Annotated in this window: 49 protein-coding genes (1 of these 49 running past the window's edge); 25 read left to right on the forward strand and 24 right to left on the reverse strand. The window is 47.4% G+C overall.

The annotated features are described in order from the left end of the window. The first annotated feature begins 955 nt into the window (after window positions 1–955). Window positions 956–1,927: a Fe(3+) ABC transporter substrate-binding protein gene (locus ACOMHB_RS00615; protein WP_422136044.1), complete on the forward strand. Its 972-nt coding sequence runs from the start codon at window positions 956–958 to the stop codon at window positions 1,925–1,927. Window positions 1,928–2,202: 275 nt separating this feature from the next. On the opposite strand, the gene ACOMHB_RS00620 is transcribed toward ACOMHB_RS00615, so the two are convergent. From ACOMHB_RS00620 to ACOMHB_RS00630, 3 genes are all read right to left on the reverse strand, one after another. Beyond that, window positions 2,203–4,803 (reverse strand): ATP-binding protein, encoded by a 2,601-nt coding sequence (locus tag ACOMHB_RS00620; RefSeq protein WP_448215079.1) that lies wholly within the window; start codon window positions 4,801–4,803, stop codon window positions 2,203–2,205. 557 nt (window positions 4,804–5,360) lie between these two features. After that, window positions 5,361–7,877, reverse strand: coding sequence for an ATP-binding protein (locus tag ACOMHB_RS00625; RefSeq protein ID WP_448215080.1), 2,517 nt, complete (start codon window positions 7,875–7,877; stop codon window positions 5,361–5,363). A gap of 412 nt (window positions 7,878–8,289) precedes the next feature. After that, window positions 8,290–8,562: a type II toxin-antitoxin system Phd/YefM family antitoxin gene (locus ACOMHB_RS00630; protein ID WP_448215081.1), complete on the reverse strand. Its 273-nt coding sequence runs from the start codon at window positions 8,560–8,562 to the stop codon at window positions 8,290–8,292. A gap of 184 nt (window positions 8,563–8,746) precedes the next feature. Between ACOMHB_RS00630 and ACOMHB_RS00635 the strand changes: the two genes are divergently transcribed. The 8 genes from ACOMHB_RS00635 (at window position 8,747) to ACOMHB_RS00670 (ending at window position 17,843) form a co-directional block, all read left to right on the forward strand. Beyond that, complete coding sequence (locus ACOMHB_RS00635; RefSeq protein ID WP_448215082.1) at window positions 8,747–10,465, forward strand: ABC transporter permease; 1,719 nt, start codon at window positions 8,747–8,749, stop codon at window positions 10,463–10,465. After that, on the forward strand, window positions 10,462–11,520 hold the full coding sequence (locus ACOMHB_RS00640) for an ABC transporter ATP-binding protein (RefSeq protein WP_448215083.1): 1,059 nt from the start codon (window positions 10,462–10,464) through the stop codon (window positions 11,518–11,520). The genes ACOMHB_RS00635 and ACOMHB_RS00640 overlap by 4 nt, the downstream gene beginning before the upstream one ends. Before the next feature lie 350 nt (window positions 11,521–11,870). Next, window positions 11,871–12,410, forward strand: a complete 540-nt coding sequence (locus tag ACOMHB_RS00645) for a (2Fe-2S)-binding protein (protein ID WP_448215084.1) — start codon at window positions 11,871–11,873, stop codon at window positions 12,408–12,410. Continuing rightward, window positions 12,407–14,668: a xanthine dehydrogenase family protein molybdopterin-binding subunit gene (locus ACOMHB_RS00650; RefSeq protein WP_448215085.1), complete on the forward strand. Its 2,262-nt coding sequence runs from the start codon at window positions 12,407–12,409 to the stop codon at window positions 14,666–14,668. The genes ACOMHB_RS00645 and ACOMHB_RS00650 overlap by 4 nt, the downstream gene beginning before the upstream one ends. Before the next feature lie 71 nt (window positions 14,669–14,739). Next, window positions 14,740–15,741, forward strand: coding sequence for an XdhC family protein (locus tag ACOMHB_RS00655; protein WP_448215086.1), 1,002 nt, complete (start codon window positions 14,740–14,742; stop codon window positions 15,739–15,741). Continuing rightward, window positions 15,728–16,327 (forward strand): nucleotidyltransferase family protein, encoded by a 600-nt coding sequence (locus tag ACOMHB_RS00660; RefSeq protein WP_448215087.1) that lies wholly within the window; start codon window positions 15,728–15,730, stop codon window positions 16,325–16,327. The genes ACOMHB_RS00655 and ACOMHB_RS00660 overlap by 14 nt, the downstream gene beginning before the upstream one ends. 104 nt (window positions 16,328–16,431) lie before the next feature. Further along, a complete protein-coding gene (locus tag ACOMHB_RS00665; protein ID WP_448215088.1) occupies window positions 16,432–16,872 on the forward strand; it encodes a DUF1499 domain-containing protein in 441 nt (146 codons plus the stop codon). 86 nt (window positions 16,873–16,958) lie between these two features. Next, the gene (locus ACOMHB_RS00670; RefSeq protein ID WP_448215089.1) at window positions 16,959–17,843 is read left to right on the forward strand and encodes a sterol desaturase family protein; all 885 of its coding nucleotides are present in this window, start codon (window positions 16,959–16,961) and stop codon (window positions 17,841–17,843) included. 19 nt (window positions 17,844–17,862) lie between these two features. Here the strand turns inward: ACOMHB_RS00670 and mnmE are convergent, their stop codons facing one another. The 5 genes from mnmE to rpmH form a co-directional block, all read right to left on the reverse strand. Then, entirely contained in the window at window positions 17,863–19,239 is a 1,377-nt protein-coding gene (gene mnmE, locus ACOMHB_RS00675; RefSeq protein ID WP_448215090.1) for a tRNA uridine-5-carboxymethylaminomethyl(34) synthesis GTPase MnmE, read from the reverse strand. 124 nt (window positions 19,240–19,363) lie between these two features. Beyond that, on the reverse strand, window positions 19,364–21,043 hold the full coding sequence (yidC, locus tag ACOMHB_RS00680) for a membrane protein insertase YidC (RefSeq protein WP_448215091.1): 1,680 nt from the start codon (window positions 21,041–21,043) through the stop codon (window positions 19,364–19,366). Further along, window positions 21,019–21,399 (reverse strand): membrane protein insertion efficiency factor YidD, encoded by a 381-nt coding sequence (gene yidD, locus ACOMHB_RS00685; RefSeq protein WP_448218586.1) that lies wholly within the window; start codon window positions 21,397–21,399, stop codon window positions 21,019–21,021. Before yidD ends, yidC begins: the two co-directional genes overlap by 25 nt. A gap of 115 nt (window positions 21,400–21,514) precedes the next feature. Further along, window positions 21,515–21,883, reverse strand: a complete 369-nt coding sequence (gene rnpA, locus ACOMHB_RS00690) for a ribonuclease P protein component (RefSeq protein WP_448215092.1) — start codon at window positions 21,881–21,883, stop codon at window positions 21,515–21,517. Between the two features lie 13 nt (window positions 21,884–21,896). Next, the gene (gene rpmH / locus ACOMHB_RS00695; protein ID WP_252177766.1) at window positions 21,897–22,031 is read right to left on the reverse strand and encodes a 50S ribosomal protein L34; all 135 of its coding nucleotides are present in this window, start codon (window positions 22,029–22,031) and stop codon (window positions 21,897–21,899) included. An 842-nt stretch (window positions 22,032–22,873) separates the two neighbouring features. On the opposite strand from rpmH, the gene dnaA reads away from it, so the two are divergent. From dnaA to lpcA, 5 genes are all read left to right on the forward strand, one after another. Continuing rightward, window positions 22,874–24,436 (forward strand): chromosomal replication initiator protein DnaA, encoded by a 1,563-nt coding sequence (dnaA, locus tag ACOMHB_RS00700; RefSeq protein ID WP_448215093.1) that lies wholly within the window; start codon window positions 22,874–22,876, stop codon window positions 24,434–24,436. A gap of 85 nt (window positions 24,437–24,521) precedes the next feature. Further along, window positions 24,522–25,625, forward strand: a complete 1,104-nt coding sequence (gene dnaN, locus ACOMHB_RS00705; protein WP_422136074.1) for a DNA polymerase III subunit beta — start codon at window positions 24,522–24,524, stop codon at window positions 25,623–25,625. Between the two features lie 121 nt (window positions 25,626–25,746). Then, window positions 25,747–26,901, forward strand: a complete 1,155-nt coding sequence (gene recF, locus ACOMHB_RS00710) for a DNA replication/repair protein RecF (protein ID WP_422473146.1) — start codon at window positions 25,747–25,749, stop codon at window positions 26,899–26,901. After that, window positions 26,894–29,308, forward strand: a complete 2,415-nt coding sequence (gene gyrB, locus ACOMHB_RS00715; RefSeq protein ID WP_448215094.1) for a DNA topoisomerase (ATP-hydrolyzing) subunit B — start codon at window positions 26,894–26,896, stop codon at window positions 29,306–29,308. Before recF ends, gyrB begins: the two co-directional genes overlap by 8 nt. A 143-nt stretch (window positions 29,309–29,451) precedes the next feature. Beyond that, window positions 29,452–30,030, forward strand: a complete 579-nt coding sequence (gene lpcA, locus ACOMHB_RS00720; RefSeq protein WP_422136077.1) for a D-sedoheptulose 7-phosphate isomerase — start codon at window positions 29,452–29,454, stop codon at window positions 30,028–30,030. Between the two features lie 71 nt (window positions 30,031–30,101). Here lpcA and ACOMHB_RS00725 read toward each other — a convergent pair whose 3' ends face one another. From ACOMHB_RS00725 to ACOMHB_RS00770, 10 genes are all read right to left on the reverse strand, one after another. Beyond that, the gene (locus tag ACOMHB_RS00725) at window positions 30,102–30,842 is read right to left on the reverse strand and encodes a lysophospholipid acyltransferase family protein (protein WP_448215095.1); all 741 of its coding nucleotides are present in this window, start codon (window positions 30,840–30,842) and stop codon (window positions 30,102–30,104) included. 16 nt (window positions 30,843–30,858) lie between these two features. Further along, on the reverse strand, window positions 30,859–31,419 hold the full coding sequence (gene gmhB, locus ACOMHB_RS00730; protein ID WP_422136079.1) for a D-glycero-beta-D-manno-heptose 1,7-bisphosphate 7-phosphatase: 561 nt from the start codon (window positions 31,417–31,419) through the stop codon (window positions 30,859–30,861). A 130-nt stretch (window positions 31,420–31,549) separates the two neighbouring features. Next, complete coding sequence (gene glyS / locus ACOMHB_RS00735) at window positions 31,550–33,667, reverse strand: glycine--tRNA ligase subunit beta (protein ID WP_448215096.1); 2,118 nt, start codon at window positions 33,665–33,667, stop codon at window positions 31,550–31,552. Further along, window positions 33,667–34,632, reverse strand: a complete 966-nt coding sequence (glyQ, locus tag ACOMHB_RS00740) for a glycine--tRNA ligase subunit alpha (RefSeq protein WP_422136081.1) — start codon at window positions 34,630–34,632, stop codon at window positions 33,667–33,669. The genes glyS and glyQ overlap by 1 nt, the downstream gene beginning before the upstream one ends. Before the next feature lie 220 nt (window positions 34,633–34,852). After that, window positions 34,853–36,301, reverse strand: a complete 1,449-nt coding sequence (locus tag ACOMHB_RS00745; protein WP_422136082.1) for a TrkH family potassium uptake protein — start codon at window positions 36,299–36,301, stop codon at window positions 34,853–34,855. Window positions 36,302–36,484: 183 nt separating this feature from the next. Then, on the reverse strand, window positions 36,485–37,858 hold the full coding sequence (trkA, locus tag ACOMHB_RS00750) for a Trk system potassium transporter TrkA (RefSeq protein WP_448215097.1): 1,374 nt from the start codon (window positions 37,856–37,858) through the stop codon (window positions 36,485–36,487). Further along, window positions 37,855–39,231: a 16S rRNA (cytosine(967)-C(5))-methyltransferase RsmB gene (gene rsmB / locus ACOMHB_RS00755; RefSeq protein WP_448215098.1), complete on the reverse strand. Its 1,377-nt coding sequence runs from the start codon at window positions 39,229–39,231 to the stop codon at window positions 37,855–37,857. The genes trkA and rsmB overlap by 4 nt, the downstream gene beginning before the upstream one ends. Next, a complete protein-coding gene (gene fmt, locus ACOMHB_RS00760) occupies window positions 39,231–40,178 on the reverse strand; it encodes a methionyl-tRNA formyltransferase (RefSeq protein WP_448215099.1) in 948 nt (315 codons plus the stop codon). Before fmt ends, rsmB begins: the two co-directional genes overlap by 1 nt. Window positions 40,179–40,304: 126 nt before the next feature. Continuing rightward, window positions 40,305–40,814, reverse strand: a complete 510-nt coding sequence (def, locus tag ACOMHB_RS00765; protein ID WP_422136086.1) for a peptide deformylase — start codon at window positions 40,812–40,814, stop codon at window positions 40,305–40,307. A gap of 280 nt (window positions 40,815–41,094) precedes the next feature. Next, window positions 41,095–42,933: an extracellular solute-binding protein gene (locus tag ACOMHB_RS00770; RefSeq protein ID WP_448215100.1), complete on the reverse strand. Its 1,839-nt coding sequence runs from the start codon at window positions 42,931–42,933 to the stop codon at window positions 41,095–41,097. Between the two features lie 254 nt (window positions 42,934–43,187). Here ACOMHB_RS00770 and ACOMHB_RS00775 point away from each other — a divergent pair, with 254 nt between their 5' ends. Next, on the forward strand, window positions 43,188–44,096 hold the full coding sequence (locus ACOMHB_RS00775; RefSeq protein WP_448215101.1) for an SPRY domain-containing protein: 909 nt from the start codon (window positions 43,188–43,190) through the stop codon (window positions 44,094–44,096). Between the two features lie 87 nt (window positions 44,097–44,183). Here ACOMHB_RS00775 and ACOMHB_RS00780 read toward each other — a convergent pair whose 3' ends face one another. Beyond that, window positions 44,184–44,618 (reverse strand): DUF29 domain-containing protein, encoded by a 435-nt coding sequence (locus ACOMHB_RS00780; protein WP_448215102.1) that lies wholly within the window; start codon window positions 44,616–44,618, stop codon window positions 44,184–44,186. A gap of 297 nt (window positions 44,619–44,915) precedes the next feature. On the opposite strand from ACOMHB_RS00780, the gene ACOMHB_RS00785 reads away from it, so the two are divergent. From ACOMHB_RS00785 to ACOMHB_RS00795, 3 genes are all read left to right on the forward strand, one after another. After that, window positions 44,916–45,944, forward strand: a complete 1,029-nt coding sequence (locus tag ACOMHB_RS00785) for a LysM peptidoglycan-binding domain-containing protein (protein ID WP_448215103.1) — start codon at window positions 44,916–44,918, stop codon at window positions 45,942–45,944. Between the two features lie 6 nt (window positions 45,945–45,950). Next, window positions 45,951–47,081, forward strand: a complete 1,131-nt coding sequence (dprA, locus tag ACOMHB_RS00790) for a DNA-processing protein DprA (RefSeq protein WP_448215104.1) — start codon at window positions 45,951–45,953, stop codon at window positions 47,079–47,081. Between the two features lie 247 nt (window positions 47,082–47,328). After that, window positions 47,329–48,015: an HNH endonuclease gene (locus ACOMHB_RS00795; RefSeq protein ID WP_448215105.1), complete on the forward strand. Its 687-nt coding sequence runs from the start codon at window positions 47,329–47,331 to the stop codon at window positions 48,013–48,015. 36 nt (window positions 48,016–48,051) lie between these two features. On the opposite strand, the gene ACOMHB_RS00800 is transcribed toward ACOMHB_RS00795, so the two are convergent. The 4 genes from ACOMHB_RS00800 to ACOMHB_RS00815 all read right to left on the reverse strand — a co-directional run bounded on the left by ACOMHB_RS00800 (window position 48,052) and on the right by ACOMHB_RS00815 (window position 51,677). After that, the gene (locus ACOMHB_RS00800; protein WP_448215106.1) at window positions 48,052–49,143 is read right to left on the reverse strand and encodes a DNA cytosine methyltransferase; all 1,092 of its coding nucleotides are present in this window, start codon (window positions 49,141–49,143) and stop codon (window positions 48,052–48,054) included. A 59-nt stretch (window positions 49,144–49,202) separates the two neighbouring features. Then, window positions 49,203–50,243: a DUF262 domain-containing protein gene (locus ACOMHB_RS00805; protein ID WP_448215107.1), complete on the reverse strand. Its 1,041-nt coding sequence runs from the start codon at window positions 50,241–50,243 to the stop codon at window positions 49,203–49,205. Continuing rightward, window positions 50,228–51,076: an SIR2 family protein gene (locus ACOMHB_RS00810; RefSeq protein ID WP_448215108.1), complete on the reverse strand. Its 849-nt coding sequence runs from the start codon at window positions 51,074–51,076 to the stop codon at window positions 50,228–50,230. Before ACOMHB_RS00810 ends, ACOMHB_RS00805 begins: the two co-directional genes overlap by 16 nt. 271 nt (window positions 51,077–51,347) lie before the next feature. After that, complete coding sequence (locus ACOMHB_RS00815) at window positions 51,348–51,677, reverse strand: hypothetical protein (RefSeq protein WP_448215109.1); 330 nt, start codon at window positions 51,675–51,677, stop codon at window positions 51,348–51,350. A gap of 484 nt (window positions 51,678–52,161) precedes the next feature. On the opposite strand from ACOMHB_RS00815, the gene purE reads away from it, so the two are divergent. The 6 genes from purE to ACOMHB_RS00845 all read left to right on the forward strand — a co-directional run bounded on the left by purE (window position 52,162) and on the right by ACOMHB_RS00845 (window position 57,207). Further along, the gene (purE, locus tag ACOMHB_RS00820) at window positions 52,162–52,647 is read left to right on the forward strand and encodes a 5-(carboxyamino)imidazole ribonucleotide mutase (protein ID WP_317144230.1); all 486 of its coding nucleotides are present in this window, start codon (window positions 52,162–52,164) and stop codon (window positions 52,645–52,647) included. Between the two features lie 4 nt (window positions 52,648–52,651). Next, entirely contained in the window at window positions 52,652–53,791 is a 1,140-nt protein-coding gene (locus tag ACOMHB_RS00825; RefSeq protein WP_448215110.1) for a 5-(carboxyamino)imidazole ribonucleotide synthase, read from the forward strand. Window positions 53,792–53,868: 77 nt separating this feature from the next. After that, on the forward strand, window positions 53,869–54,414 hold the full coding sequence (tsaC, locus tag ACOMHB_RS00830) for an L-threonylcarbamoyladenylate synthase type 1 TsaC (protein WP_448215111.1): 546 nt from the start codon (window positions 53,869–53,871) through the stop codon (window positions 54,412–54,414). 54 nt (window positions 54,415–54,468) lie between these two features. Next, window positions 54,469–55,437 carry an oxygen-dependent coproporphyrinogen oxidase gene (gene hemF / locus ACOMHB_RS00835; RefSeq protein WP_448215112.1) on the forward strand — a complete coding sequence of 323 codons (969 nt, stop codon included), beginning with the start codon at window positions 54,469–54,471 and terminating at the stop codon, window positions 55,435–55,437. 31 nt (window positions 55,438–55,468) lie between these two features. Further along, window positions 55,469–56,305: a shikimate dehydrogenase gene (gene aroE / locus ACOMHB_RS00840; protein ID WP_448215113.1), complete on the forward strand. Its 837-nt coding sequence runs from the start codon at window positions 55,469–55,471 to the stop codon at window positions 56,303–56,305. Window positions 56,306–56,823: 518 nt separating this feature from the next. Then, a complete protein-coding gene (locus tag ACOMHB_RS00845; protein ID WP_448215114.1) occupies window positions 56,824–57,207 on the forward strand; it encodes an RING finger domain-containing protein in 384 nt (127 codons plus the stop codon). Window positions 57,208–57,313: 106 nt separating this feature from the next. Here the strand turns inward: ACOMHB_RS00845 and ACOMHB_RS00850 are convergent, their stop codons facing one another. Continuing rightward, complete coding sequence (locus ACOMHB_RS00850; protein WP_448215115.1) at window positions 57,314–57,526, reverse strand: hypothetical protein; 213 nt, start codon at window positions 57,524–57,526, stop codon at window positions 57,314–57,316. A 118-nt stretch (window positions 57,527–57,644) separates the two neighbouring features. Here ACOMHB_RS00850 and ACOMHB_RS00855 point away from each other — a divergent pair, with 118 nt between their 5' ends. Continuing rightward, on the forward strand, window positions 57,645–57,671 hold the 5' portion of the coding sequence (locus ACOMHB_RS00855) for a type II toxin-antitoxin system ChpB family toxin (RefSeq protein ID WP_448215116.1). 315 nt of this gene lie beyond the right edge of the window; the window shows 27 of its 342 coding nt (coding positions 1–27); its start codon is at window positions 57,645–57,647; its stop codon lies beyond the right edge, outside the window.

The raw sequence follows: 57,671 nt of genomic DNA on the forward strand, positions 1-57,671 counted from the left end.
TGCATCTTTCATGACAAATGCCTTTCCGCCTGTTTTTCCCGCTGAGGACTCGTTCAGTTAAAGGCTCTGTTCCTATTGGCGTAAAGCATAGTGCCTTATCAGCCAGGGGTTCAGTCGTAAAGCCCGAAATCTTGTATGTCGTCTTCCTACTGCTTTTAGAGGTCCTTACCTGTGAGTAACATCAAATACAATAGCCGTCTTTAACGTAGTGTTATTAGATATTTTTATTATAAATAGTGTGAGTATTTTCTGTGGATAAGCAAAAAAAGTATATATATATCAATATTTTAAAAAATGAATAAGTGTGTCAGTCTACTGTTGGAATCTTTCGGTTAAGGTGTAGTTTTCTTGTGGATAAAAGAGCCTTTTTCCACAATCGAAATTTATCAATATCTTATCCCGGTATCTATAAATAGTTTCTCTATGTAGCTTTCCACAAGGCATTTCTAACAGAACCACGCCAATGAAAGGTTGATAAAACCTGCGTTTGAAGCGTATTTAGACTTATAAAGCGGTATTTTTTATCCACAACAGGGTATGAGCGACTTCGAATAGTCGGAAGGTTTTTCGCAGACTGATAATTTCTGAAGGGATGGAGAAAAAGAAGATCAGATAAGACGCAGAGTGTTATGGAAGCTCAAGGACACCTCAACCATAAGGAAGGGCATTCGCTCAACCCAGAACCTGGTCCTGCTCTTTAGTTGGGTGGATTGACAACAATGTTTTGAACTTTCATTCCAAAAACTATTCCAAATCAATGAATGCTATTTGTGAAATATGGTATGCGAATAGAACAAAAAAGTTAGTACTTATGTTCATAAAAACTGGCGATAAGACGAAATTTCTGTAGAATGCGCGAATGATAATGTTTCCTATTTAGATTGATATTATAAAAATACGGTTGTCGTCCATGTTGAAAAATAAAGTCTCTTCAGCACTCTTAGCAGCAGGTCTTATGGCTGCATCTGCTATCTCCCTGGCCGCAGAAGTGGTTAATGTTTACTCCTATCGTCAGCCTTTTCTGGTTGAACCTCTGTTCGCAGAGTTCACCAAAGACACCGGTATTGAAGTCAACATGGTGTTTGCCAAAAAAGGTTTGAGTGAGCGCCTCGAACGTGAAGGCAAACTGAGCCCCGCTGACCTGGTATTGACGACAGACATCAGCCGACTGATGAATCTGGTTGAAAAGGATCTCAGCCAGCCCGTTGACAGCCAATCAATCAATAACGACATTCCTGCCCAGTATAGAGACCCTGAGGGTGAATGGTTTGCCCTGACCAAGCGTGTCAGAAATATCTACAGCACCAAACGTTCAGAGAAGCCGGAAGGCATCACTTACGACGATCTGGCCGATCCAAAGTACAAAGGCAAAATCTGCACACGCAGTGGTAAAAACGCCTATAACGTAGGTCTCGTTGCTGCTTATGTCGCTCACAATGGTGAGGAAGCGACTAAAGAATGGCTTGAAGGTTTCAAGGAAAACCTGGCCCGTCGCCCTCAGGGTAATGACCGTGCCCAGGTAAAAGCTATCACGGAAGGCGTTTGCGACCTCTCTATCGGTAACAGCTATTACTTCGGCAAGATGATGACCAATGAAGAACAGCGTCCATGGGCTGAGTCCGTTTACATCAACTTCCCTGATCAGAAAGGCAATGGCTCTCACGTCAACGTCAGTGGTATGGTTCTGACCAAATACGCTCCCAACAAAGACAATGCCGTTAAGTTAATGGAATTCCTGGCCAGTCAAAAAGCTCAGGCCACCTTCGCTGAAGTCAACATGGAATACCCTGTAAATCCTGATGTACCGGTTTCCAAAATGGTTGCTTCCTGGGGTGAGTTCAAATCCGACGATCTGCCTGTTTACAAGCTGGCAGAGAACTATGCGACCGCTCAGAAACTGTTAGACGAAGTCCGTTTTGATCTGTAATTAAAAGGCCTTTCGACCTTCCGGAGAGTCGGCGGCTGCTTGCTGGCTCTCTGCTTCTGACTCTGGTCTATGAGGCCTTGACGCCTTATCTTTCGATGTAAAAGCAATTCTGCTAGCAGCCTGTCGGACTTAAGCGTCCGTAGCGAGGATTGCAAGAAATTGAGGATAAAAATCTCTGTTTCTGAGGAGAATAGCGAGCTATTTGACGAAGAAACAGAGATTTTTAGACCAATTTATTGCAACCGCAGTAGGACAGTCTTAAGTCCGACAGGCTGCTAGAGTCCGGATTCCGAAAAGTCCCGGAACATATGCTTGAGTCGGTCATCAATACGGAGCCTGTAATTTTTAATATAGGAGTCACCCTCTAAATAATTCAGTACACTTTTTAACAATAATGAGCGGTCTTTGGTTTTAACCACCAGCTTTAAGCCTTCATCGTGTACTCTCTGAACAATATTTGTGAACTGCTCAATTTCAATTTTACCACCAGCAGCATCACACTCCATAAAAACAGCCTGATGCTGTGTTTTGGATAAATCGCTGAGAAAGTAATCTGAACTAAATTTTTGTGGGAGTCCGGGCAAAAGAGGGGAACCCACCTGGCGGATCTGATCTGCCGGAATACTGAGTATTCCGGCCACTTCGTCTATTGATACAGCGCGCTCAGTGATCACTGCTGCCGCCTTGCCACCGTGATACTGAGCCAGTTGCGATATTGCATCAGCAGCATGAACTTCAGTACTGCGCCACCATTGGGAACGGCGACTGGCATTCTGCAAATTGCTCAGGTAAAGAAAGTTATGAGCTTTCCTGGTTAAGGGATCAATAATGCCAGGGGTTGCATCTTTGGCAGGAATATGAACATTTGAACTGACCATGATGGCTTTGTTATGAGTCATCACATGTCTCATTGTTTTTGCCAGAAGTTTTTTGCTAAGTAAGCCGTTGGCATCATCGATGACCACCAATTCCTTTCCGGCAAGCTTTTCGTTGATCTTTTCAGCCCATAGCGTTTCATTACCCTCTGAGTCATTATACAGATTACCTGCTGTTAAATCGTCTATATAAAGGGTGTCAACACCATATTCGGCTGCTTTTTTGGCAACCGCTGTACATAGATGTGTTTTTCCTATTCCCGCTGATCCGCTCAGGAATAGTCCCATGGGTTTTTTATGCGAGGCTTCATACTGATTATTTATCACAGCGTGTGCGAACTTCAGGGCTGTATCTTTCATCAGTTTCTGCTGTTTTGAGTCGGCTTTGAATTGATCAAAATCAGAATCAAGATTTTCAATGGTGAACGGTGAAACCTGATGCACCGGCTTTGGTTCCATAGTCGGTGTGACAGGCAACACTGGTTGGCAATGCCAGACTTGATCGCACTGCGACAAAAAATATTCCCATCGCTCATTACTGAAGCGAAGCGCAAAAGTGATACCAGCAATAGGGTAGTCATGGGGCACGGTATGGTCTTTCAGCTGGGCATACTGCGTTTCCCCCTTTTCGATTGCACGGATTGTTTCAGGACCCTGTTGTTTATTGTAACCATCAATCAGTATTTTTTTGACTTGGTCGTAGGTTTTCGGTTCAACAAATTCATTCGGACCAAACCCCAGATAGAGATTCTGTCCGCTGCTGTTTTGCCCGGTGCATACCAGATTAAAACCTGTAGCATTACCGATTTTATGTTTCTTCGAGTAGCTTATAACACCCATAATGTAGATCAGATCGCCCTTTTTGATATCCCGTTCTAACAGTTCCCTGTCAGCTGAATAAGTGCCGGTTTCGTTAATGTGCATAAGATTGTCAAACAGATCATAGATAGGGTTGCTGACATCGATCGGTTTTAAATATCCGGCACTACTCGTGAAGTTAAAAGGGTTTTTGCTGGTGTGCGACATAATTGTGCGGGAAATTCTGAACTTTGCCACCGGTGCACCAAAGATCCGGTTGAATTCGTCGGTGCCAATGATGGATTCAATGGCTCGATACTGGCAGGCCAGCATGGTTGTCGCACAGTCTGCAATAGTGGGTCCATGAAAAAAAGCATTCAGACACTCACTGGGTGTATGCCCGTTATCCCTTGCTACAAAACTGGATCTATAACTCCTATCAAAATATTCTGGTAGTGAGTGCGGTACGAGGTTAATACCGTTTGACAGCCTGGGAAGTTCATAGTCCATATAATCCTCATCATAAAAAACACCCAGACGTTTTCTTGCTTCCTGCACTTCTGGCGAAGGAGAAGCAACGTGGGTTATCTTGACAAGGCCATTGCTCGAAAAAAGTGTGCTCATAAACGCAGCTCGATCATAAAAACTTGTCCTGACAAAGTTATTGCTCAATTGGGTAAAATCTGCGTTCATTGGCGGAACTGGATCATAAAAACTTGTCATGACTGAGCTCCGCTCTTCGTATGATGTGTTAAGTTGCTGGAGCCAATGAATCGTTTTATTGGCAAATTGTTCATCCATGGGCTTATTACTGTGACTTACCGGGAAGGGTTTGTAAGAGGGAGTTATCACGTCTAAAGATTTGAAATGAATTGCCATAATAGCATCATCAGCTCTTGAGACAGAGGCATTAGAGGAGGGACGATATTGTTTTGAACCTTGTGCAGATATAACAGTACTGCTTGCGGCAGTTTTAGACTCTTCAATGATTCTTTTCCTCAGGCTCTGCGTCTGCCCGCTTGAATCCACCCTTTCTTTCGGGTTGTCAGTGACGCTTATCTCACCACCATTTTTTACTGGCGAGGGCTTTACACTTCTTGAGGTGGAACCTGAAGTGGTGGAAGTGGGGCTATTTTCTGTTTTTCCTAATTGGAAAGGTACAGCGGGCTGATCGCCGGTAGAAGTAAAAGTTACACTATCCATAATTAATCGTCCTTTTAAGTTGTATCTACTGTTAATACCGTCCTTGTGGTTAGCTCATTTGCCTGGCAAGTTTAATTCTTTATGACAGTACTTCAGGCAATCTAAAAAGAAGGGGTAAATTATCCGAATCTTGTACTATCGCTCTATTTATTTAGACAGAAAGGAAATGATTTAGTTCACTGCTAAAGGGGGCTCAAATGAATTTGAACCCTAATATACTAAATTGTGTAATTAAAGCTGACTGGTCGTTTCATGGTGTGAGTTCAAATCCGACGATCTGCCTGGCTTCTTAATCTGCTAATGACTGACTTTGGTCGAGGCCTCGGCGTCTTAGCTTCCAATCTAAAAGCAATTCTGCGGGCCGAGCCCCGAGTCAACTCTAGCAGCCTGTCGGACTTAAGACTGTCCTACTGCGGTTGCAATAAATTGGTCTAAAAATCTCTGTTTCTTCGTCAAATAGCTCGCTATTCTCCTCAGAAACAGAGATTTTTATCCTCAATTTCTTGCAATCCTCGCTACGGACGCTTAAGTCCGACAGGCTGCTAGAGTCCGGATTCCTAAAAGTCCTGGAACATATGCTTGAGTCGGTCAGCAATACGGATCCTGTACTTTCGAATACTGAAATCTTTCTCTAAATAATTCAGTACATTTTTTAACAATAATGAGCGGTCTTCAGTTTTAACCACCAGCTTTAAGCCTTCATCGTGTACTCTCTGAACAATATTTATGAACTGCTCATTTTCAATTAAGCCACCAGCAGCATCACACTCCATAAAAACAGCCTGATGCTGTGTTTTGGATAAATCGCTTAGATCGTAATCAGGGCTTGTTTTTTGTGGGAGTCCGGGCAAGAGAGGGGGACCCACCTGGCGGATCTGTTCTGCCGGAATACTGAGTATTCTGGCCATTTCGTCTATCGATATAGCTTTCTCAGTGATGACTGCTGCCGCCCTGGGGCCTTGATACTGACCCAGTTGCGATATTGCATCAGCCGCCTGAACTTCAGGGCTGTGCCACCATTGGGAACGGTGACTGTCTCCCTGCAAATCGCTCAGGTAAAGAAAGTTATGAGCTTTCCTGGTTAAGGGATCAATAATGCCAGGGGTTGCATCTTTGGCAGGAATATGAACATTTGAACTGACCATGATGGCTTTGTTATGAGTCATCACATGTCTCATTGTTTTTGCCAGAAGTTTTTTGCTAATTATGCCGTTGGCATCATCGATGACCACCAATTCCTTTCCGGCAAGCTTTTCGTCGATCTTTTCAGCCCATAGCGTTTCATTACCCTCTAAGTCCTCGTACAGAGTAACTGCTGCAAAATCGTCTATATAAAGGGTGTCAACACCATATTCGGCTGCTTTTTTGGCAACCGCTGTACATAGATGTGTTTTTCCTATACCCGCTGATCCACTCAGGAATAGTCCCATGGGCTTTTTATGCGAGGCTTCACACTGATTATTTATCACAGTGTGTGCGAACTTCAGGGCCGTACCTTTCATCAGTTTCTGCTGTATTGAGTCGGCTTTGAATTGATCAAAATCAGAATCAAGATTTTCAGTGGTGAACGGTGAAACCTGATGCACCGGCTTTGGTTCCATAGTCGATGTGACAGGCAACAGTGGTTGGCAATGCCAGACTTGATCGCACTGCGACAAAAAATCTTCCCATCGCTCATTACTGAAGCGAAGCCCACGAGTGATACCAACAATAGGGAAGTCATAGGGCAGAATACTGTCTTTCAGATCTGCATAATGCGTTTTCCCCCTTTTAATTGCATGGATTGTTTCAGGACTCTGTGGTTTGTTGTAACCATCAATCAGTATTTTTTTGACTTGGTCGTAGGTTTTCGGTTCATCAAATTTATCCGGACCAAACCCCAGATAGAGATTCTGTCCACTGCTGTTTTGCCCGGTGCATATCAGATTAAAACCTATAGCAGTACCGCTTTTATGTTTCTCCGTATAGATCGCTACGCCCTGAATGTAGATGAGATCACCCTTTTTGATATCCAGTTCTGACAGTTCCCTGACAGTTGAATCAGGGCTGGTTTCGTCAATGCGGTTAAGATCGTGAAACAGATTATAGATAGGGTTGCTGAAGTCGATCGGTTCTAATTTTTCAGCAATATTCGCGAGGTTAGAAGAGTTTTTGCTGGTATGCGACATAATCGTGCGGGAAATTCTGAACTTTGAGACCGGTGCACCAAAGATTCGGTTGAATTCGTCGGTGCCAATGATCGATTCAATGGCTCGATACTGACAGGCCAGAATAGTTGTCGCACAGTCTGCAATGGTAGGACCATGAAAAAAAGCATTCAGACACTCACTGGGTGTACGCCCGTTATCCTTTGCTACAAAGCTGGATCTGCAAGTATGATCAAAATATTTTGGTAGTGAGAGCAATCCCAGGCCGCTGGCTTTTGACAGCTCGGGAAGTTCGTAGGCCTTATAATCCTCACCATAATAAACACCCAGACGTTTTCTTTCTTCCAGCAATTCTGGCACACGAGAAGAATCGTACGTAAAGGTTGCACTGGGTATACCACTGCTCGAATAGGTGTAAGTTATGACCAATGTATTAGGTATTTCACGAAATCTTGTCATGACTGAGCTCCGCTCTTCGTATGATGTGTTAAGTTGCTGGAGCCAATGAATCGTTTTATTGGCAAATTGTTCATCCATGGGCTTACTACTGTCACCTACCGGGAAGCGTTCGTAAGAGGGAGTTATCGGACGTAAAGATGCTAAATGATTTGCCACAATATTATCATCAGATCGGAAGTCAGGGTTATCAGAGCAGGGACGATTTTGTTCTGAGCCTGGTGCAGATATGACTGCACCGTCTGCAGCAGTTTTAGAATTTTCAATTTTCCTTTTCATCAGGCTCTGCGTCTGCCCGCTTGAATCCGTCATTTCTTTGGGGTGGTCAGCGACGCTCATCTCACCACCATTTTTTACTGGCGAGGGCTTTACAGCTCTTGAGGTGGGGGAGCTATTTTCAGCAGCTATTACACCGGGCAGATCCCTATAGCTATAGCCGTAGCCGGTAGCAAAAGTTTTTACATTATCCATAATTAATCGTCCTTTATTAAGTTGTAGCTGTTGTTAATACCGTCCTTGTGGTTAGCTCATTTGCCTTGCAAATTTAATGCTTCATGACAGTTCTAAAGGCAATCTCAAGAGAAGGGGTAAATTATCCGTAACTTGTACTATCGCCCTAGTATTTAGACAGAAAGGAAATGATTTAGTTCACTACTTTTATGCGAGAACCAAGCCAGGGCGGCTCCGCTTGTTCCCTGAGCAACGAACTGTGAAACAGGAACCTGCAGCGAAGGCGGGAATCCATCGCCAACGGTGGATCTCTGCCTTCTCGGGGATGACAAGGCCAGGGGGACACCGGGCAGTATGGTTCTGGTGGAGAGTCAGTGTGGATTCCCGCCTTCGCGGGAATGACGAGAATGAAGCCGGGAATGACGGATTACCCTCAAAGACCAATGATCTCACTGATATCCTCCTCACTTGGCTGATAGCCCTCACCCTGGCTATGTGTACTCTGTGAGTCTGCAATCTGCCGCATCAAGCTACTATTCTGCAGCACATAAAGGGTCTCTTGTTCCCGCTCCCAGTCATCAGCACTGAGCACTACAAAGTCTTCTCCACCGCGCCGAGTGACCTTAAGCTGAGTGCTGTTGCCCACAACCTTCTCTACAAAACTTTTCAGGTTATCCCTGAACTGATTAACGCTGACACTTTTCATAAATTACCTCTACCTTTGGTGTGCGGTATTAACGTACACAATTGAGAGCAGGCATTTAAAAGGCAAGTCTACGCCTAATTGCGTTGCTGTTTGAAAGAGAGATGCAAATTTTACTGATATTCATTCCGTTTTCTGTAAAATTGACCGCTTGGCAGAGCTCGGACAGATATTTAAACAGACTTTCATGAAACAGGTGCTTACCGCCTTAGAAACACAGGAAAATGACTTATCACCACTCTCTTTGCAGCGTGGTATTGATAAGTCATATTCAAGACAAGGCCTTTCGATTTTCTGGAGAGCTGGCAGCTGGTTGCTGGCTCTTCTGCTTTTTACTCCGTTTTTGGCTCTGGTCTATGAAGCCTCGGCGCCTAGCGGTGAGATTTTTGCTCATCTGCGAAATACTGTGCTGGGCACTTATATCCTCAACACCGTACTGTTGATCCTGGGTGTCGGTATTCTGGGTTTGATCCTTGCCCTTCCTGCAGCCTGGATCATGGCAAACTGTGAAATTCCCGGTAAACGTTATCTGCAATGGCTTCTGGTACTGCCTCTGGCCATGCCCTCTTACGTGGTCGCCTATATCTATACAGACCTGCTGGAATACGCAGGCCCTGTACAAAGACTGCTGAGGGATTTAACGGGTTGGCAGAGTGCTGCGGATTATTTTTTCCCGGATATTCGCAGTCTGGGTGGCGCAGTCATCATTCTGGCGCTAGTGCTTTATCCTTACCTTTATCTACTGGCCAGAACCGCATTTCTTGAACATTCCCAGAGTCAGATGCTTGCCAGCCGGTTGCTCGGATGCTCTCCTGTTTCCAGTTTTCTGAGGGTCTCAATCCCCATGGCCAGACCGGCTATTGTCACCGGCCTTGCCCTCATGGGTATCGAAACACTGGGTGATTTTGCCACGGTTGATTACTTTGCTGTACCGACTCTCACGACAGCTGTCTATGATACCTGGCTGGGTTATGGCAGTTTGAATGCCGCTGCCAAACTTTCAGCTATCATGCTGGTTGCAGTGATGCTGCTGATCTCACTGGAAAGCTTCAGTCGCAGGAGACAACAGCTGTACCAGAAAAGCACCGGGCAGGACCACAGGAAAGCCTCCGTTTTGAGGGGTTGGAAAAAGGCCCTGGCCTTGTTCTGGTGCTGGATGCTGGTCATATTGGGCTTTCTTCTACCTGCTGCTATTTTGCTGGATTACGTTTTCCGATATTTCAGTGATTCCTGGAACCAGGAATGGCTGACTTACAGCTTCAACAGTTTGAAGGTTTCATTAACCGCAGCCACATCTGCAACACTGGTCGCCTTATTTCTGGGACTGTATCAGCGCCTTCAGGGCAGTCGCTTTGCCAATATTCCTTCCCGGTTGGTTTCTAGCGGATATGCCTTTCCCGGAAATGTTCTGGCGATAGCGGTGTTAACCCCATTAACCCTGTCTGACCACGTTTTGAATGATTTGATTATGGCCTTTGAGTTACCGCCCGTTGGCCTTATTTTCAGTGGCTCGATATTTGCGCTTGTTTTCGCCTATACCGTTCGTTTCTCTGCCGTGGCCGTTGGCAGTGTTGAATCCAGCCTGGGAAGAGTTTCCCCGTCTCTGGATATGGCCAGCCGAACACTGGGATGCAAGCCTTCAGAAATGGTGAGACGCGTTCATATTCCCATGATTCGCAAAGGCTTGTTGACCGGATTTCTGCTGGTTTTTATCGAATCCATGAAAGAGCTGCCGGCGACTCTCCTTTTAAGACCTTTTGGCTTTGAGTCACTGGCTACCCGGGTTTTCCAGTTTGTTTCCGATGAAAGACTGGAAGAGGCTGCTCTGGCAGCATTGATAATGGTACTGGCCGGGCTGATACCACTGATACTTCTGAACCGTTCGCTGGAGGCAGAACAAAAATGACCGCCCTGACTATTGCTGGCCTGAGCTGCCGTTATGAACAGACAGAAGTACTCTCTAACCTGAGCCTTGAGGTAGAACAGGGAGAAATTGTTTGCCTGCTGGGTCGAAGCGGCTGCGGTAAAACCACACTTTTAAAAGCCATTTCAGGTCTTCTTCAGCCTTTTTCAGGGACCATTTCCCTGCACGGTCAGGTCGTCACTTCAGTCCATGGAACACTGCCCCCGGAACAGCGTGGAATGGGGATGATCTTTCAGGACTACGCTCTGTTCCCTCATCTGAACGTGTTTCAAAATATTGCTTTTGGTTTGAAAAACCTTTCCCGCAGAGATGCCCGTAAGCGTGTGGAAGCCATGCTGGAGCTGGTCAACCTTTCTGGCCTGGACAAGCGCTATCCACATGAACTTTCTGGCGGCCAGCAGCAACGTGTTGCCATTGCCAGAGCCCTGGCTAACAACCCTTCCTTGTTGTTGCTGGATGAACCTTTTTCCAATATTGACAGTCAGGTAAGACAGAAACTGGTGAGGGAGGTCAGGGATATTCTCAAGCAACAGAAAGTCACTGGACTGTTTGTCACCCATAATCGTGATGAAGGTTTTGCCTTTGCCGATTCCGTTGCCATTATGCACAACGGCAATATTCTGCAACGAGGTCACTCTTTCGACGTCTATAATCGCCCGGCATCTCGTTTTGTGGCAGAGTTTATGGGGTCTGGCAATCTCCTGCCCTGTGAAGTAATAAACAGTCGTACTGTTTCAACACCAGTCGGTGTCGTTGAGTCATCCACTGATATTTCAGCAGACCCCGGTCAGACTGCGGAGCTGTTTATCCGCCCACAAATGTTTTCGATTGAAAGGTGTCGGTGCGAAAAACCGGTGAATCCTGCCCAGATCAAAAGCCAGCAGTTTATGGGAACCCGATTAAGGACCGAGGTTAAGCTGAAAGAAAATGTTCTGGTTGTGGAAAACTCAACCCCGTTCCCGGAAAGCACACCTGTGGATATTTCGGTAAGACCTCACGACCTGCTTCTGTTTGATAAGAAAGGGGATTCAATCTGATGCTTCAGAGTTTATGTTTTACCCGCTGCAGCCAAGCCTGAGTATCCTGAAAACAAAATCAGGTTGTCAGGCTGATCCGAACTGCTTCTATGAACCATTCATGCCCGCTCTCTCTGTCAGGCCATTGTCGTCTTTGAAAATGTGACCAGATTTCCCACTATGTTTGTGGGTAGAGTTCCGTATAATGACCCACAACTGATACCACTTTCGCCGGGCTGCCGAGACAATTGTTTAAGCAGTATAAACGACGGATATAAATTGGTTTCTGTAAACCACAAAGATAATAAATGGCTCAAAGTCTATCAAAACTTATGAGCCAGATAAGAAACTGGCACAGCCGGGTGGGACAAGTGATTAGCTTTAAACTCAATGGACAAACAGTCAATGTAGACGCACCGGGCGATACACCCTTGCTTTGGGTGGTTCGCGAACATTTAAAAATGAAAGGTACAAAATTCGGTTGCGGTATGGGCTTATGTGGTGCCTGCAGCATGTTAATCGATGGTGTGAGTTCCCGAACCTGCATTATGCCCGTTCAGGCTGTGGCCAATAGAAATATAACCACCATTGAAGGCATTGGTAATCCAGAAATGATGTCCACTTTACAGAACGCCTGGGTAGAAGCCGGTGTTCCACAATGTGGCTATTGTCAGAGTGGGCAAATCATCAGTGCTACCGCATTACTAAGCCAGAATAAAAACCCCAGTGACAGTGACATCGACAACGCCATGAGCGGCAACCTATGCCGCTGCGGTACTTATCCTAATGTGAAAAAAGCCATCAAAAATGCAGCAGCAGATTTAAGAAATGGCAAAGGCCGTTTGCACGCCGTGCAACTGTTTGATCCAAGGGCAACTTCTTCACTGGAAACACAGGAAGTGCAATCATGAGTGTCACTGAACAAAACAAATTGCTAACGACAAACGATCAGACATTAGAAAACAGCTCCCGCCGTAGCTTTCTTAAAAAACTGGGCATTATTGGTGGCGGTCTGGTCGTTGGAATTCCCCTGGCTGCCTGTGCCAGCAATAAATCCCCGAATACTATGAACGGTGATCTGCAACCCAATGCTTTGCTGCAAATTACCGGCAATAATGAAATCTATTTTTATCTTCCCCGCTCGGAAATGGGACAGGGCGTATTCACAGGCCTGACCACAGTGCTGGCAGAAGAACTCGACGTTCATCCAGATAAAATCAAGGTTAAACAGGTTGGCGCCTGCGAAGAATATGCAAACCCGGAATATGGGCTGCAACTAACAGGTGGCAGCAACAGTATTCGTACTCATTTCATTCCGCTTCGCCAAATGGCGGCAAATGTTCGTATGGTTATTCGACAAGCTGCAGCAAAGGTACTTCATTTGTCAGTTGATCAAATTCAAACTGATAATGGAATGATTGTAGCCAAAGGTAAAAAGCTACCTTACGGTGCATTCAGCGAAGCGGCTTCTCAATTGAGCCTTCCTGAAGAAACACCCATCAAGAAAAGAGCAGACTTCAAATATATTGGTAAATACTCAAAACGTCTTGATGCTGTAGCAAAAAGCACAGGCTTGGCGGAATTTGGTTTGGATGTAGAATTTGAGGGCCTGCACCGGGCTGTGTTAAAGCGTTGCCCGGTATTTGGTGGCACTGTGAAAAGCTTTGATGACAGCAAAGTGAAAAGCATGCCCGGCGTAAAAGCTGTTGTCAGAATCTTCAACGGTGTAGCAGTGGTTGCTGATCATTACTATCAGGCAAAAGCGGCCTTACCTCTGTTAGACGTGCAGTGGGAATTACCTGAAACCCTTTCAAACTTTTCCAGCGCTGCCACTGAAGCAGGTAACGGTAAACAACTCTTTAAAGAAGCTTTGGATAGCGATGAAGCGGATAATGCACACGAAGAAGGAGAGGGTCGCAATGCCTTAAAAACTTCCGACACCGTTGTATCTGGAGAATACTGGGCCCCTTTCCTGGCTCATGCCACCATGGAACCCATGAATTGCACTGCGAAATTCACGGGTGACAAATTAGACATTTGGACAGGAAGCCAAAACCCCGGAATTGCCGCCAAACTGGGTGCTTTTTATGGTGATGTAGCAAAAGATGATGTCACGATTCATAGTACATTCCTCGGGGGAGGATTCGGACGTCGTATATCAAGCGACTTTGTTGCCGAAGCCGTTTCCATAGCCAAGGCATCAGGCCTGCCAGTGCAACTGATCTGGAGTCGCGAAGATGATACAAAACACGACTATTATCGCCCTGCGACTCTGGCTAAGTTTCAAGTTGGCTTAGATAAAGACGGTAATATTGACAGCTGGAACGTTAAGCGCTCTGGTGCAAACGTCATACCTTATACCATGGATGAACTGGCCGATGCCATGATGCCAGCATTCCTGCCTGACGGTATGGTCGACTGGATCAGTAAAGCCGGTTATGGCCTGTTTGATGGCTGGACGGTAGATCCTACTTCAGTAGAAGGCTTATTCGAAGACTATGATGCCGACCATAAATCCGTTGACCATGTCACGGTTGATCCGGGACTACCCATAGGTTTCTGGCGAAGTGTTGGTCACTCATTCAGTGGTTTCTTTAAAGAAAGCATGATGGATGAAATCGCCATTTTGCAAAAACAGGATCCTGTCGCCTATCGCCTTAAACACCTGAAAAATAATCCTCGATTGGCGAACACTCTAAAAATTGCTGCCGACAAAGCGGGCTGGGGAAAACCTTTACCAGAAGGTCATTATCATGGCGTAGCAGCTCATACTTCGTTCCTGTCATATGTGACAGAAATCGCACAGGTATCTGTGAACAACGGCCAGATCAAAGTTCACAAAGTGACTTGTGTGGTAGATTGCGGTCTGGCGGTTAACCCCGAAATAGTTATCCAACAAATGGAAAGTGGCATCTTATTTGGCTTAACCGCTGCTCTTTACGGAGAGATCACACTCAAAGACGGTGCAGTGGTTCAAAGTAACTTCCATGATTACCCGATACTGCGAATGCATGAATCACCAGAAATTGATGTGGTCATCGTTGACAGTGATGAAGCACCAAGCGGTGTAGGTGAACCAGGCCTGCCGCCAATTGCAGCGGCTGTAGGCAATGCCATCTTTGCAGCAACAGGTAATCGTTTAAGAAGCTTGCCTCTTAAACTCAGTTAATTTGTCGAGCTTGGTCCCTCAACATCACGAGGGACGGAATCCTGCCCGGAATGAATAAGCAAAGGTTCAATATGCAAGGTTCACAATTAGAGGTTCTGAAAGGTTGTTTATCTTGTCTTGAACAGGGTGATGAAATCTCCCTGGTCAGTGTCGCTAAAACCTGGGGCACCTCCCCCCGACCGGTAGGTTCCCTTTTAGCGGTAAGTTCTTCTGGTCGCTTTTTTGGAAGCGTCAGTGGCGGATGTGTTGAAGAAGATTTAATTGCACAGCTAGCCCAAAACCCTGTCAGATTCGTGCAAAAAATCATGTACGGAGAAACTGCTGAAGAACGTCACCGATTCGGATTACCTTGCGGAGGGACCCTGGAACTCATGGCAGAGCCTCTCAATGAAATGGCAGACGTTAAATTGCTTGTTGATCACATTGAAGCGAGAAAAACCTGCTTAAGAAAAGTGAGCCTTGAAACGGGTCAAGTCATTTATACGCCCTGGAAGCAACAGGAACCAGAGTTGTCACAAACCCACTGGCAAAACGTCTTTGGACCAACCTGGCGATTAATGGTGATTGGTGCCGGTGAAACCGGCCGATATCTGGCTGAATTTGCACAAGGCCTTGGATTTGAAGTTTTGGTTAGCGATCCAAGACCTGATTACCGAAGCAACTGGCCCTTAAAAGACTTGCCGTTATTAAAAGGCTTTCCCGATGATGTCATTCAGGATTTAAATGTCGATGTCCGCACTGCCATTGTCGCAGTAACCCACGACCCGAAAGTAGATGACATGGCCTTACTAACGGCATTAAAAAGCGATGCATTCTATGTTGGTGCTCTTGGCTCAAGACTCAACAATCAGGAGCGTCGCAGACGACTCAGGGAGCACTTTGATTTCAGTGATGCTGAGGTTAACCAGCTCCATGGCCCGGTTGGATTAAATATCGGTAGTAAATCCCCCGCAGAAATTGCACTTTCTATTCTTGCTGAAATCACTGCCATTAAAAATGGCATACAGCCTGGTAAGGCGCTGGAAAAGAAAGAAGATCAAATAAGTCAGACGACCGCCTGTGACATCAGCTAACATCGAAAAATTCAACCCTTGCGAGAAAATAACAGCGGTTATCTTAGCTGCAGGCAAAGGCTCGCGATTTAATGGCCATAAAATGATGCATGAGATTAACGGCATCCCAATGGCCATTCTTAGTGCGTTGAATGTCCAGCCCCATGTTAATCAGGTTTTAGTGATCGTCAGGCCTCAGGATGACATTCTTAAACATTCATTAGACAAATACGGTCTTGCTTACACTGAAAACCCTGACTTTGAAAGAGGTATGAGCTCATCCATTGTTATAGCTATTAACAATATTCCTGAAGATCAAAACATCCTTCTCTGCCTGGGAGATATGCCTTACATTGAATTTGACACCTACAGGCAGCTCATAAAAAGCTTTAAAAACAATGAGTACAAGAAAATCATCAGGCCAATCTATCAATCTGAAGATTCAGATCCCGTCCCTGCTCATCCCGTTTTATTTCCGGCTTTTCTGCAATCTGATTTAACATTGCTCAGTGGTGATGAAGGTGCTAAATCTATTCTCAAAATCCACAAACCGATTTTGCTGGAAACTTCTGACGAAGGTGTGATCAGGGATATTGATTATGCTTGAGGCCCTGAAATGAGCTTAGGGAGATTTAACACATACAGGGGCCTTTCAGGCTCCACTCAGATCCGTCATACTGACGCCCTGAAAACTGATTCGGAGAAAATCTGATGTTGGACTTCCTTTTCACAGCGATTGATGACCGGGTCATTGATTTTGAAACATTAAAACTGCACGAAAAGCCTAATCAATATCTGGTTTTGCCAGAAGGCAATTTTTTAGCAGAGCCCCATCAGATCAGCCCTGTTCTGAACGTCAGTGTCACAGAGCTGCAAGAGCGGTTTTCAGACCTTGCCCAAAGTCAGGATAAGTTAGAAGTGTTGCGCACCAGTGATGATGGTCAGCAAGTCGACTATGTCCAGAGAACCCCTTTCATGGGCTATCCGGATACCATTACCGTACGTTTTTATAGTCAGGGGGAAGATACCAGCACACTGGCCATTTACTCTCGCTCACATTATGGTTACTCCGATCTTGGCGCGAACAAGAAAAGAATTACGCTCTGGCTCGACAACCTGAAAGCCTCTCTTAAAGCGCCAAAAGAGCATTAATTTATTTGGCAACGTACCCAGACTAACCAAAGATCATTTTGCCAGATGTTAACCATTATTGACGAAAACAGGAGATGGGATTTCAAATGATTATTGACCATCCCGAATGGTTGCTGATGCTGCTGGCTCCGCTGTTTATCGGTTTAATGTTGGCAGAATATTTCATCGGCCAAAGGGGCGGAATACTACCGGAAAACTCCGCCTATAAACTGCCAGAAGTACTGTGTAATTTCTCATTAGCAGGTATGCATCAGCTGGCAGATATCGTTACAGGTCTGGTGATCGTCAAACTCTATTTCTGGCTTTTTGGCTGGAAGTTACTAGAGATTGAAATGAACGCTGCTACCTTTGTCGCTTTGCTGATCTTACAGGATTTCTGCTACTACTGGTTTCATCGCGCCAGCCACAGGATACGCTGGATGTGGGCAGCCCATGTCGCACATCATAGTTCGCAGAGAATGAATTTCAGCACCGCGTTTCGTCAAAGCCTGATGTACCCAATTGCCGGTATGTGGCTGTTTTGGGTTCCTTTGGTCATCATTGGTTTTGAGCCTAAATGGGTTATCTTTGCAGTGTTGCTTAACTTAGGGCTTCAGTTCTTTGTCCATACCCAGTGGGTTCGCAGTCTTGGCAAGTTCGAGCTTATTTTTAACACACCGTCCCATCATCGGGTTCACCACGGTATTAACTCTCATTACATTGATAAAAACTATGCCGGTGTTCTGATCGTCTGGGATAAGCTATTCGGTACCTTTGAACCAGAAGTAGAAACTGTGCGCTACGGGGTCAGTAAGCCTGTCAACAGCTATAACCCTCTGACTGTTACCTTTTCTGAATGGCGGGATATGTTCAGAGAAGCAAAAGGCAAACACCTGACACCAACACAGCGTCTGAAGATCTTTCTTGCTCCACCAGGTGATAAACCCGCAGAGGCAAAGCCTGAAACTTCAGAGCAAAGGTTAAAAAAGTAAACTGAACCTCTGCATTCACTTACTTGCCAATACAGAACGAGGAGAAAATCCTGCCCAGCAAGTCATCGCTGGAGAACTCGCCGGTGATCTCGCCCAAGGCCTTCTGGGCATGTCGCAAGTCTTCAGCCAGAAGTTCACCTGCCCCCATGTATACAAGCTGCTTCTGACCGTTATCCAGAAACTCCTCTGCTCTTCGCAGCGCATCCAGATGTCTGCGCCGGGCAGAAAAACCACCCTCCATGGCGCCCTCATAGCCCATACAGGCTTTCAGATGCTCTCTGAGAGCGTCCAGGCCGTGTTCTCTCATGGCACAGGCCCTGATCAGGGGGACCCCTTCAACGTCCTCTATGCCTGCCTGTTCGCCTGTCAGGTCAATCTTGTTACGGATCACAGTGAGCTTTTCTCTGGAAGGCAGTCGATCAACAAACTCAGGCCATATGTCGTGAGGATCGGTTGCGTCAGTGGTTGATCCGTCCACCATCAGGAGTACTCTATCAGCGTCTTCTATTTCCCTGAAGGCACGTTCTACACCAATCTGTTCGACTTTATCATCTGTCTCTCGCAGACCGGCGGTATCAATGACATGCAAGGGCATACCATCGATATTGATGTGTTCCCTGAGGACATCACGGGTGGTACCGGCAATGTCCGTTACAATAGCTGACTCCCGTCCTGATAACGCATTCAAAAGGCTGGATTTACCGGCATTGGGACGTCCGGCAATCACTACGGTCATACCTTCACGCTGAATGGCCCCCTGATCCGCTTCTCTCATGACCAGGGCAAGATGGCTGATGATGGTTTTGAGATCGCCTGCCACTTTGCCGTCGGCCAGGAAATCAATCTCTTCTTCTGGAAAGTCGATGGCGGCTTCAACGTAAATTCTCAGTTCAATCAGGGACTCGACCAGTTCGTTGACTCTCCTGGAGAAAGCGCCTTGCAGCGATCTTAATGCCGATCTGGCTGCCTGTTCTGAAGTACTGTCGATCAGATCTGCGATGGCCTCAGCCTGCGCCAGATCCATCTTGTCATTCAGAAAGGCTCTTTCGGAAAACTCTCCGGGATTGGCCAGCCTGACCCCAAGGGCATTAATTCTTTTCAACAGTAAGTCCAAAATGACAGGACCACCATGTCCCTGGAACTCTATGACATCCTCTCCAGTAAATGAATTTGGATTAGGAAAGTAAAGAGCCAGTCCTTCGTCCAGAACCTCATCCTGCTCATCGTAAAAAGGACCGTAATGAGCGTAACGAGGCTTGGGCTCCATTTTCAGAACCTCTCTGGCAACCCACAAAGCTTCAGGGCCTGAGACCCTGATAATCCCCACCCCACCTCTTCCGGGAGCGGTTGCCTGAGCGGCAATAGTGTCTTTATGGAGTGCACTGAGATCGGACATAGCAATTACTGGCTGAGAAATGAGAAAAATGATTAGTCTAATCTAAGGTGGCTGCTGGTGCCATGGCCGTCATGGATCTAAAAAAACGGACCATTGCGGTCCGTTTTTTTAGAGATTTTCAGACTCAGGAGCCTTCTTTCTCGATCTTTTTGGTAATGATGTATTGCTGAATAATCGACAGAATGTTGTTGGTTACCCAGTACAGTACCAGACCTGCCGGGAACCACAGGAAGAATATGGTAAAAATCAGCGGCATCAACTTCATCACTTTAGCCTGAACAGGGTCAGGAGGTGTCGGGTTCAGCATCTGCTGCGCGAACATGGAAGCACCCATGATCAACGGCAGGATGAAGTAAGGGTCCATCTGGGACAGATCCTGAATCCAGCCAAGCCAGGGTGCCTGACGCAGCTCTACAGCCTCCTGCAACACCCAGTAGAGGGCTATGAATACTGGCATCTGGACAAGAATCGGGAGACAGCCACCCATTGGATTGACCTTCTCTTTCTTGTACATCTCCATCATGGCCTGAGACATCTTCTGGCGATCGTCGCCGTATCTTTCTTTCAGCTCCTGCATTTTTGGCCCCAGCTTGCGCATTTTAGCCATAGAACGGAAGCTGGCCTGATTCAGTGGATAGAATACCGCTTTCACACAAACTGTCAGCAGGATAATTGCCCAACCCCAGTTGCCTACCAGAGAATGGATAAACTGCAGCAACATGAACAGTGGCTGAGCCAGGAACCACAGCATGCCGAAGTCCATGGTCAGCTGCAGACCATCCGCCAGATTCTTCAGGGCAGGCTGATCTTTAGGACCAGCATAAAGCGTTGCACCGGTGACCACTTTCTCACCAGGATTGACTACCAGAGGGTCGTTGTAGAAACCCACCCTATAGTATTCATTGTTACGGGATTCCTGAGTGTAATAATTGTGAGGCTTGTCCTGGGCGGGTACCCAGGCACTGACAAAGTAGTGCTGAAGAATGGCTGCATAACCACCCTCGACTCTTTCCTTGAAAGGCTCTTTTCGGAAATCATCGAAAGGCAGCTTTCTGTACGGCTCATCAATAGAACGAACAGCCGCCCCGAGGTAGGTATTCATGGGGGCACTGGAGTTTACTGAGCTTGGGTCTTCTGAACCATCCCGCTTCAGCTGAGCATAGAAGGTGTCACGCCATTCCTTGTCGCTGTTGTTGGCGATCTCGTAAGCCAATACGACTTCATAGGAGCCGGGCTTAAAAGTATAACTTTTGGTTACCTGAACTTCGCCAGTGCTGCGAGTCAGTTTAACCGTCAGCTGGTCCTGACCGGCTGGCAAGGTGTAACTGGTCTGTGCAGTGCTGTAGAGGGGTCTCTGATTCTGATCGTTGGTGGGACCATCAGTAGCAATCAGGCCGCTTTGGGCAGTGTAGACACAGGTCACTTCACCCGGTGTGCAGTTGGGCCTGTTAACCAGTAGCTGGAAAGGCGTAGCTTTCTCGCCTTCTTCAGGCAGCCAGGCTGGGTATTTGGGCAGGCTGAGTCCGACAATGTCACCACCGGCGGGGTCAATCTGAAGGTTCAGTGTGTCTGTTTTAACGTTGATCAGTTGAGCAGAAGTCTGAACCTCGTCATCCAGAATTTCCGGAGAGGAAGATGATGGTGAGATAGTGGGTAAATCAGAACCACTTTGAGAAGTGGAGACATTAGCCACAACAGCATCGCTGGCCGGCCGGGTCTGATTGTAATCTTCATTCCATTGCTGAAGTGTAAACACACCAACAACGGCTATAGCACCTATCAAGAGTGTTCTTTGCAGATCCATGATGTCCGAGCCAAAGAGTCTTGGTGATGAATATGATCGTCTGATGACCGGTGTTGCTTGTCCAAGGGAGCAGGCACCGGATCATAACCTCCTGGATGCCAGGGATGGCAACGCAGCAGTCGTTTCAAGGTCAGAAAACTGCCTTTCAGAAAACCATGATGTTGGAGAGCTTCCTGTGAATAGCTGGAACAGCTGGGGTAAAAGCGACAATGCCTGCCCATGATAGGGCTCAGGCAGAAACGGTACACCTTGATCAATCCCATGGCAGAGCGTCTGGGCAACAACACGAGAAAATTAATCACAGGTCTGGTCATGTCGACTTTACTCTGTCTGTGCCGAATAGACAGGAAACGCATCGGCTGATTTGAGTGGAGACAGTATGACTGGCTTTCTGAAGAGTGACTGGAGGTAGTTTCTACCCCCACTGTCACGCAGCCCCATAGAGTGCCTGTTTCAGGCAATGGTCTCCATTCAGGAAACCTTCTGCTCGTTCCGACGTCTGGCCAGTTTAAACCATTGGTGGGTGAGCAGTTTATTGATATCGCAGCTTTCCAGCTCACCCAGACCTCTTCTGGCCAGAACAACAATATCCAGATTTCCCAGTTCCCCCTTATGGAGGCGAAAGGTTTCCCGAATGTGTCGTTTGACTCGATTGCGGCCGGTAGCTTTACGGATATTTTTTTTGGCGATCACCAACCCCAGGCGGGGGTGGTCAAGCTCATTCTGGCAAGCCAGTATCAGTAAATGGCGACTACTGACCTTGATATCCGTACGGTCGAAAACCTGCTTAAAATCAGCTGCTGAGCAAAGTCGCAGATCGCGACCAAAAGCGAAGCTCACCTGTCAGTCCAAATCAGGCAGCCAGACGCTTGCGACCTTTGGCACGGCGACGGTTGATTACCGCACGACCGTTCTTGGTAGCCATGCGAGCACGGAAACCGTGAGTGCGCTTGCGCTTAAGATTACTGGGCTGAAATGTTCTTTTCATGACGTTACTCGTTTTATCAATTTACAAAAAGACGGGCATTCTAAGTAATTGAGGGATAAGCGTCAATTTGCATTTGTCAAGAGTTTGCCACCTGGGCTCAGGGCTCAATCCCTAGAGGGCAGCCAGCTCTTTGCGGATATTAAGTAGGGTTATCGTAAAAGTGCATTTTTATAGGGGAAATTACGTCCTTTATATATAGGGAAAAATAACACACCACTAATTTCAAATGATATTTATGAATTAAAAATCTTTTGAGAGTCATTCTGGAAAATTAAGTACATATAATTCATATGTACTTGAGTGATGGTGTTTTGTTTTTTTAATAAATATTAGGCAACACTTTTTATGTGGATAAGTCCTGTAAAGCCTTTTGTACACTGGGTTTGTTCGTGTGTGTGAATGTGTAGAAAATAAGCGACTATACTGTTCTCTGCCTGCTCACAGCCTGTGTATAATTTGGTACCTTATACACAGTACGTCGATGCATCATACTTATTCACAGCTCACTCATCCTTCATCAGCCTTTGTGAACACAGCCTTTTCCACATTATTTTTTCATCACTGATTGCCTCTTTTTTCGTCTCTTTTTGCTTATAGAGTGTTGATAATTAAGTAAAAAGATTATTTTCTGGCCATGCTTTCAACAAATTTAAGGTGTGGATAACTTTTCCCTGAAAGGATACAATTGAAGCTGTTTTTTGGCCTGTTCTTCTTGCGTATCTGCACTGTTCTGCTGTGGAGGAATAGGTGTTTCTGGACAGATTCTGTTTCCTGCCATTAGCGAAGTCGTCCAGCAGGCAGGCTGACCGGCTTCCATTTCACCCATTTTCAGGAGAGCGCCCGTGCCCTTAGAGCTCTGGCAAAAGTGTGTGGACTTGCTTCAAGATGAACTGTCCTCACAGCAGTTCAATACCTGGATTCGCCCATTGAAAGTCATGGGTGATGAACACGATCTTTGCCTGCTGGCTCCTAATCGTTTTGTCGCAGACTGGGTGAAAGAGAAGTTTCTGCCGCGCATCGAAGAGATACTTGATGAACTGACTGATGGACAGGCTCCGGCAGTGGCACTGGCCGTCTCGAACCGTCGCCCCCAGTCTCTCAGCCGAAGGAGTGCTTCGCCTGCCAGCAGTCCTGTACGCCCTGAACAACCCAAGCCTGTCGTAGAAGAAAAGAAGGCGGTGACCCGTGAGCTGGTGTCCAGCCTCAGTGAAGCATCGGGCCTTTCTACTAGTAAACCTGTGTCGTCTGAAAGTGTTGAGCCCCATGCCATACCCAAGAAAGTCAATCCTCTGAAAGCAAAAGAGGACACTGCCAGCAGTCATTCTGCCAGGAAAGAAGAACCTTCTTCCGGACGACAAATAGAAGTCGAGGGTTCAATAAAACATAACAGTTCCCTGAATGCCCACTTCACCTTTGATACCTTTGTTGAAGGTAAATCGAATCAGCTGGCACTTGCAGCAGCCCGTCAGGTGTCTGAAAACCCGGGAGCTGCATACAATCCACTGTTTTTATACGGCGGTGTAGGCCTGGGTAAAACTCACCTTATGCATGCCGTGGGTAATTCTCTGGTTCGTCAAAACCGTAATGCCAGAGTCGTATATTTACATTCCGAACGATTTGTTGCCGACATGGTCAAGGCGCTGCAATTAAATGCCATCAATGACTTTAAACGCTACTATCGCTCCGTTGATGCCCTGCTGATTGATGACATCCAGTTCTTTGCCGGTAAAGAGCGCTCACAGGAAGAATTTTTTCATACCTTCAATGCCCTGCTTGAGGGGGGGCAGCAAATGATTCTGACCTGTGATCGTTACCCCAAGGAAATCAGTGGTGTGGAGGAACGATTAAAGTCCCGATTTGGCTGGGGCCTGACGGTCGCAGTGGAGCCTCCCGAGCTTGAAACCCGAGTAGCCATATTAATGAAGAAGGCAGAGCAGCAAAAAGTTGATTTACCCCATGAAGCGGCTTTCTTTATTGCCCAGCGAATTCGATCCAATGTTCGTGAGCTGGAAGGCGCTCTGAAACGGGTGATTGCCAGTGCTCATTTTATGGGGCGCAAGATTGATATTGATCTCATCAGGGAGTCCCTGAAGGATCTGCTTGCCTTGCAGGATAAGCAGGTCAGTATCGATAATATTCAAAGAACGGTGGCTGAGTATTACAAGATCAAGGTAGCTGATATTCTATCTAAACGTCGTAGTCGTTCTGTGGCCCGGCCCAGACAGATTGCAATGGCTCTTTCCAAGGAGCTGACCAGTCACAGTCTGCCTGAAATTGGTGACGCCTACGGCGGACGAGATCATACCACTGTGCTTCATGCCTGCCGTAAAGTGAAAGAGCTGGTGGATGAAGACGGTGAAATCCGTGATGATTACAAAAATCTTTTGAGATCTCTGACTAGCTGATTTTGATTCAGCCAGCAGATATTTAATGAATTCAGGAAGAAGGTCATTGTGACTTACTTCCAGATAGCCAAGAGAAAGGAAAGCGATGAAATTTACCATTAATCGGGAAGCATTGCTCAAGCCACTTCAACTGGTGGCGGGTGTTGTTGAGCGCAGACAGACTCTACCTGTATTGTCCAACGTCCTGATGGTGGTGGACGGTGATCAACTCTCTCTGACAGGTACTGACCTGGAAGTAGAACTGGTCGGTAGAGTGACACTGGATGAGGTCTCTGAGGGCGGAGAAATTACCGTTCCAGCCAGGAAGCTGATGGATATCTGTAAGTCTCTTCCGGAAAACGCTTTGATTGAGTTTTCCCAGGATGATCAACGAGTCAAACTGAAAGCAGGCCGTTCTCGTTTTACTTTGTCGACTTTGCCCGCCAATGAATTCCCAAGTATTGACGAAGAACCGGGTTCAATGACCTTTACCATTGGTCAGAGCCGTTTGCGCCGATTGATTGATCGTTCTGGCTTTGCCATGGCGCAACAGGACGTTCGTTACTATCTGAATGGTATGCTGATAGAAGTCAGCCAGAATACGCTGCGTTTTGTTGCTACTGATGGCCATCGTCTGGCTATGTGTACCGTTGATGCTGATATTAATCAGCAAGACCGTCACCAGGTTATCGTCCCGCGTAAGGGGATTATGGAGATGGCCCGTCTTCTGACAGAAGGAGACGAGATGGTTCATATTACTTTGGGTGCCAACCATATCAGAGCGAAAACCGGAGACTTTATGTTCACCTCCAAGCTGGTGGATGGGAAGTTCCCGGATTATGACCGTGTTATTCCCCGTGGTGGTGACAAGATTATTATTGGAGATCGTCAGGAGCTTCGTCAGGCTTTCCAACGTGCTTCCATTCTTTCCAATGAAAAGTATCGTGGTATTCGCCTGATACTTTCTGATGGCTTGCTAAAGGTGATAGCAAATAACCCTGAGCAGGAAGAAGCGGAAGAAGAAATCAGTCTGGCATACCACGGTGAAACTCTGGAGATGGGCTTCAACGTCAGTTACTTGCTGGATGTGTTGTCTGTTATCTCAGGTGAATCCGTGAAGATTACCCTTTCTGATCCTAATAGCAGTGCCCTGCTGGAAGAGTCTGACGCCAGTGATTCCAGTTATGTTGTTATGCCTATGAGACTTTAATAAAGGTGTTTTTACCATCATTGAAGGCCTTTTTAGTGTTCTGGGTCTTTTCAGAAAAAAAGGTCCTCTTATCATTGAAAGCCGTTGTGAAAAGTCTCATCTCTGAGGTTTGTTCAAGCCGATGACGATTCACAAGCTGATGATTAAGGATGTCAGGAATCTGGCATCCGCTACCTTCTCCCCTTCCCCGGATATCAATATTCTCTACGGTCTTAATGGCAGTGGAAAAACCAGTATTCTCGAGTCTATCCATCTCTTGGGTTTGGCTCGATCTTTTCGAAGTGCCAGACTTAAGCCGGTCATTCGTCATAAAAAGGGTAAGTGCACGGTATTTGCGCAAATTCAATCCAATAATGACCGACTGATACCGGTTGGCGTTTCCCGAGATATGGAAGAAGAGAATTTTCAAATTCGGGTCGCGGGTGAAACGCTTAAGTCAACGTCCGAGTTGGCCAGACTTCTACCTTTACAAATTATTAATCCCGATACTTTCAAACTTTTGGAAGGTTCACCCAAGCAAAGAAGACAGTTTCTTGATTGGGGGGTGTTTCACGTGAAACACCATGAATTCTTACCTCTTTGGAAGCGAACTCAAAAAGTGCTTAAACAGCGGAACAGTTTGCTTCGGCATGGTAAAATAACGGGTTCATCCTACTCATCTCAGCTGTCTGTCTGGGATGAGGAACTGGTAAAAGCGGCTGAGGCTGTGGATCAACTCAGACAGCAATACTTTGATCAACTGACACCCGTTTTTCAGGATGTTCTAAACCAGCTGACCTCGCTGGGTGATATCAAGATAAGTTATTACCGGGGTTGGGACAGAGAACGACGTCTAGCTGAGGTGTTAAAAGAAAATACAGTTCGTGATTTTCAGACCGGATACACACAATCAGGGCCACAACGAGCAGATATAAGGGTGCGTCTGGAAGGAAGTAATGCTGTTGATATTCTTTCTCGTGGTCAGCTGAAATTAGTCGTTTGTGCGTTAAAGCTGGCACAAGGTTATCTCTTTTCAAAAATGACCCGTAGCCAGTGTGTTTTTCTTGTGGATGATTTACCTTCAGAGCTAGACGCTCCCCACAGAAAAGCTATGTGCAAGATATTACAGAATATGCAGAGTCAGGTATTTATTACCTGCGTAGAGCCGGGCGCACTGGTGGATTGCTGGGAGCCTGAAATCAATCTGAAAGTGTTTCACGTGAAACAGGGATCTGTGAACTTGGAATCTGGGCGTGAGATTCGCCAGACTGAATCGCTGGAGAAAGAGTATGAGTGAACAAAATTACGATGCGTCCAATATTAAAGTGCTGAAAGGTCTGGATGCAGTTCGTAAGCGCCCGGGCATGTACATTGGTGATACCGATGATGGTACCGGCCTTCACCACATGGTTTTTGAGGTGGTAGACAACTCGATCGATGAGGCCTTGGCAGGCTTCTGTGATGAAATTGCCGTCATTATCCATCCGGATGAATCCATTACCGTTCGTGATAACGGTCGGGGAATCCCTGTAGATATCCACGAAGAAGAAGGTGTCTCCGCCGCAGAAGTGATCATGACGGTACTCCATGCCGGCGGTAAGTTTGATGACAACACCTATAAGGTCTCTGGTGGTCTGCACGGTGTTGGTGTTTCAGTGGTAAACGCCCTTTCCAAAGAGCTCAAGTTAACCATTCGCAGGAATGGTCAGGTTCATCAGCAGGTCTATTCTCACGGTGTTCCACAGGAATCTATGAAGGTGATAGGAGAGACAGAAAAGAGCGGTACAGAGGTTCATTTTGTACCTTCTGAGGAGACTTTCTCCAATATTCAGTTCAGCTATGACATTCTGGCAAAAAGACTGAGAGAGCTCTCTTTCCTGAACTCTGGTGTTTTTATCCGCTTGATTGATGAGCGTACAGGTAAAGAAGATCAGTTCCGTTATGACGGTGGTCTGAGTGCATTCGTTGAATATCTGAATACCAATAAGACCAATATCAACAAGGTCTTTCACTTCACAAAAACAAGGGAAGATGGCATTGGTGTAGAGGTGGCATTGCAGTGGAATGATGGCTTTCAGGAAAACATTTTTTGCTTCACCAATAACATTCCTCAGCGTGATGGTGGTACCCACCTTGCCGGCTTCAGAGCCGCCCTGACCCGAAACCTGAACAGCTACATTGAGCGCGAAGGTTTTGCTAAAAACCAGAAAGTTTCCACTTCCGGTGATGATGCTCGTGAAGGTCTCACAGCGATTATTTCGGTCAAGGTTCCAGACCCCAAATTCTCATCCCAGACCAAGGACAAGCTGGTTTCTTCTGAAGTGAAAACAGCTGTTGAGCAGGAGATGAGCAGTTATCTTGCGGACTATCTGATGGAAAACCCACAAGAAGCCCGAGCGGTTGTAAACAAGATGCTGGATGCAGCCAGAGCCCGTGAAGCGGCCCGTAAGGCCCGTGAAATGACCCGCAGGAAAGGCGCTCTGGACATAGCTGGACTGCCCGGAAAGTTGGCTGACTGTCAGGAAAAAGACCCTGCTCTCTCCGAACTTTACATAGTGGAGGGTGACTCTGCGGGGGGCTCTGCCAAACAAGGTCGAAACCGGAAAACACAAGCCATCCTGCCACTGAAAGGTAAGATCCTGAACGTTGAAAAAGCACGCTTTGACAAAATGCTTTCCTCCCAGGAGGTTGGTACCCTGATTACCGCAATGGGGTGTGGCATTGGTCGTACAGAGTTCAATATTGAGAAACTGCGCTACCACAACATCATCATCATGACCGATGCTGATGTTGACGGCTCTCACATTCGAACCCTGCTATTGACATTCTTCTTCCGTCAGATGCCAGAATTGATTGAAAATGGCTATGTCTATATTGCTCAGCCGCCTCTCTATAAAGTGAAGAAAGGCAAACAGGAGCAATACCTGAAAGACGATATTGCACTGGATGACTATTTAACCCAGTCTGCACTGGAAAATGCCACACTGCATGTCAATGAAAATGCACCGGGTATTGGTGATGAAGCTCTGGAATCTCTGGTAAAAGAATACAGAAAAGTCATTGCAACCATTGAGCGTCTGTCTCGCATTTACCCTTCTGAAATCATGAAAGAGATGATTTATCTGGATGCAGTTTCCCAGGAAGACTTGAAAGACCAGACAAAAATGCAGTCCTTGCTGGATACCCTGAATACTCGCATTCAGGAGCTGAAGCTGGCTGGTCGTGAGATGAGCTTTGAGCTGTTTGAAGACCGTGAGCATCAGGTGTGGTTGCCCAAGGTCACTATCATTTCTCACGGTGTGCCAACTGAATATATCTGGAATGTCGACTTCTTTGGTTCCGGAGACTACGGCTCTATCAAAGCCCTGGGAGCCAAGCTACAAGGCTTGCTGGAAGAGACCGCATTCATCCAGAAAGGTGAGCGCAAAAAAGCGATAGAAAGCTTTGAGGAAGGTCTGGAATGGCTGATGACTGAATCGACCAAACGCCACAACATTCAGCGCTATAAGGGTCTGGGTGAGATGAATCCCGAACAGCTTTGGGAAACCACCATGGATCCGGAAGTAAGAAGAATGCTGAAGGTGACCATTGAAGATGCTATTGCAGCTGACCAGATCTTCAATACATTGATGGGTGATCAGGTTGAGCCTCGAAGAGACTTTATTGAGTCTAATGCGTTGAACGTGGCTAATCTCGACATTTAATACCTCATCCTCACAGGCTCAGGGGGCCATGAAAAGTGGCTCTGAGCCCAATCTATTAATCCTCTTCCGGGCAAATAAAGTTATGCTGCGCCGTTAATGTATCAGCAGTATACTTTAGGCCTCTGATTCGACAGTTGATAGCCATGAACCATTCAGTAATTCGTGCAGAACTCGAAGAAGCCCAGCAGGTTCTGGAGCGTTTTCTCAATGATGAAACCTGTATTGATGCCATAGACCGCGCAGCGAGCCTGTTGGCGGAATCCTTTAAGCAGGGTGGAAAGGTTATCTCCTGTGGTAACGGAGGCTCCCATTGCGATGCCATGCACTTTGCTGAAGAGTTGACTGGTCGCTATCGTGATAACCGCCCTGCCTACCCGGCCATTGCTATCTCTGATGTCAGTCACTTGTCCTGTGTCTCCAACGATTACGGTTATGACTATGTATTCTCACGTTATCTTGAAGGTGTAGGCTTTGAAGGTGATGTACTGTTCGGGCTCAGTACCAGTGGTAACTCTGGCAATATTTTAAAAGCGATTGAAGCAGCCCGAAAAAAAGGGATGAAAGTGATTCTTCTGACGGGTAAGGATGGTGGGAAAATGGACGGTCTGGCGGATATAGAAATCCGGGTGCCCCACTTTGGTTATGCAGACCGGATTCAGGAAATTCACATCAAAGTCATTCATATCATAATTCAATTGATTGAAAAACACATGGCTGCCTGATACTCATTTGATAAGGCTCTAAATCATTCATCACCTGTTACCCTATACCCGGTGATGAATGATGTTTTTGCTTAAACCTGTTTCGATTTCCCGTTCATGATGTCGAGTGTATTGGCAATCCAGTTCCGAGCCTCATTATTAATCTCCAGCGCCGTCCTGTCTGTGGTTTCTATGACCGTTCCTATATGAAGCTGAATGGTACCGGGCTTTTTCAGAAAGCTGTTCATAGGCCAGCAAGCAGCAGCATTATGGGCAATGGGTAGTACATTAACCCCGGCCTTTCTTGCCAGATTGACACCACCTCTTGAAAATTTGCCTAACTGACCATTAGGGTTACGGGTTCCTTCCGGAAAAATAAGAACCCAACGACCGTTGTGTAAGGCATCAGTACCCTGCTCTACTACATCATTTAATGCGGCCCTGGGGTCATCGCGATTAATAGCGATCGGTTTAATGAGTCTGATTGCCCAGCCAAAGAATGGAATCTTAAATAACTCTTTTTTAAGAACCGGAGCCTGAGGACTGAAAAGCATCTGCAGGAAAAAGGTTTCCCAGGTGCTCTGGTGATTACTGATCATGACACAGGGTGTATCAGGAATATTTTCCTTCCCGTGCACTTCATACTTTATCCCACAGATAAATCTGGCCAGTCCCATAGCCATCATCGCCCAGTACTTCACCAATAATTTGTGGCGTCCATTAACAGGAACAAAAGGAATAGCAAAAAACAGTAAAATGGACCAGAAAACGGTGAAGGTGGCCAGCAGAAAATAAAATAACGCTGTTCTTATATATTGAACGACGAATGTCATTTAAAACCTATCTTGTTTATCCTTGAATACTGACCTGTGACGGTTCGAGAATAAAGCGGGTAAATGCAGCCAGGTCTTCAAATACTGGTACATTATGGAGGCCTTCCCCTTTATTCATCGTTCTGACACCCTTGCCGGTTTTCACCAGAGCTACATTGCACCCCATTGCCTGCCCTGCCTGAAGGTCTCTGAGAGAATCCCCGACCACCCAGGCAGATGATGCGGGTATGTTCAGGGCTTCTTCGATCTGTTCAATCATGCCAGGCAAAGGCTTTCTGCAGCGACATTGATCGTCAGGGCCATGGGGGCAGTATCGAATACAATCTATCTTGCCTCCTTCCAAGGCTAACAGATCCAGCATTTTCTGATGCATGGCCTCAAGGGTTTCTTGAGTAAAGTAACCTCTGGCAAGGCCTGACTGGTTGGTTGCAATGGCAATGGAATACCCTGCCCTGCTCAGTCTGGCGATGGCTTCAATACTGCCTGGTAGAGGAATCCACTCAGCCACCGAACGAATGTAGTGATCGGAGTCTTTATTGATGACTCCGTCGCGGTCAAGAATGATCAGTTTACTCATAATTTCAGTCAGCAGGCTTCATACCTGAAAAACTTTTCCAAAAGATAGAAAAAGTGCGGCATAAATGCCGCACTCCACTTTATCAAGCTTTAGTCAGAATTTCTGCAACAAAGGCAGTCCCGAGTGCAACCTACAGTAATGAAATATCCGCAACGTGTAAGAAAAGGCTGCGTAATTGTTTCAAAAGAGCATAGCGGTTCAAACGAACCTGCTGATCTTCAGCATTGACCAATACTTCATCAAAGAAGCGGTCTACAGAGTCCTTCAGTGGCGCCAGACTTTCCATAGCGACTGTGTATTGTCTCTGTTCCAGAATCGGTGCAGCTTTTTCTTTACTGTCGGCGAGCGCTGTGGCCAGAGCCTTTTCTGCGGCTTCTGTCATCAGTGCAGGGTCAACGGAGTCAGGAATGACCAGATCTCCGGCTTTTGCCAGAATGTTGGAAACACGCTTGTTGGCTGCAGAAAGGGTTTCGGCTTCGACCATCTGACTAAAGCGATGCACTGCCTTGACACGTTGATCAAAGTCGAAGGGGCGTGATGGTTTCAGGGCCTTAACAGAAAGGAAGACTTCAACAGGAATCTGTTCGTCCTGATACCAGGAGCGGAAACGCTCCAGCATGAAATCCAGAACAGTTTCTGCCAGCTCTTCATTATTTGCTAAAGCTTTTCCGCTGGCTGCTGGCAGCTCAACCCCTTGTGATTGATAACCTTTGACAGACTGATTAATGAGATCACGCAGGTCCAGATCCAGCTTCTTCTCAACAATAATTCGCAGGACACCCAGGGTGGCCCTTCTCAGAGCAAACGGATCTTTATTGCCTGAAGGTGGCTGATTGATGCCAAAGATGCCGGTGATGGTATCGATTTTGTCAGCAATCGCTACGGCACAACCTGTCAGGCTAGAGGGTAGCTCATCACCTGCAAAGCGTGGCATGTACTGTTCGTTCAGAGCGAGGCATACCTCTTGTGGTTCACCATCGTTTGCACCGTAGTATTGCCCCATGATGCCCTGCAGCTCCGGGAATTCCAAAACCATTTCTGAAGTCAGATCTGATTTGCAGAGTTCTCCGGCTCGGACAGCCAGCTGTTCCTGCCCACCTTCCTGTTTAGCGATAAAACCCGCCAGTTTTGCAATGCGGTCGCTCTTATCGAACAGCGATCCCAGCTGTGCCTGGAAAACGATGGGTTTCAGGGTCTCCCTGCGTGCTTCAAGCGTGTTTTTTTTGTCTGTATCAAAGAAAAATTTGGCATCTGCGAGGCGAGGTCTTATTACCCGTTCGTTACCGGATACTACGTGTTCAGGCTTCAGGCTCTCGATATTTGCAATGGTTATAAAACGGGGAAGCAATGTTCCTTCCCGAGATGGCTCTTTTGACAGGACGTGGAAATACTTCTGATGCTCCTTCATGGAAGAAATCAGGGCTTCAGCAGGGACTTCCAGAAATTCTTCATCAAAACGACCGGACAGAGCAACAGGCCACTCATTCAAAGCGGTCACTTCATCCAGAAGGTCTTCATCGATAACCGCTTCGCCACCTAATCCGGCAGCCAGCTCCGTTACCTGTGTTTTAATGAGACTGCGTCTTTCTTCAAAGAGAGCCATCACCTTACCCTGCTCTTTCAGAAGGTTCTGATAATCGGCAGGCTGGTTAATGGTCAGAGGCTGGTTCCCATGGAATCGGTGGCCTCGAGTCTGGTTACCTGATTTCAGGCCCAGAATTTCGCAATTGACTACCTCTCCACCCATCAGCATGACTAACCAGTGGACAGGGCGAACAAATTCGGTGCGCTGCGCACCCCAGCGCATTCGCTTGGGAATAGGCAGTTCATTGAGAGACTGACTGACCATGTCTGGCAGCAGTTGAGTGGTGTCGGAACCTTGCTGAACCCCACGATAGACAAGCCAGGCACCTTTATCGGTTTCCAGCCTCTCCAACTGGTCGACAGACACTCCATTAGAACGGGCAAAACCCTCGGCTGCTTTAGTGGCCTTGCCTTCTGCGTTGAAGGCGGCTTTTATAGCAGGGCCGCGGCGCTCAAGCTGCTGATCAGGCTGAGCCGTTTCCAGCCCTTTTATCAGCAAAGCCAGACGACGAGGTGCGGCAAAGGCTTCATAACTGTCAAAAGACAGCTGAGCACTCTTCAGGCGATCAACAATGCCGCGAGTGAAAGCATTGGAAAGGCTTTTAAGCGCTTTTGGAGGCAGCTCTTCTGTTCCCAGCTCGACCAGGAAATCTTTCTGACTCATTACTTCTTCTCCTGTGTCTTGCTGTCTTTCAGACTGGCCAGAACTTCTGAACGGATATCCTCACTGGCCAGCGGGAAGCCGAGGTTATGGCGAGCGTCAAAGTAGGCTTTGGCTACAGCTCTGGCGAGCGTTCTGACTCGCAGAATAAAGCGTTGACGCTCTGTCACCGAGATGGCGTGGCGGGCGTCCAGAAGGTTGAATGTATGGGAAGCTTTCAAGACGTACTCATAGGCAGGCAGAGGCAGGCCAGCTTCGACCAGACGTCTTGATTCACCTTCATAAAAATCGAACTGATGGAACAGTTCCTGAGTGTCAGCATGTTCAAAGTTGAAAGTAGACATCTCTACTTCCTGCTGATGGAAGACGTCGCCATAAGATACTGTGCCCTGTGGGCCTTCAGTCCAAACCAGATCGTAGACGTTATCAACACCCTGAATGTACATGGCCAGACGCTCAAGACCGTAGGTGATCTCACCAGTCACCGGATAGCACTCAATACCACCCACTTGCTGGAAGTAGGTGAACTGTGTGACTTCCATGCCATTCATCCAAACCTCCCAGCCCAGACCCCAGGCGCCCAGTGTGGGGGATTCCCAGTTGTCCTCTACAAAGCGAAGGTCATGCACCAGTGGATCAATGCCCAGCTCTCTCAGGGAGTCCAGGTAAAGTTCCTGAATGTTATCCGGAGAAGGTTTCATTACCACCTGAAACTGATAGTAGTGCTGAAGACGGTTTGGGTTCTCACCATAACGACCATCTGTTGGACGACGGCTGGGCTGCACATAGGCAGAATTCCAGTTTTCCGGACCGATAGCGCGAAGGAACGTCGCTGGATGGAAGGTGCCTGCACCCACTTCCATGTCCAGCGGCTGCATAATGACACAGCCCTGGCGAGCCCAGAACTGCTGAAGGGCCAAAATAAGGCCCTGGAATGTCTTGATATCAGGCGTGCTTTGAGAAGTCACAGTACTACCTCATGGAGGCTCAAATTAGGCTTTAATTTTCTGGAAACAGCAGCGGATTATAACGTTTTGGCTCTGGAGCGGATACCGTTGTATCCCTCTGGAAATGAGGTCGTTGTGAATAAGAGGGCAATAATATCCGGAAAACTCCACGGGACAGGATCATGGAGTTCTGAAGAAAATGTGGATAAGCTGTTAGCTGTTGTGAATAACTTTTCCCGTCTCAGTATTTCCAGAATGTGGGTGTGAATAGTACCAGCAGTGTGAAGATTTCCAGACGACCCAGCAGCATGGCAAAACAGAGAATCCATTTCGCGGTATCAGGAAGCGTGCTGTAGTTTTCGGCGGCTTCTCCCAGGGCAGGGCCCAGGTTATTCATGCTGGAAGCGACGGTAGAAAAAGCGGTAGTCAAATCAACACCCGTTGCCATCACAGCCAGTATCATAACGGCAAACAGGAATACATAGGCGGCAAAGAACCCCCAGACCGCCTCACCGACTCGGCTGTGAACAGCCTTGCCACCGAGTTTGATGGAGTAAACGGCGTTAGGATGAACCAGACGACGAAGTTCTCTTACACCCTGTTTGAAGATCAGCAGTACACGAATCACCTTAATCCCTCCTGCCGTCGAGCCTGCACATCCCCCGATAAAACTGGTCATAAAGAGAAGAAGTGGCAGGAATGTTGGCCAGGCTGAGAAACCGCTGGTGGCATAACCGGTCGTCGTGGCAGCAGAAACCACCTCAAAAATACCGTAATCGAGGGAGTCTGCCAGATCATAAGTGGCAGAGAAGTAGAGGCCTGCCACTGTAATCAATGAAACCACCAGAAGGATCAGCAGGTAAGTGCGAAACTCAGGGTCTTTCCAGTAATGGTAAGTAGATTTATTGCGCCAGGCGAAAAAGTGGAGGGCAAAGTTAATACCGGCTACCAGCATAAAGAAAGTAGCCGTGGCATTAATCAGTGGTGATTCAAAATAGCCAATACTGGCATCGTGGGTTGAGAATCCACCAATGGCTATGGTCGAAAAGCTATGGCTCACAGCATCAAAAAGGTTCATACCTGCCAGCCAGTAACCCAGGGCACACACTGCCGTTAATGTCACGTAGAGCAGCCAGAGTGCTTTCGCGGTTTCTTTAATTCGGGGCGTCAGCTTGTTGTCCTTTATAGGTCCCGGCGTTTCTGTCCGATAAAGCTGCATCCCTCCGACGCCCAGCATAGGCATGATAGCGACAGCCAGAACAATGATCCCCATGCCTCCCAGCCACTGCAGTTGCTGGCGATAAAAGAGGATCGATTTGGGCAGGTGATCGATGCCCGTCAGTATCGTAGCGCCAGTGGTGGTCAGGCCCGACATGGACTCGAATAGGGCATCAGTGACGCTGAGTCCCGGGTCTGTCATTAATAAAAGTGGCAGGGAACCCATGCCTCCCAGGACCACCCAGAAAAGAACAGTGATAATAAAGCCGTCACGGGGGCGAAGGTCCGATTTAATTTTTCTGAAGGGAAACCAAAATAAGAAACCGATAAGAAAAGTCAGAAAAAAAGTATATAAAAACAGTGAAATTTCAGATTCCCCATAGATCATCGCCACTGCCAGAGGTGGAAGACTGGAGAAGCTGAATAGCATCAAGAGAATACCCAGGACGGGCAAAACGACAGAAAACTGCATAAGACCCTGTTTTTCTAGTTATACAGACAACGGCCATGCCGTCTGATTCAATTATCAATAAGTACACAAGACTGGTACCACCCCATCGGACCCCCCAGATGCGGTAATACCTCCTAGTCATGGGTGTCATTTTTCAAGTCTGGTAAAAAATAAACCGCTGACTCTAATGTCGAAATGTATCGTTTAAAAGAACCCCAGTCCAACCTGAAAGAGTTGTTCTACTTCGTGAATACGTTTCTTGTTGGTCAGGAACAGAATGATATGATCCCCGGACTCTATACGAGTAGTGTCGTGTGCAATCAACACTTCATCGTTTCTGACTATGGCTCCGATGGTTGTTCCGGGGGGCAGCACGACCTGTTGAACCGTTTTACCGACGACTCTGGATGAATTTTCATCGCCATGGGCAATGGCTTCAATGGCTTCTGCTGCACCACGACGAAGTGAGTGAACATTGACAACGTCCCCTCTTCGTACGTGTTTAAGAAGACTGCCGATGGTGGCCTGCTGTGGAGAAATCGCAATATCTATCTCGCCGCCCTGGACCAGATCAACGTAGGCAGGGTTATTGATCAGGGCCATGACTTTTCGGGCGCCCAGTCGTTTAGCCAGCATAGCGGCCATGACGTTGGCTTCATCATCGTTGGTCAGGGCACAAAAGACATCCGTCTCTTCGATGTTTTCAGAAATCAGCAGCTCTTTATCGGATGCATTGCCATTGAAAACCATGGCTTTGATCAGCGTCTCAGACAGGAACTGACAGCGCTCCATATTCTGCTCAATGATTTTTACCTTGAAATCATTTTCAGCCGACTGAGCAAGGCGCAAACCAATGTTACCGCCACCGGCAATGATGATGCGTTTGTAATCATCATCCAGCCTCTGCAGTTCACTCATGACAGCCCGGATATGACAGCGGTCGGCGATGAAGAATACTTCATCGTCGGCCTCGATCACTGTGGTCCCCTTGGGCATGATGGCCTTGCCACGGCGGAAAATTGCAGCCACACGGGTGTCAACGTTGGGCATATGTTCACGCAGGTAGCGCAACTCCTGCCCGACCAATGGACCGCCATAATAGGCTCTCATGGCCACCAGCTGGGCACGGCCATCGGCAAAGTCGAGAACCTGAAGGGCACCGGGACGTTCAAGAAGGCGTCGAATGTAGTTGGTCACCACCTGCTCGGGGCTGATCAATACGTCGATGGGCATAGCATCATCGCCAAACAGATTATCCCTGTTCAGATAAGCCGCCTGACGAATACGGGCAATCTTGGAAGGTGTGTGAAACAGGGTATAGGCAATCTGACAGGCCACCATGTTCACTTCATCGCTATTGGTTACCGCCACCAGCATGTCAGCATCATCAGCACCGGCCTGTTTGAGTACAGAGGGGAAGGAGGCCATACCCTGAATAGTCCGGATATCAATACGATCCTGCAACTCCCTGAGAAGCTCCCCGTTGGCATCCACTACCGTGATGTCGTTCTCTTCACTGGCCAGGTTTTCAGCCAGGGTTCCGCCTACTTGTCCGGCACCGAGAATGATGATTTTCATAGACTTTCCTGATGGCTTTTTATTGGCTGAAGGCTGTTTGTCTGCTCAGAGTGCTCAATGGTTTCGTCAGAATCATGGTCCACTTTTTTCAGCAGGCTGTAGAAAAAACCGTCACCTGAACCGGGCAGAATCTGTCGGCCAAAGCCGGTATCCAGTCCCCATTCTCCTGGAAAGGGTTGCAGTTCGGCGTCTTCCTGATGTTCGAGGAAGGCGGCAATCTGTTTGCTGTTTTCAGCAGGCATGATGGAACAGGTTGCGTAGAGCAGTGTGCCACCGGGCTTGAGCAACGACCACATGGTATTAAGAATCTTGCCTTGAAGCTCAGCCAATGCATCAATGTCTTCGGGTTTGCGAAGCAGTTTAATATCCGGATGGCGGCGGATGACACCGGTTGCCGAGCAGGGGGCGTCCAGCAGAATATGATCGTAACTCTGTCCATCCCACCACTGCTCGGGCTGAGTACCATCACCGGTCATGAGTCGGGCCTTCAGGCCAATACGATCAAGATTTTCCTGCACACGAGCCAGTCGCTTCTCATCTATATCCAGAGCATCGAGTTCAATGCCCGGGAACATTTCCAGCAGCTGGCAGGTTTTGCCTCCCGGAGCACAGCAGGCATCGAGAACCTTGTCACCTTTTTTAACAGGCAACAGGTTTCCGGAAAGCTGAGCAGATTCATCCTGAACACTGACCACACCGTCCGAAAAGCCGGGCAGCTGATCCACCGGGAGAGCCCGCGTCAGGGTTATTGCCTGGGGAGACACCCGAGAAGACGAAGCCTGAATGCAGTCATCCAGTAATTTTTTCAGGTATCGATCACGCTTTAAATGCCGCTCATTGACCCGCAAGGTCATAGGTGGAGACTGATTATTGGCCCGGGTGATATCCTGCCAGTGCCCGGGCCAGGCATTGCGGATTTTGCCGACCAGCCATTGGGGGTGAGCTGTAAGACAAATGTCGTTGGATTCAGCCAGTGCATTGAGCGCTTCTTCCTGACGCTGTGCAGAACGCAGAACACCATTCACAAGACCTCGGGCCCAGGCTTTACCCATCATGCGGGTGACCTGAACGGTCTCCCCAATAGCGGCGTGTGCCGGAATGCGGGTGTAGAACAACTGGTAGAGCCCCACCAGAATCAGACTGTGAATCGTCTGCTCTTTTGCTTTCAGCGGTTTGTCCATCAGGGTGCTGAGCCAGCTATCCAGTCGAAAATAGTAACGCAGTGTGCCGTAAGAGAGCTCTGCCAGAAGCGGTTGGTCTTTCTTGCGCAGGGCTTGCTGATATTCAGGTAATACCTGGCTCAGGGATTCACCGGAAACAACGCGGCTGATTACTTTGGCTGCTGCCAGTCGAACGGAAGATTGCTTGGCCATCAGTTGAATTTTTTCCCGGGTACAAACATATCCCTGCGGCTGTTGAGCAGGTCCTGCACTGGCATGGCACGGCTGCCAGATAACTGCACGTTAGTGAGACGCAGTATGCCTTCTTCAGTGGCAATATCCAGGCCAGATTTGTCAGCCTTGATCAGGGTGCCGGGTGCCAAATCATGGTTTCCTGTAACAGGCTTTGCCTCCCAGACCCGAATGGCATTACCTTCCAGCTCTGTTGTCGCCACTGGCCAGGGGTTGAATGCCCGTATCATACAATCAAGATCAGTTGCTGATCTGTTCCATTGAATACGGGCTTCCTCCTTGCTCATTTTATGGGCGTAACAAGCATTACCATCATCCTGCTTTTCTGCACGGATAGTGCCTTGAGCAATAGCATTGACGGCTTCAATCAGAGCCGGCTGCCCTACTTCGATCAGACGGTCATGCAAATCGGAAGATGTGTCTGTTGTGTGAATCGGACAGCGGGCTTTAACCAGCATATCGCCAGTATCCAGACCTTCATCCATCTGCATGATGGTGACACCGGACTCTTCATCACCCGCAGCAATAGCCCGTTGAATAGGAGCTGCTCCACGCCAGCGTGGCAGAATTGATCCATGCACATTGATGCAACCAAAGGTTGGAATCTCCAGAACACTTTTCGGAAGTATCAAACCATAGGCCACTACAATCATCAGATCAGGTTTGAGCGCAGCGAGTTGTTCCCGGGCGGCGTCATCTTTTTTCAGAGATTGTGGCTGAAACACCGGGATGTCATGTTGCAACGCCAGCGCTTTCACCGGGCTGGGCTTGAGTTTTCTGCCTCGTCCCGCCGGTCTGTCGGGCTGGGTGTATACGGCAATGACTTCATGCTGACTGTCCAGAACCGCCTGAATGTGGGCGCTGGCAAAATCCGGAGTACCGGCAAAGACAATACGAAGACTTTTCATTAGGTTTTCTAAAGGCTCGACAGAACGATTGGGATGGCGGCGATGATAGATAAAGTAAGGGCCTGAGTAAAATCTGAGTCTCCCGGAGCGGCTTTTCCTGCATTATCCGGGAGATCATCAGAGTCATTAAGCTGTGGCAAGGCGCTTGTTCTTCACCAGCTTTTTGCGAATACGTTCTTGCTTCAGTCGGGACAGATAGTCCACAAACAGTTTGCCATTCAGGTGATCCAGCTCATGCTGTACGCAGACAGCAGCCAGACCATCCAGGTCTTTTGAGTACTCGTTTCCGTCTCTGTCCAGTGCGGTCAGACGAATCTCAGCCGGACGATCCAGCAGCTCGAAAAATCCCGGGATGGACAGACAGCCTTCAGACAGATCCGTCAACTCTTCAGTTAGAGGTTCGAATGTTGGATTGATCAGAACCATTGGTTCGTTGCCATCATCGGAAAAGTCCATCACCACTATGCGCAGATGAATATCGACCTGAGTGGCTGCCAGACCAACGCCTTTGGATTGGTACATAGTTTCCAGCATGTCATCGACGATTTTACGAATATCGTCGTTTACCTCGGCCACGGGCTCAGCAATAGTGCGAAGTCTTTCGTCAGGGTATTGAAGGATTTCCAGAAGCGCCATGGGGATTCTCAAGCTGTTTCATTAAATTAAAAAGTAATTTTAAATTTCTTTTAGGTATATAGGTAGTTTTAAGTGCGAATGTTCCATTTTTTAAGTGCTTATTGACGGATAGGCGATGAACTTAAGGAGGAGCTATCTGTGTTTTGAGCGCCGTTATCAGGAGAAATGATTAGATGACTGCGGGCTTAGCAGGAGTGTGGCATCGGAGTGTGATTTCCATGACCGTGCCAGGAGGCTTGTAATCAGTCAGATATCGGCAAGCAAAGTTAAATTCCGGTGCTCAGGGCTTTTGCCACCAGGTGCTGAAGCTGGTGGTGTATTCCGGCAGTTGCTCAGGCCAGCCAAATTTGTCCCAGTGAGCCACCCTCATGTAAGTGGAGTGCCACTTAGGGATGCCGTAATAGTTCCATAGCAGCACCCGGTCCAGTGAGCGTGTCAGGGTTTGGAGTTCCTGTTGTGAATTCACTTCAGTCAGTTTCTGAAGGAGTTGATCTACGACCGGATGGTCAATGCCGGCAAAATTTCTGGAGCTGTTGTCATGGGCCCGGCTTGAATGGAAATAATCGAACAGTTCCAGGCCCGGCGAGAGTGTCTGCGGCAGTAATTGTGCAATCATATCAAAATCCCGGGATCGCATTCTGGCGTAATACTGGCTGGAGTCCATGACCGTGTATTTCATGGTGATTCCTATGGACTCGAGGTTTTTCTTGAAAGGCAAGAGATAGCGGTCAGTAGCGTGAGTGGTTTCAATAAACTCAAAAACAAAAGGTTGTTGAGTGATGTTGTTGATCAGCTGATTGTTTTTCAAGGTCCAGCCTGCCTCTTTCAATAAGGAAAGGGCTTTCCTCTTTTGTGTTCTTAGCTGTCCATCTCCTGACGTTATGGGAAGGAGAAATGCCTGACTGACAATCGGGTTCGGTAATGAGGGAGTTAATGACGCTAGTAGCTTCTGCTCTGCGGGGGTTGGCTTATCAATAGCTCCCAGAGAACTGTTGGGAAAGTAGCTGTGAGAACGACGGTAGGCATTATGAAAGATCACCCGGTTCGTCCATTCATAATCAAACATCAGGGTAATGGCCTGGCGAACCCGGACATCCCTGAATAATGGACGACGGGTATTGAAAAAGAAAAAGCTGCTGCCATAAGCCATCTGATGGGGAATGGTTCGTTTTTTTATACGTCCGTCGATGACAGCGGGGAAGTCGTAGGCGAATTGCCAGTTCTTGGCGACGACTTCAAGATGCAGATCGTGGCCACCGGATTTGAAAGCTTCCATGGCTACCTGAAAATCGCGGTAGAAGTGAATGGTCACCGTGTCGAAATTATATTTCCCCTTGTTAACGGGTAAGTCCCTGCCCCAGTAATCCTCGACCCTTGAAAACACAATCAGCTTGCCGGGTTCCACATGACTGACTCTGTAGGGGCCGCTGTTTAAAGGTGGAGTGAGGGTTGATTTATCGATGGCCCTGTTCTTCCAGAAGTGGGCTGGCAGAACGGGAAGCTCCGCTGCATGGAATAACTGTTGGCGGGAACCCGGCTGTTTAAAGTTAAAGCGGACTTTTCTCTGACCTAGTGCCTCCACAGAAGCAATGGAGTCCAGTTGCATTTTGTATTGGGGGCTTCCTTTTTCACTGAGGGCTTTGAATGAAAAAATTACATCTTCCGAAGTGATCTCATGCCCATCATGGAAACGAGCTTCGGAGCGAAGGTTGAAGATAATCCATTGATTATCATCAGGGTATTCAACGCTTTCAGCGATCAATCCGTAGGCCGATCTGGGTTCATCTCCCGAAGGCGCATACTGTCCTGATCCCACCATCAATGGCTCGTTCAACTCGGTAAAGCCATAACGCATGTAGGCAAATGAAGGCAGGCCGGAAAGTGTATTGCCCTGGGGAGCGTAAGGGTTCAATGAGTCAAAGGTACCATGGGCAAACAGGCTAACATTTCCTCCCTTGGGCGCTTGGGGATTCACATAGTCAAAGTGTTTGAAACTGGCCGGGTATTTAAGGTCGTGAAAACGCGACAGGCCATGGGACTTGTGAATGGTCACTTCCCCAAAGAGCAGTGAGCTAATCAGTAATAGCCAGCCTGTCAGAAACAGTCCTGTTGTGTTCATTTTTTTATTGAAAAACCTATGAAAGTCTAATCCCACCGCTCCATTATTAAAGGGTACCAAGCACCACCAACTCCACCAATAAGATGCAATCATGTGATTTTCAAATATATATCACATTCGAATTAATGGTTGGCACGACTTATTAACTTTTTGAAATCGGAATGTTATCGATGGAGTGGTGAAAATTGGGGCAAAAAAGGAACTTTTTCAATTTAAAGCTATCTAAATAAATATTAATTAAAGGGAATGTAATTATGGATCCATCAAGCCGTATTTCACAATATTTGTCGTGTTTGCCAATATCGTGTCTAAGTTCCAACTCCCTGACCAGTCGGGCAACCACAGCTGGACATCGCAATACTTTTTGGAAAGGAAGGAAAGTCGATAAAATGGTCCCATTGCCGGAGTGTGGTCATACATCCCTGTCTTTGAAAGCTATGGAACGTCAAAATGGTAGCAATTTCTTCATTCACACCATTTGGGATATAGCCAAAAGCGGCGACTATATTCGCATCTTCGAGGATGAGCCAACAAAATTAGAGCTCCTTGACTCTACTGAGAATAGAACAGAAATTGCCATGTCGGATACCGGCTTTTCAAAAGGCATTCATATTCTGGACATTGAATGGTTGAAATTATGGCGAGGCTCTCATTCGGTAATTGGGGTCGCACTGGCGGGTACCCCTGACCATGGAGAGGGATACACAAACCTTCTAGGTAGCACAGAGTCCTCATGGGGCTGGAATATAAAAAACAACAAACTGCTTCATAATGGCCAAACTATAGGCAATTACCCCAAAGACGAATCAAACAGTACATTTGCAGCGCCGAAAACGATAAGCTGCATAATAGATATGAATGCAGGGACCGTCGGCTTCAGAATCAACGGGAAGTATTTGGGAGATGCGTTTTCGGGGCTAAAGCATAAAACCGTTTTTCTGGCTGTGAGCGTTACTTGTATTGGCGCAAGGATCGCTATCAAATATATCAAAGGCTCAAATACCCCCCTTTCGCTACAAGAACTGTCAAAGTTGTCAGTCAGAAGTCGGGTTCAATTTGAAGAGCAGATTGCCCACCTTCCTACCGCTCCACCATTAAAGAGATTCATTGCTGATAAAGAAATGACAGACGACGTTGAAGGTTACGATAGCAATAGTAGCTAGCAAAGCATATAACCTTTGTTGGCTGTTTTAACAGGTATTTTCTTCACTTTATTCTTGATAGTTACCTGCCGACAGTTTCAAGCCCTGCTATTCCTCAGGCAACCAGCCATCTTTCATCACCTGCTCATAGGTCCATGAGCATTCTTTTGGAAAAGTCCTGGTGGGGAGGCCGGTTTGCTTAACCGCCAGTACAACCGCCCTTTTATAGGCCTTGCTGAAAAGTTCAGGTACTTTCGGCCCCAGACTTGGATTCTCCTCGAGCAGTTCTTCAACATCCTCCCTGTGGAGAATAATGGAGTCCTGCCAGCTTCTTGATCGACGCTCTGGTTGAAACTGCCATTTGAGGAGATGCATAAGTAGTTGCTTCAGGTGGCTGGTGAGTGACCGGGGCTCATGCCTACCCATATCGTCAACTTCCTCAATGAGATGTTCCAGATCAAGCTGGTCAAACTGACGGTTTATCAAAAGTTCTTTTTGTTGTTTGACCCATTGGTAATAATCAGTTTTATAAAGGTTTTCCATATATCACCTCCCTAGCTGCCTTCCAGCCTTCCTAATGTAGGCAAAAATCACTGCTTTGGATAGTTTTCTGATTTGCTCTGAAGTACAGAAAGGCCGTTGCCGGTCGAGAACAATAGTGACTCAGACTTGTCCCTGAGCTGTTGTTTTATCGGCTATGGGTGCAGTGGAATAAAAAAGATAAGTCACAATTTTGTGGGCAGATTTTCTTCATATTGAAGGGTTTGATTGCCCGATGACAGGACCCGTTGATAAACTGCTGGAATAAAACCAACAACAAGTGCAAGGGATCGGTAACCAATGAGAAGCATAGTACTGGGCGTTCTTCTGCTCTGCCTGTCGTCATCAGGGATAGCTTACGAGAGTCCGATCAAGTCAGATTCTCCCCGGGATTACATGGTAAAAAAAGGGGATACGCTGTGGGAAATTTCCAACCGCTTTCTGAAAAGTCCCTGGCTATGGCCTGAAATCTGGCACGCAAACCCCCAGATTCATAACCCTCATCTTATCTTCCCCGGTGATCTGGTGAGCCTGGTTTACATCGATGGTCGTCCAAGGCTGACGATTGTCCGTCGTGGCGAGAGTGGCAGAACCATCAAGCTCAGCCCGAAAGTAAGAACACTGCCTGCTGAATCCGCAATTCCTGCTATCCCGCTCAGCGCAATCGATGCCTTTCTCAAGAGCAGCCGGGTATTTACCTCTAAACGGGCTTTAGAAAGTGCTCCTTATATATTTGCTTCCAGACAGGAACGAATTATAACCGGCGCGGGAGACAAGGTTTATGTCCGGGGACAAATAGGCTCTCTGGACAAGAGTCTCGACATTCTCCGAGCCGGAGACGTTCTGAAAGATCCTGACAGCGGTGAAGTACTGGGTATTATTGGCCATCAAGTGGCCGATGCTTCCCTGCAAAAAGTCGACAATGGCATTGCCAGTCTGAAGATCCAGACAAGCCAGCAGGAGGTTAGGCCTGGTGATAAAGTGTTGCCAGCAGACACCTTCAGCCTTCAAACTACCTTCTTCCCCAGAGCACCTGATGCACCGGTGGAAGGTAAAATCGTTTCTGTGGTTGATGGGGTGAAAAAAGTCGGTCAGTTCAACAGCGTTATTATCAATCGGGGTATCCGGGAAGGTTTGCGTCAGGGCGATATACTCAATGCCTACAAGAACCTGAAGGTTAAGGATCAGATCAGTGGTGAAATGGTCAATCTGCCTCCTGAAAGAGCCGGTATGATCATGATTTATCGTACTTTTGAAAAAGTGAGCTATGGTATTGTGCTGACTGCCTATGAAGAAATAGGTGTAGGAGACACTCTGAAAAGCCCCTGAGGTGCAATGACTCAGCAAATCCATGATTCCATCTGGCAGCCTTTACGCAAATGGCTGCTGCTTTCCTTTCAGCCCGGATTAGGTGCGGTTCGCTTCAATGGTCTGATCCGGGAGTTTGGTTCTGCAGACGCTATTCTGTCAGCCTCTTATCAGACATTGAGAATGGGGCTGCCGGAAAAACTGGCGGCGCAATTATCAGGGAATCCTGAGACCCCCGATATTCTTGAGCGTCTGAACCATTGTCGACTCTGGCTGGAATCCAGCCAGGCTCATCACATAATTACCCTGCAATCGCCTCAATACCCTGTTGCTCTCAAAGAGTTAAGTGACCCGCCTCCCCTGCTTTACGTGATCGGTAATATCGATCTCTTGAATGAGCCTCAGCTCGCCATTGTCGGCAGCCGCAGACCGACTCCCCAGGGGCGTCGACTCGCTCAGGAGCTGGCTAAGGAACTGTCTCGAAAAGGACTGGTTATTACCAGTGGTATGGCATTGGGGATAGATGCAGCTGCGCATCAGGGAGTGCTGGGCAGTTATGGCAGTACCATAGCGGTTCTGGGAACCGGGGTGGATGTGGTTTATCCAAGAAGCCATGGCGACCTGTATCAGGCTATAGCAATCCAGGGCGCTCTCGTGAGCGAATTTCCCCTGGGGACGACACCAAACCCCGGACATTTTCCAAGAAGAAACCGCATCATCAGTGGCTTGTCATCGGGTGTATTGGTGGTTGAGGCAGCACTGAACAGCGGATCCCTGATTTCAGCCAGACTGGCTGCCGAGCAGGGGCGCGAAGTCTTTGCTGTACCGGGTTCTGTGTTAAATCCTCTCAGCTGTGGCTGTCATAAGCTCATAAAGGAAGGGGCTGTTCTGGTTGAATCGGCTGAGGATATCCTGATTGAGTTGCAGAGCTATCTCCGGGCTTTTGTTGAACCCTCTCATAAACCTGAATCGGTCAGCTCTGACTTGTCAGGGTTACAAAGAGTCATTCTGGAAAGCATGAACGGTGAAGCCGTCAGTGTGGATCTGATCTGCCAGATATCAGGGCTCTCGTTTGACCAAATCTCTGTCATTCTGACTGAAATGGAGCTGGAAGGTTTTATTGAGTCGGTGCCTGGTGGTTATATCCGGACGGGGTAGCCACCTCACTTCCTCACTGGCTCTTGCCTCATACCGGTCAATAAGAGCCTCAACCTACATGGCCTCTGCGATATATCGTAAGTGCGTCAGGTCGCAAAGCGGAGTCATCCCCATGCGGGAAGCCCGCAAGCCATCGGGTTATAACTCGCCAGTCCAAGTCGCAAAAACGCTGATATTCACTGATAATTTAAATCTTTCACTTCTGGTACGATATATCACAAACATTAGTACCAGAAATGAAATATCTATGACTTTTGAAGATTATTATCAAAAGCTTCCCATCAAGAAGAAGTTAAGTAACGTAAAACAGATCATCCTGAAGCGTGTATGGGGAAAAAACAGTGCTCCTTTTCCTAAGCCTTGGGTATCTTCTGCTGAACTGCTTGAACTGACAAGACAGAAGTACTTTGATCGTCGAACCAGAGAGTTAAGAGATGCATTGGGTTGTGACCTAGAATCTGCTTATCAGGAAGAATTTGAAGGCCATGCCTGGCGTTTAAGATCAGACATTCTGACTGCTCCACAAGTGAGGGAATATCTTACGAAAGCGCAAAAAGATCTTCTTTTTTTTGAAGCTGAAAATACCTGTGCAACCTGTGGTACTCAGACCGAAGCGGGGGTTAGAGGTTTGCAAGCGGACCACAAAATACCTCTCTCCCGTGGAGGAACTAATGACTTAGAAAACTGGCAGCCTATATGTAACAACTGCAATGTCGAGAAAAGGAGGGCTTGCGAAGGATGCAATTTGAATTGTCAGACCTGCTCATGGGCTTTCCCTGATAAACATGGCGTACCTTCCATGTTGTATCTCAGTGAGCCTGTACTTAAGGTTATTGAGAGTATCAGCAAGACTGAATCCATCAGTCGGGAAGAAGCTATCAGAAAAGCTGTAGAAGCTTATCGAGAAGATATTCTGACCAGAAAGCATGCATAATTGGGAATTACCGCTCATGCAAATGCTTGTTAGTAATTAGCCTACTTGTGCAGCGAGATCTTGATCCTTAAACATATCCATTGTTTCAAAGGCTCGATGTGATGACACCAACTTACGAACCGGTGCTTTCTGAAGAAGCGCCTTCCTGATTTGTCTACCTAAAGCCGCAGCAACAGGAGCAGGAAATGCATTTCCGACTTGTCGATAAGCATGAGTCTTTCCACCAAAAAACTCCCAATAGTCAGGGAAACCCTGAATCCTTGCAGCCATTCGAATATTCAACAACGGCATTCCTTCGCAACCAGGCTGGATCGTTCCATCTCTTTTGAGAACGCCTATGAAACCTTCTCCCGGAATTTCATCGTCATTGGCAACTCGGTGAGCATTTACACCAAGCTCTTGCCACTGTCGTTTGGCTCTCGTAGGCCCCAGATCAGGTCCTCCATGTTTTTTGGATCCACCTACGAGTGTCGGAGCTATTTTATCAGCCTTCTTTTTCCATTTATCAGCGCCTTCCCAACCATTGGATGACATGAGATCACAAAGAGCTTCACCTACAGTTTTAGGTCGCTTATTTAGAGGTTGAGGCCAGTGAAAATGCTTAAAGTAATCCGGCTTCATTGCCACCAGTATAACTCTGGGCCTTAACTGAGGTACACCAAAGTCACTGGCTTGATGCAGCTTCCAATCAGAGAGATAACCCATCTCAAAAAGCTTACTAGATATTTCATCCCGGTAATCTTTGAACTTATCTTCCAGAAGACCCGGAACATTTTCCAGCATCACGGCCTTTGGTTGAACCTTCTGAATAATCTCTAGTGCTGTAGGGAAAAGATCACGTTCATCATTACTACCAAGCTGCATGCCGGCTTTACTGAATGGAGGGCATGGCACTCCCCCTGCAACCAGATCAATTTGCCCCCGGTAATCTTCAGCTTCATGTTTTGCAAAGTGCTTTAGGTCACCCTCAACGATATTGTCCCACCCCAAGCCGTGAGTCTGATTATTGAGGTGCAAGGTCTGACTGGCATGATGATCGATTTCAATGAGCGCCGCATGGGAAAAGCCTGCCTCATGCAAACCTATGGCTTGGCCGCCGGCACCGGCGCACATTTCAATCGTTTTCATCAAAAAGCCTGTCTTGTGCTCAAAATGATAATTATACCAACTTCGCCTGTATGAAAAAATCACTCCAACTCGAGATAATTTATCAGTGCCCTCATTCTACGCTTCCGCTGTCTTTCATCCTTGGTTCTGGACGACATACTTTTGCTGTAGGCTTCGACATTTTCATTATCAGAGTCTCGGGTGCGAAGTTTTGTATAGAATTCAGCAAGCTTTCCCTTAATATCGTCTGGCTTTATACCTTTTCTTTCACAAAAATCGGACAGGCACCAGATACCATAAAGATGTGAAACGCCGCCAACATTGAACTTTTTATACTCAATATCTAAAGATTTCATAAGGTGAGTAACTTGGGAAAATCTAGCTTCAATACCACTCCAGTCCAGGGTTGCTTTATTGTACTTTTCATAAAGCTCATCCAATATATCCTGGTTAGCGTGCAAAGGTCTTCCCTCAATTTGCTGGAACATTATTTCCGAGATAAATTCATAATGCTCCATCCTGGCAACGTCTGTTCCTTTCAGCCGATCTTTCCAAAATGGCATTTCAGACACCCTTTCAATAAGGTTAAGAAGCAGACTTCCATGGTACTTTGATCTTCTCAGCTCCTGCCCCTTCAATGGCTCTCCGTTACGGTTTAGTCTGTCAAATATATTGTCTATTACCTCTTTGTCTGAAGTATCTATGTACTCAATAGGAACAACATATCTCCAAAACCGTTTTTTATACTCAGTCAAATCCTTTTCATCTAAATCCCTGAAGTACACTCCGGCTATTTTTTCATCATAAAAAGGGGTGTTTTCAAACTCATCTGACGCCGGTATTTCATTTTTTAAAAACCGAACTATAGATGTCAAACGCTGTTTTCCGTCAATGACATCATATTTTGTTTTACCGGTATCATCGTCTATCTTTTGATGTAAAAAGATAGGCGGAATAGGGAAGTTTTTAAGTAAACTATCAATAAAAAATGACTGTTTTTCATCGCTCCAGACACTATCTCTTTGATAAGCAGGGTCGAAATTGTATTTCTTCAGCAGATAGCTCTCCCAGAAGTTAGCCACCGTGATCGTGTTAGTTTCTCGCATCAGGCTGACTGACATTTCATTTTCTCCTTGAGAGTTTCAGAACTGGAATATGTAACAAAATTGCTGAATATGCTTGTTAGTACTGCATTGATTGTTCTTTGAGGAGCAGGGTTTACCATAGTCACGTCGAGCAAGGGATCACACCCCATAAACAGTTCGTCAAGCTCAGACCTGTCTACATGCCAGTAGGATAAGCCACAAATAATCATTTCATCATCCTTGCCCAGCCGATCAGCCTTAAGCTTTGCTTCAGCTCTAATGGGGAAAGACCATGTGCGACGAAAACGCTCTGAGTCACCTGCTGGGGGAATCAGGGCTGTGATAAGGTGATTATCATCCAGGTCATCATAACCTACCGAAAATTCCTCAGTAGAACCATCCTGAAGCTCACGGTCGTACTTTATTCCATAAGAGTCCCTGGAAGACTTGCTCTCATGAAGAAAACTAATTGAGCCATGGGGCTTGAGTATTTTTATCCTCGCATTCTCTACTCTGTCGCCTATAAGCCCAACTTTATAGGGTATCTTGAAACGGTCCAGAAGGCGCTCTAGCCAAACATCGTAATTGTATGTAACAACCACTATTTCGCTATAGCTATCTGACTCACTGGCATGCCTTATAAACTCAAGCCAAGGCCAGCTCTGAGCTGAGTCCGGTATTACTGGCACTTGTTTGTTATAAAAAACAAACAAGTGCTTAATGTATTGGATCAATTCCTTGTAGGCGTGGATATAGATATCATTTGGTCGGCCACTCAGGCCAAACTCATCAGGCTTCTTCTTTGATGCATAGACATTTACGCAGGTGATGATATCCTCGATCAGATCCATCGCATCCTTGGCACTCATGTTTGGTCTTGCACCTAGGTTCCATAAGTTCGGACAGTGTTTAAACGACAGAAAACCGGGCATTCCTGTCGCAGGCCAAGGGACCTCGGTACCTCTTCGAAACAAATTGATTACGTCTATGTCATCAAACCGACCAATATGTTTCAGGAAATCTATGGTGAACCCGTTACCCAGAATCAAGAACAAATTCTTACTCAAAAAAAATCCTTGTATTCCTGTTGAATGAATTATGTTTGCAGGCAAAGACGATCTTGTTTGCGAGCATTTACATCTAAACTTCTAACCACTGCTTCAGTTTTGGCTCATCGAAAATGACCTGCTCAAACTCTTCTGGCGACTCTGCCTCAGACCGCACGTCCACAAACTCCTGATAATCATCATCTTGTGACGTTTTCATTTCCATAAGGCAGTAACGCAGGCTGTCGTCAATTTCCCGGTGTCGAGGATCTTCTGGAAGCACGCAGATTTTCAGAATTTTGTGACCCTGAACGTACACGAAGGAAGGGCCGGTATCGTTACGGTAAGACTGGTCTTTAAAGTAGACCGGGATACGGATGCCCAATGGGTAATCCTTGCCAAACTCCTGCTTGTACGTTTCCATTACTACCCCTGAATTAAATAGTCTTAAAGGCGCTTATTTTAAACCTTGCAGCGCACTGTGTTAAAAATATTTTTGTGTTCCAATTTTGCATTACAGACCAAACTTCAAAACAGACACAAAGATCAGAATCTTCACGGTCATTAACCAGAAAAGTGGAGTCTGTAAGTCGATCATTACCGACTAGACTGTGGACTGGCGAAGTCCGGAAACGCATCAAGGGCAGTTTTCCTGCAGCACAGCGAAATGAAACCATGAACAGGTTTCATGCCCATGGTATTAGTTTGTAGAACCCGATTCACATTGGGGGGGCTTATTCTCAATTAGTGTGGGCCTGGGTTTCAATCTGAACAAAAAACAATCATTTTCCCGACCATTGAGATTTTATTGCAAGATTTTCTAATGCTTATTCGCTCAAACGTACAAGTCTTCTTATAATCTACCCCGAATCATCCACCGACCATTACACGGCTTACAGGAGTTTGAGATGGAAGTCGGCATTATCATGGGGTCCAGGTCAGACTGGCCAACGATGAAACTGGCAGCAGAAATGCTGGATCGGTTTGGAGTCCGCTATGAAACCAGAGTGGTTTCAGCACACAGGACTCCCCAGCTGTTGGCTGATTACGCCACTGGTGCCAAAGAGCGCGGCCTCAAAGTCATCATCGCAGGCGCAGGCGGTGCGGCTCACCTGCCCGGTATGGCTGCAGCTTTCACCAGCCTGCCTGTTCTGGGTGTGCCAGTTCAGTCCAAAGCACTGAAGGGTATGGACTCATTACTGTCCATCGCCCAGATGCCCAAAGGGATTGCCGTAGGAACTCTGGCCATTGGCGAGGCAGGTGCAGCCAATGCCGGTATTCTGGCCGCTCAAATCATTGGTACCCACAACGAAGCGGTCATGGCTAAAGTAGAAGCTTTCCGTAAAGAACAAACGGACACGGTTCTGGCTAATCCCAATCCGGCTGAGGATTAATCTGATGCAGGTTTTAGTGCTGGGGGCCGGTCAGCTGGCGCGAATGATGTCATTGGCTGGCGCACCGCTGAACATTCAAATCAGTGCTTATGATGTAAGCAGCGAAACAGTGGTTCACCCACTGACTCAAATGACCACCGGTGATGACCTGGAATCGGCAATCAGGCAGGCTGATGTCGTTACCGCAGAATTTGAGCACATTCCCCTCGATATTCTGGCTATCTGCGAGAAAAGCGGTAAATTCCTGCCATCTACAGAAGCTATTGAGGCCGGTGGCGACCGCCGAATCGAGAAAAAACGGCTGGACGATGCAGGCGTTCAAAATGCCCGATACTTTGTCATTCAGTCATACGAAGACTTCCGGAAAGCCATTGAGCACGTGGGGCTGCCCATGGTGCTCAAGAGTGCTCTGGGCGGCTATGACGGTAAAGGGCAGTGGCGGTTAAAAGAGGCGGATCAGGCTGATGCCATCTGGACAGAAATGGCCGAATGTATTGCAGCTACAGAGCATCAGGCTATTGTTGCCGAAGAGTTTGTCCCTTTTGATCGTGAAGTCTCACTGGTCGGTGCCCGAAGCGCAGATGGAGCGGTTGCGGTCTACCCTCTGGCCGAGAATGTACATACCAACGGGGTGTTGAGTCTTTCTACTGCGATCACTGATCAGGCTTTGCAGGGACAGGCAAAGCAGATGTTCATTGCAGTAGCAGAGAGTCTGGACTACGTCGGAGTGCTGGCTTTGGAGTTCTTTGATGTCAATGGCTCCCTGCTGGTCAATGAAATAGCGCCAAGGGTTCACAACTCCGGGCACTGGACTCAGCAGGGAGCTGAAACCTGTCAGTTTGAAAATCATCTGCGCGCTATTTGTGCAATGCCCTTGGGCAGTACCCGTCTTATCCGTGAAACCACTATGATCAACATTTTGGGTGAAGACACGCTTCCCGATGCTGTGATAGCAATGGAGGGGGCTCATATTCACTGGTACGGCAAAGGAAAACGGCCTGGTCGCAAAATGGGCCACATCAATGTTTGTGGTGGGAGTACCGTCAGTGTGCAAAACAAGCTCTGTGAGCTGACGCAATGGCTCGATCAGGCAGCCTACCCTGCGCTGCATGAACGTGTCGGAAAGTCATTAACAGAAGCCTGAGTCAGTCCTGATCAGCTAGCGGCGTTTTTACAGCCTTGCTAAACTCCGCTACTCGCTGATCAAGTTGATGAAACGCTATGTCTAAAGTTCAGGCTGTTATCGAACAGGGGGGGGTCATAGCCTACCCTACGGAAGCGGTCTGGGGGCTCGGATGCGACCCCTGGAATCGGGAAGCTGTTTACAAGGTGCTGGCTATTAAGCATCGCCCTGTTGAAAAAGGGTTGATACTGGTTGCCTCATCTCAACAACAGATTGCTCCCCTGCTTTCCAACCTGACCGAAGCACAGCTTGAAACCTTATCAGCCAGTTGGCCGGGGCCTTATACCTGGCTACTGCCTGATACTGAGCGATGGACACCGGACTGGGTTCGTGGAAAGTTCGATACGGTCGCTGTCAGGGTCAGTGCTCACCCGGTGGTTAAAGAGCTCTGTGAACAGGCCGGGCAGCCACTGGTATCCACTTCTGCCAACCGGGCAGGAGAATCTCCTCTAATGACTGAGCAGCAGGTTCAGGAACAGATGGGAAACCTGGTATCTCTGATTGTTTCCGGTGAAACGGGCCCACAGACCGAACCTTCTGAAATTCGTGATCTTCAGACAGGACAACTGATTCGGGCCGGTTGATTCCGGCTCTGTTAAACTGCGTCTCTTTTTTATCCAGCCAGCCCAGGGAGTATTATGGTGACCGATGCCCAAACCGGAAAAGCCACAAGTCCGGAAAACAGCAGCGAGCCTCTAGACAGCCATGAACAGGTAGAGAGGGTCAGGCGATACCTGCTGTCATTGCAGGACGCTATCTGTAACGCCCTGGAAAAAGAAGACACTGGTACTGTTTTTCGTGAAGAAACCTGGGATTACCACGGTGGTGGTGGTGGCCGTGCCCGGGTTATTGAAGATGGTTCTCTGTTTGAAAAAGGTGGAGTGAACTTCTCCCACGTAAAAGGCGATAAACTGCCCCCTTCCGCCACCGCAAAAAGACCCGAGCTGGAAGGCCGGAGTTTTCAGGCCATGGGGGTCTCTCTGGTGATTCATCCCAGGAATCCGTTTGTGCCAACGTCTCATGCCAATGTTCGTCTGTTGATTGCCGAAAAAGAGGGGGCTGATCCGGTCTGGTGGTTCGGCGGTGGCTATGACCTGACACCCTATTACGGTTTCGAAGAAGACTGCATACACTGGCATCAGGTGGCCAGATCCGCATGCGAACCTTTTGGCGGAGAGGTCTATCCCCGCTTCAAAAAATGGTGTGACGAATACTTCTTCCTGAAGCATCGGGACGAGCCCCGTGGTGTCGGCGGTCTGTTCTACGATGATCTTAACGAGTGGCCATTTGAACGCTGCTTCGAGTTTATGCAGGCGGTAGGCAACAGTTATATCGACGCTTATCTGCCCATCGTTCAGAGGCGTAAGGACACTGAATACACAGAACAGAACCGTTATTTTCAAGAGTACCGGCGCGGGCGTTATGTTGAGTTTAATCTTGTATACGACCGTGGCACACTGTTTGGTCTGCAATCCGGTGGCCGCACCGAGTCTATCCTGATGTCTCTACCGCCTGTTGTGCGCTGGGATTACAACTGGCACCCTGAAGACGGGACAGAAGAGGCCCGTTTGTACAATGAATTTCTGAAACCCAGAGACTGGGTCTGATATTTAAAGTGACACTCCCCGAGAAATAACAATGGCCATACCTGTTGATCATTACGCTGTGATGGGAAACCCCATTGAGCACAGCAAGTCGCCCAGAATTCATGCCATGTTTGCAGAGTCTGTGGGGCACAGGCTGAGTTACAACGCCCAACTGGTTCCGGTTGATGGCTTTGAACAGGCCGTTAAACGCTTTTTTGATAACGGTGGTTACCTGGGGCTGAGTGTAACGGTTCCTTTCAAGGAGCAGGCCTGGCAGCTATCAACTGTGCGAACGGCGAGGGCTCAGAAAGCCGGGGCAGTTAATACCCTCTGGCTGGATGAACAAGGTGCTCTCAACGGAGACAATACCGATGGACTCGGTCTGGTTCAGGACCTGACGGTCAACAATGGTGTTTCAATCAAAGGAGCGCGGGTGCTGGTTCTTGGGGCTGGTGGTGCGGTAAGAGGTATCCTTGAGCCGATCCTTGCACAGGAGCTGTCCGAAGTGGTGATTGCCAACCGCACTGTCAGCAAGGCCGAGGCTCTGGCAGACCTGTTTCCGGAGCAACCCGTAAAAGCTTCCGGTTTTTCAGAACTGGAAGGTCATTTTGATATTATCATCAATGGAACCTCTGCCAGTTTGCATGGCGATCTGCCTCCGGTTCCACCATCAGTCATTGCTGCTTCGACCTGTTGTTATGACATGATGTATTCAGCTTCTTATACAGTATTCAACCGTTGGGCATTGGATCAGGGGGCGGGAACCGTGATTGATGGTCTGGGTATGTTGGTAGAACAGGCCGCAGAGCAGTTTGCTATCTGGAGAGGTGTCCGTCCGGAGGCCATTCCTGTTCTGGAAATGCTCAGAAATGAGCTCTCTGGGGGTTAAACGACTGAGCAGCCAAACTCCGAGGCTGGCGAGATCATGAAGGTTACAGGCGATCCGTAAGCTCGAAAGAAATGACCCCCCGACGATTTTGCTAACCGTTCTATGGAGCAAGAAGTAAGGGAATTACTGGAAACCCATTACCCGAAAAAGCTGGATACCCTTGAACGCATCAAAAAACCGCTGGAACCAGCTGCCGGAAACTCATCACGAAGAAACGAGCGAGTGGCGAAACGAAGGGCGTCCCTTAAAAACTAATTCACGATAAAAAGCTGCTAAAAAAATACCCTGCTATCGCCATAAAGCCAGAGATGAACATTCGTAGTGCCTGATTATAAGAACCTGCAAAGCATTGCAATTTTTAAGGCAGAATCCTGTGTAGGTTCTTCCACAAGGGGCTTTCAGCCCATAAGTTCATGTCCATGCCGGGCGTACCAAAAAAATAAGCACAGGGAACTAAATGGATAGAAAATGATCTAAGGCTACAGGTTATTTGAAAAACAGAGATAGGAGTAAGAGATATGAACGGAATCACACCACCCAACAGCCCAAATGATCAGTCAGCACGTTATCAAGAGCTGAGCGAAGATTGCCCTATTTGTTATGCACCTTTTGCCGGAAGTGAAGTCAAGGTTTTCGAACCATGCACCCATATGTTTCATGAAAGATGCCTGGCGACCTGGCTAGTGAATAATAGAACCTGTCCTATGTGCAGAAGTCTCGGGGAAAGGGAAGCACAACCAGTGCCCGCCACGCCATTCTCTCAATTTGGGGGCAATAACAATTTGTATGGGGATAGTGTACATGTGGTTACGCATTCAGTTGATGAACGGCAAAGGTTTCGCTTTTATGGTGGGCTTGAGACGTCTCATTTCTCTCCAGATGAGGGAGTTCTCCCCAGATAGGTCTGGCAGTATGTGGCTTGAAGTGCAATCTGGTCAAACATTGTGGATTAACAATGACTAAAAGAAGTCAGTTAGGTATTTCTATGGGGGCACCTGGCCAGGGTTGCTACTTTCTGGTGGATTGAGGTTTCACTGAAATAACATCACCACCCGACCAGTGCTGCTTATATTCAAGTTGCCACCTGAACTCATACCGTCCTTGATCAAGAATGGTATTGTTCAGACCCGATTTGGCCTTGACCTTGACACTAGGGTTTTCAGTCGTACCTTTCGCTGGCCTGGACATATAGGATACCTTTAAATCCTCAATGACAATCATTGCTTGATTCTTGCTGTGAATCCGGTTGATACCTGCTGGATATTTCCGGTTTTTTCGCCGAACAGCTGTTGTTTAAAAGAGGCCAGCTTTTTATCCCGCCTGTTGGGGATGAAGCACTTTGAGCATTTACGATCGTGGCGATATC

The sequence above is a fragment of the Endozoicomonas sp. 2B-B genome (genome assembly GCF_053470045.1).

Bases quoted from the DNA above. Each gene is read 5' to 3' on its own strand.
- ACOMHB_RS00615 (WP_422136044.1), top strand. From the start codon at position 956: ATGGCTGCATCTGCTATCTCCCTGGCCGCAGAAGTGGTTAATGTTTAC.
- ACOMHB_RS00620 (WP_448215079.1), bottom strand. From the start codon at position 4,803: ATGGATAGTGTAACTTTTACTTCTACCGGCGATCAGCCCGCTGTACCT.
- ACOMHB_RS00625 (WP_448215080.1), bottom strand. From the start codon at position 7,877: ATGGATAATGTAAAAACTTTTGCTACCGGCTACGGCTATAGCTATAGG.
- ACOMHB_RS00630 (WP_448215081.1), bottom strand. From the start codon at position 8,562: ATGAAAAGTGTCAGCGTTAATCAGTTCAGGGATAACCTGAAAAGTTTT.
- ACOMHB_RS00635 (WP_448215082.1), top strand. From the start codon at position 8,747: ATGAAACAGGTGCTTACCGCCTTAGAAACACAGGAAAATGACTTATCA.
- ACOMHB_RS00640 (WP_448215083.1), top strand. From the start codon at position 10,462: ATGACCGCCCTGACTATTGCTGGCCTGAGCTGCCGTTATGAACAGACA.
- ACOMHB_RS00650 (WP_448215085.1), top strand. From the start codon at position 12,407: ATGAGTGTCACTGAACAAAACAAATTGCTAACGACAAACGATCAGACA.
- ACOMHB_RS00655 (WP_448215086.1), top strand. From the start codon at position 14,740: ATGCAAGGTTCACAATTAGAGGTTCTGAAAGGTTGTTTATCTTGTCTT.
- ACOMHB_RS00665 (WP_448215088.1), top strand. From the start codon at position 16,432: ATGTTGGACTTCCTTTTCACAGCGATTGATGACCGGGTCATTGATTTT.
- ACOMHB_RS00670 (WP_448215089.1), top strand. From the start codon at position 16,959: ATGATTATTGACCATCCCGAATGGTTGCTGATGCTGCTGGCTCCGCTG.
- mnmE (WP_448215090.1), bottom strand. From the start codon at position 19,239: ATGTCCGATCTCAGTGCACTCCATAAAGACACTATTGCCGCTCAGGCA.
- yidC (WP_448215091.1), bottom strand. From the start codon at position 21,043: ATGGATCTGCAAAGAACACTCTTGATAGGTGCTATAGCCGTTGTTGGT.
- yidD (WP_448218586.1), bottom strand. From the start codon at position 21,399: ATGCGTTTCCTGTCTATTCGGCACAGACAGAGTAAAGTCGACATGACC.
- rpmH (WP_252177766.1), bottom strand. From the start codon at position 22,031: ATGAAAAGAACATTTCAGCCCAGTAATCTTAAGCGCAAGCGCACTCAC.
- dnaN (WP_422136074.1), top strand. From the start codon at position 24,522: ATGAAATTTACCATTAATCGGGAAGCATTGCTCAAGCCACTTCAACTG.
- recF (WP_422473146.1), top strand. From the start codon at position 25,747: ATGACGATTCACAAGCTGATGATTAAGGATGTCAGGAATCTGGCATCC.
- gyrB (WP_448215094.1), top strand. From the start codon at position 26,894: ATGAGTGAACAAAATTACGATGCGTCCAATATTAAAGTGCTGAAAGGT.
- lpcA (WP_422136077.1), top strand. From the start codon at position 29,452: ATGAACCATTCAGTAATTCGTGCAGAACTCGAAGAAGCCCAGCAGGTT.
- ACOMHB_RS00725 (WP_448215095.1), bottom strand. From the start codon at position 30,842: ATGACATTCGTCGTTCAATATATAAGAACAGCGTTATTTTATTTTCTG.
- gmhB (WP_422136079.1), bottom strand. From the start codon at position 31,419: ATGAGTAAACTGATCATTCTTGACCGCGACGGAGTCATCAATAAAGAC.
- glyS (WP_448215096.1), bottom strand. From the start codon at position 33,667: ATGAGTCAGAAAGATTTCCTGGTCGAGCTGGGAACAGAAGAGCTGCCT.
- ACOMHB_RS00745 (WP_422136082.1), bottom strand. From the start codon at position 36,301: ATGCAGTTTTCTGTCGTTTTGCCCGTCCTGGGTATTCTCTTGATGCTA.
- trkA (WP_448215097.1), bottom strand. From the start codon at position 37,858: ATGAAAATCATCATTCTCGGTGCCGGACAAGTAGGCGGAACCCTGGCT.
- rsmB (WP_448215098.1), bottom strand. From the start codon at position 39,231: ATGGCCAAGCAATCTTCCGTTCGACTGGCAGCAGCCAAAGTAATCAGC.
- fmt (WP_448215099.1), bottom strand. From the start codon at position 40,178: ATGAAAAGTCTTCGTATTGTCTTTGCCGGTACTCCGGATTTTGCCAGC.
- def (WP_422136086.1), bottom strand. From the start codon at position 40,814: ATGGCGCTTCTGGAAATCCTTCAATACCCTGACGAAAGACTTCGCACT.
- ACOMHB_RS00770 (WP_448215100.1), bottom strand. From the start codon at position 42,933: ATGAACACAACAGGACTGTTTCTGACAGGCTGGCTATTACTGATTAGC.
- ACOMHB_RS00775 (WP_448215101.1), top strand. From the start codon at position 43,188: ATGGATCCATCAAGCCGTATTTCACAATATTTGTCGTGTTTGCCAATA.
- ACOMHB_RS00780 (WP_448215102.1), bottom strand. From the start codon at position 44,618: ATGGAAAACCTTTATAAAACTGATTATTACCAATGGGTCAAACAACAA.
- ACOMHB_RS00785 (WP_448215103.1), top strand. From the start codon at position 44,916: ATGAGAAGCATAGTACTGGGCGTTCTTCTGCTCTGCCTGTCGTCATCA.
- dprA (WP_448215104.1), top strand. From the start codon at position 45,951: ATGACTCAGCAAATCCATGATTCCATCTGGCAGCCTTTACGCAAATGG.
- ACOMHB_RS00795 (WP_448215105.1), top strand. From the start codon at position 47,329: ATGACTTTTGAAGATTATTATCAAAAGCTTCCCATCAAGAAGAAGTTA.
- ACOMHB_RS00800 (WP_448215106.1), bottom strand. From the start codon at position 49,143: ATGAAAACGATTGAAATGTGCGCCGGTGCCGGCGGCCAAGCCATAGGT.
- ACOMHB_RS00805 (WP_448215107.1), bottom strand. From the start codon at position 50,243: ATGTCAGTCAGCCTGATGCGAGAAACTAACACGATCACGGTGGCTAAC.
- ACOMHB_RS00810 (WP_448215108.1), bottom strand. From the start codon at position 51,076: ATGAGTGCCAAGGATGCGATGGATCTGATCGAGGATATCATCACCTGC.
- ACOMHB_RS00815 (WP_448215109.1), bottom strand. From the start codon at position 51,677: ATGGAAACGTACAAGCAGGAGTTTGGCAAGGATTACCCATTGGGCATC.
- purE (WP_317144230.1), top strand. From the start codon at position 52,162: ATGGAAGTCGGCATTATCATGGGGTCCAGGTCAGACTGGCCAACGATG.
- ACOMHB_RS00825 (WP_448215110.1), top strand. From the start codon at position 52,652: ATGCAGGTTTTAGTGCTGGGGGCCGGTCAGCTGGCGCGAATGATGTCA.
- tsaC (WP_448215111.1), top strand. From the start codon at position 53,869: ATGTCTAAAGTTCAGGCTGTTATCGAACAGGGGGGGGTCATAGCCTAC.
- hemF (WP_448215112.1), top strand. From the start codon at position 54,469: ATGGTGACCGATGCCCAAACCGGAAAAGCCACAAGTCCGGAAAACAGC.
- aroE (WP_448215113.1), top strand. From the start codon at position 55,469: ATGGCCATACCTGTTGATCATTACGCTGTGATGGGAAACCCCATTGAG.
- ACOMHB_RS00845 (WP_448215114.1), top strand. From the start codon at position 56,824: ATGAACGGAATCACACCACCCAACAGCCCAAATGATCAGTCAGCACGT.
- ACOMHB_RS00850 (WP_448215115.1), bottom strand. From the start codon at position 57,526: ATGATTGTCATTGAGGATTTAAAGGTATCCTATATGTCCAGGCCAGCG.